Origin of the sequence: Nonomuraea sp. NPDC059023, from assembly GCF_042740095.1 — a bacterium.
Classification (GTDB): Bacteria; Actinomycetota; Actinomycetes; order Streptosporangiales; family Streptosporangiaceae; genus Nonomuraea.
The window spans coordinates 4,121-61,591 of record NZ_JBHYIO010000025.1; the positions used below are offsets into that span (position 1 = coordinate 4,121).

Annotated in this window: 46 protein-coding genes, 2 tRNA genes and 1 pseudogene (1 of these 49 running past the window's edge); 18 read left to right on the top strand and 31 right to left on the bottom strand. The window is 70.2% G+C overall.

The annotated features are described in order from the left end of the window. Positions 1 to 91: 91 nt before the first annotated feature. Together ACFWYW_RS35440 and ACFWYW_RS35445 are read right to left on the bottom strand one after the other, a co-directional pair. Positions 92 to 204 (bottom strand): annotated as a pseudogene (locus tag ACFWYW_RS35440) (hypothetical protein); the annotation flags it as partial. Between the two features lie 9 nt (positions 205 to 213). Next, positions 214 to 684: a group II truncated hemoglobin gene (locus ACFWYW_RS35445; protein ID WP_379610474.1), complete on the bottom strand. Its 471-nt coding sequence runs from the start codon at positions 682 to 684 to the stop codon at positions 214 to 216. 34 nt (positions 685 to 718) lie between these two features. On the opposite strand from ACFWYW_RS35445, the gene ACFWYW_RS35450 reads away from it, so the two are divergent. Continuing rightward, positions 719 to 1,348, top strand: a complete 630-nt coding sequence (locus ACFWYW_RS35450; protein ID WP_379610475.1) for a phosphotransferase — start codon at positions 719 to 721, stop codon at positions 1,346 to 1,348. Here ACFWYW_RS35450 and ACFWYW_RS35455 read toward each other — a convergent pair. From ACFWYW_RS35455 to ACFWYW_RS35465, 3 genes are all read right to left on the bottom strand, one after another. Then, positions 1,314 to 2,231, bottom strand: a complete 918-nt coding sequence (locus tag ACFWYW_RS35455; RefSeq protein ID WP_379610476.1) for a hypothetical protein — start codon at positions 2,229 to 2,231, stop codon at positions 1,314 to 1,316. The two genes, ACFWYW_RS35450 and ACFWYW_RS35455, sit on opposite strands and share 35 nt — an antisense overlap. Positions 2,232 to 2,311: 80 nt before the next feature. Further along, positions 2,312 to 2,968 carry a response regulator gene (locus ACFWYW_RS35460; RefSeq protein ID WP_379610477.1) on the bottom strand — a complete coding sequence of 219 codons (657 nt, stop codon included), beginning with the start codon at positions 2,966 to 2,968 and terminating at the stop codon, positions 2,312 to 2,314. Continuing rightward, entirely contained in the window at positions 2,965 to 3,987 is a 1,023-nt protein-coding gene (locus ACFWYW_RS35465; protein ID WP_379610478.1) for a sensor histidine kinase, read from the bottom strand. The genes ACFWYW_RS35460 and ACFWYW_RS35465 overlap by 4 nt, the downstream gene beginning before the upstream one ends. 94 nt (positions 3,988 to 4,081) lie before the next feature. Here ACFWYW_RS35465 and ACFWYW_RS35470 point away from each other — a divergent pair, with 94 nt between their 5' ends. Next, positions 4,082 to 4,540 (top strand): hypothetical protein, encoded by a 459-nt coding sequence (locus ACFWYW_RS35470; protein WP_379610479.1) that lies wholly within the window; start codon positions 4,082 to 4,084, stop codon positions 4,538 to 4,540. 39 nt (positions 4,541 to 4,579) lie between these two features. Here ACFWYW_RS35470 and ACFWYW_RS35475 read toward each other — a convergent pair. The 6 genes from ACFWYW_RS35475 to ACFWYW_RS35500 all read right to left on the bottom strand — a co-directional run bounded on the left by ACFWYW_RS35475 (position 4,580) and on the right by ACFWYW_RS35500 (position 10,574). Further along, a tRNA-Met gene (locus tag ACFWYW_RS35475) sits at positions 4,580 to 4,656 on the bottom strand. Between the two features lie 100 nt (positions 4,657 to 4,756). Continuing rightward, positions 4,757 to 4,833, bottom strand: a tRNA-Met gene (locus ACFWYW_RS35480). Between the two features lie 98 nt (positions 4,834 to 4,931). After that, a complete protein-coding gene (locus ACFWYW_RS35485) occupies positions 4,932 to 7,883 on the bottom strand; it encodes a UPF0182 family protein (protein WP_379610480.1) in 2,952 nt (983 codons plus the stop codon). 128 nt (positions 7,884 to 8,011) lie between these two features. Then, positions 8,012 to 9,058, bottom strand: a complete 1,047-nt coding sequence (locus ACFWYW_RS35490) for a PDZ domain-containing protein (protein ID WP_379610482.1) — start codon at positions 9,056 to 9,058, stop codon at positions 8,012 to 8,014. A gap of 9 nt (positions 9,059 to 9,067) precedes the next feature. Then, on the bottom strand, positions 9,068 to 9,493 hold the full coding sequence (locus ACFWYW_RS35495) for a molybdenum cofactor biosynthesis protein MoaE (RefSeq protein WP_379610483.1): 426 nt from the start codon (positions 9,491 to 9,493) through the stop codon (positions 9,068 to 9,070). A gap of 10 nt (positions 9,494 to 9,503) precedes the next feature. Next, positions 9,504 to 10,574, bottom strand: coding sequence for an NAD-dependent epimerase/dehydratase family protein (locus ACFWYW_RS35500; protein WP_379610484.1), 1,071 nt, complete (start codon positions 10,572 to 10,574; stop codon positions 9,504 to 9,506). Positions 10,575 to 10,707: 133 nt separating this feature from the next. On the opposite strand from ACFWYW_RS35500, the gene ACFWYW_RS35505 reads away from it, so the two are divergent. From ACFWYW_RS35505 to ACFWYW_RS35515, 3 genes are read left to right on the top strand one after another with little or no spacing between them, the layout of a single operon-like run. Continuing rightward, positions 10,708 to 11,901, top strand: a complete 1,194-nt coding sequence (locus tag ACFWYW_RS35505) for a zinc-dependent metalloprotease (protein WP_379610781.1) — start codon at positions 10,708 to 10,710, stop codon at positions 11,899 to 11,901. Beyond that, positions 11,898 to 12,440: an NUDIX hydrolase gene (locus tag ACFWYW_RS35510; protein WP_379610485.1), complete on the top strand. Its 543-nt coding sequence runs from the start codon at positions 11,898 to 11,900 to the stop codon at positions 12,438 to 12,440. Before ACFWYW_RS35505 ends, ACFWYW_RS35510 begins: the two co-directional genes overlap by 4 nt. A 54-nt stretch (positions 12,441 to 12,494) precedes the next feature. Then, positions 12,495 to 13,451 (top strand): endonuclease/exonuclease/phosphatase family protein, encoded by a 957-nt coding sequence (locus tag ACFWYW_RS35515; protein ID WP_379610486.1) that lies wholly within the window; start codon positions 12,495 to 12,497, stop codon positions 13,449 to 13,451. On the opposite strand, the gene ACFWYW_RS35520 is transcribed toward ACFWYW_RS35515, so the two are convergent. The 3 genes from ACFWYW_RS35520 to ACFWYW_RS35530 form a co-directional block, all read right to left on the bottom strand. Continuing rightward, positions 13,350 to 13,937 carry a hypothetical protein gene (locus ACFWYW_RS35520; RefSeq protein ID WP_379610487.1) on the bottom strand — a complete coding sequence of 196 codons (588 nt, stop codon included), beginning with the start codon at positions 13,935 to 13,937 and terminating at the stop codon, positions 13,350 to 13,352. The genes ACFWYW_RS35515 and ACFWYW_RS35520 overlap by 102 nt on opposite strands. Beyond that, entirely contained in the window at positions 13,931 to 14,308 is a 378-nt protein-coding gene (locus tag ACFWYW_RS35525; RefSeq protein WP_379610488.1) for a M48 family metallopeptidase, read from the bottom strand. Before ACFWYW_RS35525 ends, ACFWYW_RS35520 begins: the two co-directional genes overlap by 7 nt. A 205-nt stretch (positions 14,309 to 14,513) precedes the next feature. Then, entirely contained in the window at positions 14,514 to 15,296 is a 783-nt protein-coding gene (locus ACFWYW_RS35530) for an enoyl-CoA hydratase/isomerase family protein (protein ID WP_379610490.1), read from the bottom strand. A gap of 411 nt (positions 15,297 to 15,707) precedes the next feature. Here ACFWYW_RS35530 and ACFWYW_RS35535 point away from each other — a divergent pair, with 411 nt between their 5' ends. The 3 genes from ACFWYW_RS35535 (at position 15,708) to ACFWYW_RS35545 (ending at position 20,446) form a co-directional block, all read left to right on the top strand. Further along, on the top strand, positions 15,708 to 17,357 hold the full coding sequence (locus ACFWYW_RS35535) for a ThiF family adenylyltransferase (protein WP_379610491.1): 1,650 nt from the start codon (positions 15,708 to 15,710) through the stop codon (positions 17,355 to 17,357). Between the two features lie 868 nt (positions 17,358 to 18,225). Then, positions 18,226 to 19,566 (top strand): ABC1 kinase family protein, encoded by a 1,341-nt coding sequence (locus ACFWYW_RS35540; protein WP_379610782.1) that lies wholly within the window; start codon positions 18,226 to 18,228, stop codon positions 19,564 to 19,566. Between the two features lie 679 nt (positions 19,567 to 20,245). Then, complete coding sequence (locus tag ACFWYW_RS35545; protein ID WP_379610492.1) at positions 20,246 to 20,446, top strand: hypothetical protein; 201 nt, start codon at positions 20,246 to 20,248, stop codon at positions 20,444 to 20,446. On the opposite strand, the gene ACFWYW_RS35550 is transcribed toward ACFWYW_RS35545, so the two are convergent. The 4 genes from ACFWYW_RS35550 to ACFWYW_RS35565 form a co-directional block, all read right to left on the bottom strand. Beyond that, positions 20,447 to 20,716 (bottom strand): WhiB family transcriptional regulator, encoded by a 270-nt coding sequence (locus ACFWYW_RS35550; RefSeq protein ID WP_184968169.1) that lies wholly within the window; start codon positions 20,714 to 20,716, stop codon positions 20,447 to 20,449. 133 nt (positions 20,717 to 20,849) lie between these two features. Next, complete coding sequence (locus tag ACFWYW_RS35555) at positions 20,850 to 21,137, bottom strand: hypothetical protein (RefSeq protein WP_379610494.1); 288 nt, start codon at positions 21,135 to 21,137, stop codon at positions 20,850 to 20,852. 96 nt (positions 21,138 to 21,233) lie between these two features. Beyond that, entirely contained in the window at positions 21,234 to 22,118 is an 885-nt protein-coding gene (locus tag ACFWYW_RS35560; protein ID WP_379610495.1) for an acyl-CoA thioesterase, read from the bottom strand. A gap of 86 nt (positions 22,119 to 22,204) precedes the next feature. After that, positions 22,205 to 24,292 (bottom strand): ATP-dependent DNA helicase UvrD2, encoded by a 2,088-nt coding sequence (locus ACFWYW_RS35565; RefSeq protein WP_379641171.1) that lies wholly within the window; start codon positions 24,290 to 24,292, stop codon positions 22,205 to 22,207. A 106-nt stretch (positions 24,293 to 24,398) separates the two neighbouring features. On the opposite strand from ACFWYW_RS35565, the gene ACFWYW_RS35570 reads away from it, so the two are divergent. Both ACFWYW_RS35570 and ACFWYW_RS35575 read left to right on the top strand, forming a co-directional pair. Then, the gene (locus ACFWYW_RS35570) at positions 24,399 to 25,283 is read left to right on the top strand and encodes an alpha/beta hydrolase (RefSeq protein WP_379610498.1); all 885 of its coding nucleotides are present in this window, start codon (positions 24,399 to 24,401) and stop codon (positions 25,281 to 25,283) included. Between the two features lie 76 nt (positions 25,284 to 25,359). Then, entirely contained in the window at positions 25,360 to 25,608 is a 249-nt protein-coding gene (locus ACFWYW_RS35575) for a glutaredoxin domain-containing protein (protein WP_184968030.1), read from the top strand. Between the two features lie 6 nt (positions 25,609 to 25,614). Here the strand turns inward: ACFWYW_RS35575 and nudC are convergent, their stop codons facing one another. After that, complete coding sequence (nudC, locus tag ACFWYW_RS35580) at positions 25,615 to 26,586, bottom strand: NAD(+) diphosphatase (RefSeq protein WP_379610499.1); 972 nt, start codon at positions 26,584 to 26,586, stop codon at positions 25,615 to 25,617. Positions 26,587 to 26,724: 138 nt separating this feature from the next. Here nudC and ACFWYW_RS35585 point away from each other — a divergent pair, with 138 nt between their 5' ends. The 3 genes from ACFWYW_RS35585 to ACFWYW_RS35595 are packed head-to-tail and all read left to right on the top strand — an operon-like array spanning position 26,725 to position 32,154. After that, complete coding sequence (locus ACFWYW_RS35585; protein ID WP_379610500.1) at positions 26,725 to 28,596, top strand: protein kinase; 1,872 nt, start codon at positions 26,725 to 26,727, stop codon at positions 28,594 to 28,596. A gap of 5 nt (positions 28,597 to 28,601) precedes the next feature. Beyond that, complete coding sequence (locus ACFWYW_RS35590) at positions 28,602 to 30,221, top strand: hypothetical protein (RefSeq protein ID WP_379610501.1); 1,620 nt, start codon at positions 28,602 to 28,604, stop codon at positions 30,219 to 30,221. A 1-nt stretch (position 30,222) separates the two neighbouring features. Next, positions 30,223 to 32,154, top strand: coding sequence for a protein kinase (locus ACFWYW_RS35595; protein ID WP_379610502.1), 1,932 nt, complete (start codon positions 30,223 to 30,225; stop codon positions 32,152 to 32,154). A 42-nt stretch (positions 32,155 to 32,196) separates the two neighbouring features. On the opposite strand, the gene ACFWYW_RS35600 is transcribed toward ACFWYW_RS35595, so the two are convergent. The 4 genes from ACFWYW_RS35600 to ACFWYW_RS35615 all read right to left on the bottom strand — a co-directional run bounded on the left by ACFWYW_RS35600 (position 32,197) and on the right by ACFWYW_RS35615 (position 35,357). Beyond that, complete coding sequence (locus ACFWYW_RS35600) at positions 32,197 to 32,955, bottom strand: class F sortase (RefSeq protein ID WP_379610503.1); 759 nt, start codon at positions 32,953 to 32,955, stop codon at positions 32,197 to 32,199. Positions 32,956 to 33,030: 75 nt separating this feature from the next. Continuing rightward, complete coding sequence (locus ACFWYW_RS35605; RefSeq protein ID WP_379610504.1) at positions 33,031 to 33,693, bottom strand: response regulator transcription factor; 663 nt, start codon at positions 33,691 to 33,693, stop codon at positions 33,031 to 33,033. Then, positions 33,690 to 35,024, bottom strand: a complete 1,335-nt coding sequence (locus ACFWYW_RS35610) for an ATP-binding protein (RefSeq protein WP_379610505.1) — start codon at positions 35,022 to 35,024, stop codon at positions 33,690 to 33,692. Before ACFWYW_RS35610 ends, ACFWYW_RS35605 begins: the two co-directional genes overlap by 4 nt. Positions 35,025 to 35,063: 39 nt before the next feature. Further along, positions 35,064 to 35,357 carry a hypothetical protein gene (locus ACFWYW_RS35615; RefSeq protein WP_379610506.1) on the bottom strand — a complete coding sequence of 98 codons (294 nt, stop codon included), beginning with the start codon at positions 35,355 to 35,357 and terminating at the stop codon, positions 35,064 to 35,066. Positions 35,358 to 35,514: 157 nt separating this feature from the next. Here ACFWYW_RS35615 and ACFWYW_RS35620 point away from each other — a divergent pair, with 157 nt between their 5' ends. The 4 genes from ACFWYW_RS35620 to ACFWYW_RS35635 are packed head-to-tail and all read left to right on the top strand — an operon-like array spanning position 35,515 to position 40,697. Then, entirely contained in the window at positions 35,515 to 36,654 is a 1,140-nt protein-coding gene (locus tag ACFWYW_RS35620; RefSeq protein ID WP_379610507.1) for a siderophore biosynthesis protein, read from the top strand. Continuing rightward, positions 36,636 to 38,075 (top strand): IucA/IucC family protein, encoded by a 1,440-nt coding sequence (locus tag ACFWYW_RS35625; protein ID WP_379610509.1) that lies wholly within the window; start codon positions 36,636 to 36,638, stop codon positions 38,073 to 38,075. The genes ACFWYW_RS35620 and ACFWYW_RS35625 overlap by 19 nt, the downstream gene beginning before the upstream one ends. A 1-nt stretch (position 38,076) precedes the next feature. Beyond that, a complete protein-coding gene (locus ACFWYW_RS35630) occupies positions 38,077 to 39,624 on the top strand; it encodes an IucA/IucC family protein (protein WP_379610510.1) in 1,548 nt (515 codons plus the stop codon). Then, positions 39,621 to 40,697 (top strand): type III PLP-dependent enzyme, encoded by a 1,077-nt coding sequence (locus tag ACFWYW_RS35635; protein WP_379610511.1) that lies wholly within the window; start codon positions 39,621 to 39,623, stop codon positions 40,695 to 40,697. The genes ACFWYW_RS35630 and ACFWYW_RS35635 overlap by 4 nt, the downstream gene beginning before the upstream one ends. Here ACFWYW_RS35635 and ACFWYW_RS35640 read toward each other — a convergent pair. The 3 genes from ACFWYW_RS35640 to ACFWYW_RS35650 form a co-directional block, all read right to left on the bottom strand. After that, positions 40,689 to 43,952 carry a UvrD-helicase domain-containing protein gene (locus tag ACFWYW_RS35640; protein WP_379610512.1) on the bottom strand — a complete coding sequence of 1,088 codons (3,264 nt, stop codon included), beginning with the start codon at positions 43,950 to 43,952 and terminating at the stop codon, positions 40,689 to 40,691. The two genes, ACFWYW_RS35635 and ACFWYW_RS35640, sit on opposite strands and share 9 nt — an antisense overlap. After that, entirely contained in the window at positions 43,946 to 47,494 is a 3,549-nt protein-coding gene (locus tag ACFWYW_RS35645; protein WP_379610513.1) for a UvrD-helicase domain-containing protein, read from the bottom strand. The genes ACFWYW_RS35640 and ACFWYW_RS35645 overlap by 7 nt, the downstream gene beginning before the upstream one ends. Positions 47,495 to 47,879: 385 nt before the next feature. Further along, complete coding sequence (locus ACFWYW_RS35650; RefSeq protein ID WP_379610514.1) at positions 47,880 to 48,440, bottom strand: TetR/AcrR family transcriptional regulator; 561 nt, start codon at positions 48,438 to 48,440, stop codon at positions 47,880 to 47,882. An 85-nt stretch (positions 48,441 to 48,525) separates the two neighbouring features. On the opposite strand from ACFWYW_RS35650, the gene ACFWYW_RS35655 reads away from it, so the two are divergent. After that, complete coding sequence (locus ACFWYW_RS35655) at positions 48,526 to 49,260, top strand: SDR family NAD(P)-dependent oxidoreductase (protein ID WP_379610515.1); 735 nt, start codon at positions 48,526 to 48,528, stop codon at positions 49,258 to 49,260. Between the two features lie 62 nt (positions 49,261 to 49,322). On the opposite strand, the gene ACFWYW_RS35660 is transcribed toward ACFWYW_RS35655, so the two are convergent. The 5 genes from ACFWYW_RS35660 to ACFWYW_RS35680 all read right to left on the bottom strand — a co-directional run. Then, positions 49,323 to 50,153, bottom strand: coding sequence for a nitroreductase/quinone reductase family protein (locus ACFWYW_RS35660; protein ID WP_379610516.1), 831 nt, complete (start codon positions 50,151 to 50,153; stop codon positions 49,323 to 49,325). Positions 50,154 to 50,603: 450 nt separating this feature from the next. Further along, positions 50,604 to 51,839: a type II toxin-antitoxin system HipA family toxin gene (locus ACFWYW_RS35665; RefSeq protein WP_379610517.1), complete on the bottom strand. Its 1,236-nt coding sequence runs from the start codon at positions 51,837 to 51,839 to the stop codon at positions 50,604 to 50,606. Beyond that, entirely contained in the window at positions 51,826 to 53,565 is a 1,740-nt protein-coding gene (locus tag ACFWYW_RS35670; RefSeq protein ID WP_379610518.1) for a DUF262 domain-containing protein, read from the bottom strand. Before ACFWYW_RS35670 ends, ACFWYW_RS35665 begins: the two co-directional genes overlap by 14 nt. A 745-nt stretch (positions 53,566 to 54,310) precedes the next feature. Continuing rightward, entirely contained in the window at positions 54,311 to 57,133 is a 2,823-nt protein-coding gene (locus ACFWYW_RS35675; protein ID WP_379636547.1) for a CDP-glycerol glycerophosphotransferase family protein, read from the bottom strand. A 95-nt stretch (positions 57,134 to 57,228) separates the two neighbouring features. Then, positions 57,229 to 57,471 carry the 3' portion of an MGMT family protein gene (locus ACFWYW_RS35680; protein ID WP_379610521.1) on the bottom strand. 72 nt of this gene lie beyond the right edge of the window, so 243 of the gene's 315 nt are visible here — the last part of the coding sequence; its start codon lies off the right edge, out of view; it ends in the stop codon at positions 57,229 to 57,231.

The following is a 57,471-nucleotide window of genomic DNA, read 5'->3' on the forward strand; positions in this document are numbered from 1 at the left end:
TTGTACCGACTGCCTGGTAGGGGCCCGTCCGGCCGGGGGGGGGGGGGGGGGGGGGGGGGGGGGGGGGGGGGGGGGGGGCCCCCCCCCCCCCCCCCCCCCCACGTCTCTGCCTCGGGCGAGCGCGCGCCGCCCTTCGTCGAGCATGGCGTAGGTCTTGCCCACGCCGGGGGCCGCGCCCAGGTATATCCGCAGCGTCCCCCTCATAGATCCAGGTTACGGCTGGTACGGCGGCGCCACCCCCCAGCCCCACCGCGGTGTCGGCGCCTTGGCCGGAGGCTTTGCCCCGGGCTGCGAGTTGTGCAGGGCGAGCCGCGTCCCCCACTCGATGTATCCGGCGAAGGCGGCCCTGAACTCGGGGTCGTCCGGCAGCCCGACCTCGTCGGCCGCGTCCATCAGCAGGTTGACCCACCGGCGTCGCTGCTGCTCGGTGATGCCCTTGCCGAGGTGCTGGGAGAGCATGTGCGGGTAGCCGCCGCGCTCCTCGGTGTAGCGGGCGGGCCCGCCGAACACCTCGCTCAGCCACATGGCCACATAGCGGGGATGGCCCGGATCCATATGCGCGAAGAGCGGCCCGACCACGTCGTCCTTCTTCACTTTCGCGTAGAAGGTTTCGGTGAGCCGCTCGAACGCGTCGCTGCCGCCCGCCCAGTCGTACAGTGTCGGTACTTGCTCGTTGTCAGCCACGTAATCATGTAATCATGGATGGGCGGCACCTGTCATGGACCTCATCGGCAAAGGGCGCACAGCAGACGTTTTCGCACTATCTCCCACCAAAGTGCTTCGCCGCTACCGAGATGGAGACACCGCCCTCGACGAGGCCCGCGTGATGGAGCACGTACGCGCCCAGGGCTATCCGGTGCCCGAGGTGTTCGACGCGACCGAGACCGACCTGGTCATGGCCAGGCTGCACGGGCCCACGATGTTCGAGGTCCTGGTCAGGAAGCCGTGGACGGTCACCGGCCACGGGCGGCTGCTGGGCCGGCTGCACGACCGTCTCCACACGATCGAGGCGCCGGACTGGCTCGACCCCTCCCCCGGCGACCGCGTGCTCCACCTCGACCTCCACCCGCTCAACGTGATCATGACGCCCGACGGCCCCTCGGTCATCGACTGGTGCAACGCCGCGGCGGGCGAGCCCGCGTTCGAGCTGGCCACGACCTACCTGACGCTGCGCACGAGCGAGATCCCGATCACGACGATCAAGCTGATCCGCCGCCCGCTCGCCCGCGCCCTCCTGCGCGGCAGCGCCACCGACCCGTCCCCACGCCTGGCCGACGCCGCCGCGGCCCGCCTGCGCGACCCGCACACCACCCCTACCGAGCAGGTACGGCTGCGCCGTCTCCTGTGAGACACCGAGGCCGGGTCCTGCGCTGGTAGTCCCAGGCCACCACCGCGAAGGCGGACCCCACCCCGGTGAACCCGACGATCCCGGCCTGCGCGACATAGCCCGGCAGCCCATCCGTCCCGAACACCAGCAGGTACCCCACCCCCAACAGCCCGTACGGCCCCAGCGTCGCCCCCAGCCACGCCGGCACGAGCGGCAGCCAGCGCGGCACCCGCCGTCCGGCCAGTCCGGGCACCCACCGCGGCCACACCTGGCTCCACGGCCGGGTCATGGCCACGAGCAGGAAGATCCCGAGCACGGCCAGCAGCGCGGTGAGATCGACGCCGAAGAGGGCCAGTTCCGCCATGAGCCCGCCGTGCTCGGCGAGGACCGCCCCGTTCTCCAGCCCGAAGACCACCTTCGCCGCCGCGTAGGGCAGAAACGAGGCGGCCCCCGCATAGGCCACCCACCGCACTCTCCCGGACGCCGTCGAAGCCTCGGGAAACCCCAGGGGCACCGGCGCGCCGTCCGCGTGCTCGTACCCGCACCTTCCGCACACGCCGAGCGCGCGTCTGCGGAGGACCAGCGCCGACCCCATGAGCAGCAGGATCGCCACGACCCGCGCCGCCTTGGCCAGGAACGCCGGCCAGCTGTCCGGCCGGCCGTGTCCCAGCAGCGTCACGAGATCCTGCAGCAGCCCGAACGTGCTGAAGGCCAGCACCACCGCGCCCGCCCACACCACCCAGCTCCGCCTGAGCACGAGCCCAGCCAGCCCGAGTGCGCCGCCCACGGCCCCCGCCCACCCGGACACCTCGCCGCCCGCCACACCCAGCACCACCACGAGCGCCGCGAACCCGCCCGCCGCGTACCCCACCCACCACGGCCATAGCCGCCAGATCCTTCGCATATCTCCATGGTCGACCGTGCGGCGGGCGCGTTCCTCCTGCCCAGGTCCCGTTGTACGGCTACCGCACCCGTGGCAGCCGGCTACCGCGACCGCGGTACGACCAGCCCCGACTCGTAGGCCACGACCACGAGCTGCGCCCGATCCCGCGCGCCCAGCTTGGACATGGCCCGGTTCACATGCGTCTTGGCGGTCAGCGGTCGCATGTCCAGCTTCAGGGCGATCTCGTCGTTGCTGTGCCCTCTGGCCACCAGCGCCAGCACCTCCCGCTCCCGCCCGGTCAGCCCGTCCAGCGCGGGCACCTCGGCGGGCGCGGCGGCCGTGAACGCCTCGATCAGCCTCCTGGTCACCGCGGGCGCGAGCAGCGCGTCGCCCCTGGCGACCACGCGGACCGCGTGCAGCAGTTCCTCCGGCTCCACGTCCTTGACCAGGAAGCCGCTCGCGCCCGCCCGCAGCGCGGCGAAGACGTTGGCGTCCTGGGCGTAGGTGGTGAGCATGAGCACCCGCACGCCCTTGAGCTCGGGGTCGGCGGCGATCCTGGCGGTGGCGGTGAGCCCGTCGACCGCCGGCATGCGGATGTCCATCAGCAGCACGTCCGGCCGCTCGTCGCGGGCCAGGGCCACGGCGGCGCCGCCGTCGGCCGCCTCGCCCACGACCTCGATGCCGGGAGCCGACCGCAGGATCAGCCGGAACCCGCTGCGGACCAGCGCCTGGTCGTCGGCGAGCGCCACCCTGATCATCGGCGGCCCAGCCGGGCGAGCGGGCCCGGCCGCAGCGGCAGCCTGGCCGACACCCTCACGCCGGTCCGCGGGGCGTCGGATCTGACCCTGACGTGCCCGCCCAGCGCTCTGGCCCTGGCCTTCATGCCCTCGATGCCGCTGCCCGCCCTGCCGAGGCCGCCCCCGCCGTCGTCGGTGACGTCGATGAGCAGCGCGCGGGGCGTCCGCTCCAGCCGTACTCCGGCCGATGCGCCCGGTCCGGCGTGGCGCAGCGTGTTGGTGAGCGCCTCCTGGATGATGCGGTACGCGGCGTGGTCGACCTCTGGACGCAGTTGTCCGGGGCTTCCCGTGACCTCGACGGCCAGGCCAGCCTGGCGTACCGCGCCGAGGAGGTCGTCGATCCCGGCCAGCGACTCGCCCTCCTGGAAGACGCTGCCGCGGACCCGGCCCATGGCCTGTTTGCTGGTGTCGCGGATGGCCTGGAGCGCCTGCCGTACCTCGGGATGGGCGTCGCCGAGCAGGTGGAGCGCGGTCGCGGACTGCACGGTGATGGCGGCCATGCCGTGCCCGAGCACGTCGTGCAGTTCCCGTGCGATGCGCAACCGCTCGTCGTGCTCGGCCGCGCGCGCCCGAGCACGCACGAACTCCCCGGCCAGTACGGCGCAGCCCAGCATGCCCGCCCACGTCAGCGTGTAGACGGCCCGCACAGCGAGGTCCTCCGGCAGGAACGCCGCGCCCGCCAGCGCCGTCGCCAGCCCGGCGGCGGCCCAGAGCCGCATCCCGCGCACCGCAGCCGTGTACAGACCGGCCAGCGCCGGGCCCATGATCAGTCCGGGCAGGTAGCCGAGGCCGAGCATCAGCCCGAGCGAACCGCAGGTCAGGACCAGCACCGCGACGGGGAACCGGCGGCGCAGCGCGACCGCGGCGGCGCCCGCCAGATAGAGCGCGTAGAACAGCGCGTCGGGGTCGCGGCCGAAGGGCTGGTCCAGCGGCAGGAGGCCGGCCAGCGCCAGACCGGCGGCCAGCAGCACATCACCCATGACCGCCATCCTGTCAGCCGCGCGAGATTAGGGCCTTGTTCACGATCACGAAGCCCCCCAAGATGCTTAGCGTGCTACAGAAGGGACGAGTGAGGTGGACAGCACGCTCACGGAAACACCGGTGCTCGCCCGACCGGCCGGACCATCGACGCGCCTGAACCGGCGCTGGTGGTGGGTGGCGGGGTCGCTCGTAGCGGCGGCCCTGCTGGTACAGACCCCCATGTGGATCAACGACATGCGCCTGAGCGCCCTGGTCGAGCGGGTACGCGCCTACCCGCTGCCGCCGGGCACCCAGCCCAACGTGGTCGCACAGGGCAAGGTCGGGCTGCAGATCGGCAACAGCAACCACTGCGACTACCTCGTGCGGTTGTCGTTGGTCACGACGCTGCCGGAGGCGGCGATCGTGAAGTACTACGAGAGCACGACGATCCGCGGCGTCCAAGGCGGGACATTACCCGGCGAGGTGTACTTCGCCGGAGGAAAAGGACCGCGGCCGGTGATCGTGGAATTTCTGGAAATGCACGACGCCGGGCTGGATTTGCGTTGCCGGTGAAAACACGAAGGCCCTGATCGTAATGATCAGGGCCTTCATTGGTAGCGGGGACAGGATTTGAACCTGCGACCTCTGGGTTATGAGCCCAGCGAGCTACCGAACTGCTCCACCCCGCGTCGGTGTGTATGTCTTAACCATAGCGGTGATTCACCGCGGACGCAAAACGAAGATCATGGAAAGCACGAAGGCCCTGATCGTATTGATCAGGGCCTTCTTTGGTAGCGGGGACAGGATTTGAACCTGCGACCTCTGGGTTATGAGCCCAGCGAGCTACCGAACTGCTCCACCCCGCGTCGTCGTGCTTCACGAGACTATCCGCCACCGGCTGCCTGCGCAAACTGATACGCCGGAAGCGGCGAGGACCCCGCCGGGAAGGCGGGGTCCTCGTGAGTCATCCGCTGGTGGCGGTGGCCGTCGGTGAAGGCGGCGGTGTCGATGGAGGCGGTGTGGACGGCGGTGTGGACGCGGTGGGCGTCGCCGTCGGCGTGGGCTGCGGCTGGGTGGCTCCCAGCGCCTGCAGCTCCTTCAGTGCCGTCTCCAGCTTCTTCTGCGCCTCGCCGTACTTCACCCAGTCGGGCGGTGTGGCCTTCAGGGCCGCCTGGCCCTCCTGGTAGGCCTGCTCGACGGCGGTGATGGCCTTGGTCAGCGCGGTGGTGTTCGTGTTCGGCTTGGTCTCCGTGGGCTTCTCACCCGTCTGCGTCGGTGGCGCGACGCCGAAGACCTCCTTCAGGGCGGCGTCCAGCGTGTCGCCGAAGCCGACCTTGTCCCCGAACAGCACCAGCACCTTGCGCAGGCTCGGGAAGCGGCCCGCGCTCTCCTCCTTCGGCTGGACGTAGACCGGCTCGACGTAGAGCAGGCCGCCGCCGAACGGAAGCGTGAGCAGGTTGCCGTAGATGACCTCGGTGGCGCCGCCGGTACCGCGCAGCAGGTTCAGCCGCTCGGAGACCGTCGGGTTCGACAGGAACGTGTTCTGTGCCTGTGGCGGACCCTGCACCGCCGTGTTGCTGGGTAGCTGGAGGATCTCCAGCTTCGCCTGCGACGGGTCGGCGGTGGCGTCCACGGCCATGAAGGCGGCCATGTTCTGCCGGCCGTTCGGGACGAAGGTCGTCGTCAGCGAGAACCGCTCGGTTCCCTCCGGCATCTTCATCGTCACGTAGTACGGCGGCTGCTTGCTCTTCTTGGTGGCCGGGTCCTCGGGGACCTTCCAGAAGTCCTGGCCGCCGAAGAACGCGCCCGGGTCGGTGACGTGGTACTGGGTCAGGATCTCCCGCTGCGCCTTGAACATGTCGGCCGGGTAGCGCAGGTGGTCGCGCAGCTCGGCCGGGATCTCGGCCTTCGGCTTGATGATCGTGCCGAACGTGTTCTGCCACGTCTTCAGCACCGGGTCGACGTCGTCCCACGCGTACAGGGTCACGGTGCCGTCGTAGGCGTCCACGGTGGCCTTGACCGAGTTGCGCATGTAGTTGATGACGTCGGTCGGCGCGGGCTGCGGCTGACCGGCCACCAGCTTGCTGGTCTGTACGTCGGTGGTCAGGTCGCCGAGGCTCTTGCGCTCGGAGTACGGGTAGGAGTCCGACGTCGTGTAGCCGTCGACGATCCAGACGATCCGGTTGTTCACGATCGCCGGGTACGGGTCCTTGTCCAGCGTCAGGAACGGCGCCACTTTGCCCACGCGCTCCAGCGGCTTGCGCTCGTACAGGATGCGCGAGAAGTCGTTGACGTCGGAGGAGAGCAGCAGGTTGGTCTCGCCGTACTTGGCGGCGTAGAGCAGCTTCGTGAAGAAGTTGCCGATGGGCACGCCGCCGTTGCCGGCGTAGGTGTTGTTCTTCTGCCCGCTGCCGCCCTGCTGGTCGTCGGGGTAGTCGAGCTCGACGCCCTGGCCGGGGCCGGGCTTGGGGCCGCCGACGATGGAGTACTCGGGAGAGTTCTCGCCGAAGTACACGCGGGGCTCGAACTTCGGCCCGATCAGGTCGCCGACCGGCGGGATGTCCTTGGCGTTGAAGACCGGCAGACCGCCGGAGCCCACCTGGTTGCCCGGCGCGGCCACGAAGCCGAAGCCGTGGGTGTAGACGAGGCGGCTGTTGATCCAGTTGCGCTCGGCCTCCGGCGGCATCCCGATGTCGCGGACCGAGACCACGGTGTCGCGGATCTTGCCGTCGGGCGCCTTGTAGCGGTCGATGTCCAGCTGCTCGGGGAACTGGTAGTAGCCCTTGATCTGCTGGAGCTGCTGGAACGTCGGCGACAGGATCGTCGGGTCGAGCAGGCGCAGACCGGGGATCGCGCTGGCCTCCTGCTGGAGTACCTGCTCGGTCGCGCTGGTCGTCGCGCCGTACTGCTTCACCGAGATGTTCTTGTCGTCGACCTTGAACGCGTCCCGCGTGGCCTGGATGTTTCTGGAGATCGACTCCTTCTCCTTGGCCTGCTGGTTCGGCTTGACCTGGAACTGCTCGACCAGCGCCGGGTAGACGCTGCCGATGAGCACGGCCGACAGCACGAGAAGGCCGAAGGAGACGCCCGGCAGCATGCCGCCGGAGCGGAACACGCCGGCGAACAGCATCGCGGCGCAGATCAGCGCGATGATCGCGAGGATGGTCTTGGCCGGAAGCACCGCGTTGAGGTCGGTGTAGGACGCGCCGAAGACCTTGCCGCGGTCGGAGAAGACCAGGCCGTAGCGGTCGACCCAGTAGGCCACCGCCTTCAGCAGCACGAACACGCCGAGCAGCACCGACAGGTGGGTGCGGGCCGCGCGCGAGGCGTGCACGCCCGGCGACTGCAGGCGGAAGCCGCCGTACAGGTAGTGCGTGATCGCGGCGAGCACGATCGAGATGATGATCGCGGTGAACAGGAAGTTCAGCGCCATCCGGATGAACGGATAGTCGAACATGAAGAACGACACGTCCAGCCCGAACATCGGGTCTGTCTTGCCGGCCTTCACGCCGTTGGAGAACTGGAGCCAGGTCTTCCACTGGCCCGCCACCGACGACCCCGCGAACAACGCGAGCACGGCCATGCCCACGATGAAGATCAGCTTGCGGTGGGGGTCGAGCGCCATCCGGTAGCGGTCGGCGCCGCTGCCTCCGCCGAACATGGCGGGGCCGAACATCGGCCGCATCCTGAACGCCAGCAGCATGTTGCCGCCGGCTATGCCGACCATCAACAACGCGCCGACCAGGAACAACACGATCTGCGTCAGCATCACGCCGGAGAAGACCGAGGTGTACCTGACGGAGTCGAACCAGAGATAGTCGGTGTAAATGCCGGCAAACAGGAAGAAGAACGCCACAATCGCCACGAGGGCGATCGCGACAGGAAGCAGCAGTCGCGGGCGGCGGGGCAAGCGCATCGCCCTGCCGGCTCCTGGGGTCCGGAAGCTCAAGGCCAACCCCTCGTCGTGGTGAACAATCGTCTCGCTCTGGCAACCTACACCGGCGTGCCAGGTGTACGGCTAACGCACGACGGGCGCGAGAAGTTTCAGCCGGCCGTACATGCGGGAAGATCTGTCTTTCCCTGGCGCAGCGAATCGAGCGTCGTGACCATGTCGTGCAGGGTCTCCGCCTTCACCAGCCGCAGCCCGTCGGGCGCCGCCTTCAGCGCCTCGGCGCAGTTGTCGGCGGGGGTGAGGAAGAGCGTGGCGCCCGCCTTCTTGGCGCCGACCATCTTCTGCGCGATGCCGCCGATCGCCCCGACCTCGCCCTCCGGTGTGATGGTTCCGGTTCCCGCGATCGACTTGCCGCCGGTCAGGGAGCCGGGGGTGAGCTTGTCGACGATGCCGAGCGAGAACATCAGGCCGGCGCTCGGCCCGCCGACGTCGCCCACGCTGATGCTGACCTTGAACGGGAACTTGTACTTGGCCTGCATGGTCATCCCGACCATGGTCGCGCCCTTGTCGCCCGAGGTGGTCTTGACCGTGACGTCGAGCTTCTTCTCGCCCCTGGTGACGCCGAACACGACGTCGGCGCCCGGCTTGAGCGCGCGGACGGTCTCGCGGACCATGTCGACGTCGGTGACCTTCTTGCCGTCGATGGCGTTGATCTCGTCGCCCTTCTGCACCTTGCCGTCGGCGGGCTTGCCCTTCTCCGTGGAAAGGACCGTGACGACGGTGCTGTAAGGGATCTTGAGCTCGGTGAGCGCCGCGGCCGTCGCGTTGTCCTGCGAGTTGGCCATCTCGACGGTGTTCTCCTCCTCGACCTGCTTGGCGGTGCGGCTCTTGGGGAAGATCGTCTCCTCCGGCACCACCGCGACGTTCGGGTCGAGCCAGCCGCGCAGCGCGGTCATCAGGTCGATGCGGCTGCTGGGGCCGCCCTGGTAGGCGACGGTGACCAGGCTGAGCGCGCCGTCGGTCGGGAAGACCTGGCGGCCGGTGATCGCGATGACCGGCTTCTTGTCGACCTCACCGATGGTGTTCTCGGTCGGGCCGGGGCTCAGCACGACGTAGGGCACCTTCATGAGGGCGCCGACGACACCGAGGGCGAGCACCATAAAGCCCGCCACGAGCAGGGTCAGGGCACGTCGTGACATGGAGAGAGCTTATTCGCAGGCGCCGACCCACTCGGCCGACCCGTCCCCGAAGAGCTGATGTTTCCAGATGGGGACCTCGGCCTTGAGGTCGTCGATCAGGCGTCGTGAGGCGGCGAAGGCCTCGCCGCGGTGCGGGCAGGCCGCGGCGACGATGACCGCGATGTCGCCCAGCTCCAGGTCACCGACCCGGTGGACGGCGGCGAGCGCGGTCACCGGGAAGTCCGCGGCCACCTTCTCGGCCACGCGGCGCAGCTCCGCCGGCGCGGACGGGTGCGCCGAATAGGAGAGCCGCTTGACCGGCTTGCCCTGGTCCTGCTCGCGTACGGTGCCGACGAACAGGGTCGTCCCGCCCGCCGCGTGGTCGCCCACGGCGGCGTACACCTCGTCGACCGACAACGGGGTGTCGCGAATGTCTAGCAACCGGATGACGTCCACGCAAACAAGCCTACAGGCGGCGCCTCTTGCGGACCTGACGGACGATGGCGGCGGTGCCGATGACGGCCACGGTGGCGCCGGCCGCGGTGAGCGTCGCCTCCTTGACGGGCAGGCGGCGTCCGGCCACGGTGGTGCGGTTCTCGCGCAGTTCGAGCAGCTGCTCCAGGGCGGCCTCGTTGGTCCAGGCGGGTTTCCAGCCGGCCTCGCGCAGCTGGGCGCAGTCGACGACCCACGGGTAGACGACGTAGTGCAGGTCTGTGGCGGGCGCCGGGGTGATGCCCAGCCGGTGCAGGCGCTGGGCCGTGCCGAAGGTCAGGCCGGCGGGCAGCTCGAAGCGCCGGATGCCGGACAGCTCCTCCACCTGCTCCTGCTCCAGCCAGCCGTCGGAGCCCACGCCCACCACGCCGGTGACCACGCCGCGGGCGGCCAGCTCCAGCGCCGAGACCAGGTCCTCGATGTGGCAGAACTGCCAGCGCGGGTTGCAGCCCTTCACCGCCAGCAGCCGGGGCGACTCGAAGTGGCGGGTGATGACGGTGTCGACACCCGGGCCCACGACGGCGGCCGGGCGCACGACGGTCACGTCCAGGCCGGTGTTGCTCCTGATGGCCCGGCGGACCAGGGCCTCGATCTCCAGGTAGTCGCCGACGACGCCGGTGTCCGGCTCGGCGGCCACCGCGGAGTCCTCGGGCAGCGGGACCGGGTTGTCGGGGGCGGCGCCGTACACCATCGCGCTCGTGACGAGCACGACGCGGCGCACGCGCGCGGCCGCGCCGGCGGTGAGCACGGTCTGTGCGGCGCGCAGGTTGTACGCGCGGCGCTCACCGGGGTTGGAGTCGACGGCGTAGTCGCCGGCCAGGTGGACCAGCACGTCGATGTCGGAGATGCGGTTCGCCAAGAGCGGATCCCGGACGTCGATCACTCGCCAGGTGACGTCCTGGACGTCGCCGCGCTGCTCGTCGATGGCCACCACTCTGCGGAAATCCGCGGAGGTCGCGAGCCTCGCGAGCAGCTCGCGACCGAGGCCGGAGGCCGCGCCGGTGACGGCGACGACCGGTTGGCGCGGGCGTTTCGAGGTAGGCACACGGTCCTCACTTTGCACTGATCCGCCGTAGGACGACTAACGTGGCGGATGTGGACTCCTCCATCCTGCACGAGGTAGAGCGGTGACTGACCTGCCAGGTCGTGAAAACGACCCCAACGAAAACCCGTTCGCCATGTTCGGCAACCCTGAGCAGATGGCTCAGGCGATGCGCCAGTTCGCCGACATGCTGTCGGCGCCCCAGGGTTCCGGCCCTGTCAACTGGGACATGGCCAAGAACATCGCCCGACACGCGGTGGTCGCCGAGGGCGATCCCTCCGTCATGGACGGAGAACGCCGCCAGATCATCGACGCGCTCAGTCTGGCCGACCTGTGGCTCAACGAGGCCACGGCGCTGCCGAGCGGGGTGTCGAACCCGCAGGCGTGGAGCCGGTCCGAGTGGATCGAGAACACCGTCCCGGTGTGGCGCAAGCTGTGTGAGCCGATCGCCGAACGCATGGTCGAGACCATGGGCGGCGCGCTCGGCGGCGCCGGGCTGCCCGCCGAGGCCCAGCAGATGGCCGGGCCGCTCATGGGCATGCTCAAGCAGATGGGCGGCATGATGGTCGGCCAGCAGATCGGGCAGGCGCTCGGTTCGCTGGCGCGCGAGGTGATCGGCACGACCGACATCGGCCTGCCGCTGTCGGACACGGCCGCGCTGCTGCCCGGCGGCATCGCCTCCTTCAGCGACGGCCTCGAACTGCCCGCCGACGAGATCCGGCTGTACCTGGCGCTGCGCGAGGCGGCCCATCACCGGCTGTTCCAGCACGTGCCGTGGCTGCGTTCGCACCTGCTCGGCGCCGTCGAGGAGTACGCCAAGGGGATCACGGTCGACACCTCGGCGCTCGAAGAGCAGATCCGCGGCCTCGACATCAGCAACCCCGAGGCGCTCCAGGAGGCGTTGAGCGGCGGCGCGCTGCTCAAGCCCGAGGAGACCGAGCGGCAGAAGGCCGCGCTGGCCCGTCTGGAGACGATGCTGGCGCTGGTCGAGGGCTGGGTGGCGACCGTCGTGGACGCCGCCGCCGAGGGCAAGCTGCCTTCGGCCAACGCCCTCGCCGAGACGGTACGCAGGCGCCGCGCCACCGGCGGCCCCGCCGAGCTGACGTTCGGCACGCTGGTGGGCCTGGAGCTGCGTCCGCGCAGGCTGCGGGAGGCGGCGGCGCTGTGGCAGGCGCTGGAGGCCGACCGCGGGCTCGACGGCCGCGACTCGGTCTGGGGTCACCCCGACCTCATGCCGACGGCCGAGGACCTCGACCACCCGGACGCGTTCGTGAAGGGCGATTCCGACTGGGACATCTCCAAGCTGGACGAGCCCGGAGAATCGGAGTGACGCTGCGCTCCGACGCGGTCGCCGTGCTGACCGGCTGGTCGGCGCCGACCCCTGAGGAGGAGGTGCTGCGCAAGGAGTTCCTGGAGCACCTGGCGACGCACGCCGACGCCATGTACCGGGAGTGCGTTCCCGGGCACCTGACCGCGACCACCGCGGTGTTGTCCCACGACGGTGCGCGGGTTCTTCTGACGCTGCACCCGAAGGCGGGCATGTGGCTGCCGATGGGCGGCCACTGCGAGCGCGCCGACCGGACGCTGGTGGAGGTGGCGCTGCGGGAGGCCGGGGAGGAGTCCGGCATCTCCGGTCTCCGGCTGCTACCGGGGCCGCTGGCGCTGGACCGGCACGAGGTCTGGTGTCATCCGCCGCGTTCGTGGCACCTTGACGTGGAGTTCGCCGCCGTGGCGCCCGAGGGCGCGGAGGCGGTGATCAGCGAGGAGTCCCTGGACCTGCGCTGGTTCCCGGTGGAGGAGATCCCCGAGCTGTCCGACGAGGCGACCAGGCGGCTGGCCAGGCGCGGCAGGGCGGCACTTCTGGCCTGAGGGGGTTTCGCGGTGGTCGGAGGGACGATCGTCACTCCTGCCCGCCGTGCGCCGGTGCGTGCGTCCCTCGCCTGGATCCTGGTCGTCCCCTTCGCCGTCTGGGCTGTGGCGCGGGTGGCCGGGCTTGAACGTGGCGGGCCGTTGACGCAGGTCATGTCGGCCACGCCGTACGTGGCCCTGGGGTCGCTGGTGCCCGTCCTCGTCGCGGTGTCCGGGCGGCGGCCCGTCGCGGCGTGCGTCGCCGTCGTCACCACGGTCGCGCTGGCGTTGTGCGTGCTGCCCCGGGCGTTCGGTGACGGGGCCGTCGCGGGCGGCCGGCCGTTCACTGTGCTGTCGGTGAACTTGCTGGCCGGGCGGGCCGATCCCGCGGCTCTGATGGATCTGGTACGGCGGGTGCGGCCCGATGTCCTGAGTGCCCAGGAACTGACGCCCGAGGCCGTGGACCGCCTGGACGGCGCCGGTCTGGGCGGAATGATGCCGTACCGGGAGCTTCAGGCGGACCGGGGCGTGTTCTCGCGGCACCCGCTGACCGGTCCGGTGGTCACCCTGCCCGGCGGTGGTCGGGTGGAGGTCCTCGCGGTGCATCCGCCGCGGCCCACGTCGGAGAATCTGGAGCTATGGCGTACGGCTCTCGCGTCACTGCCCGCCGCCTCGGAGGAGATCCCGCGGATCCTGGCCGGCGACTTCAACGCCACGCTCGACCACGCGGCACTGCGCGAAGTGCTGGCCCGCGGGTACACGGACGCGGCCGACCGGGCCGGAGCCGGGCTGGTGCCCACCTGGCCGGCGAACACGCGGCTGCCGCCGATGATCACGATCGACCACGTGCTGGTCGACGCCCGCGTTGGGGTGCGGGAGGTCGGTGTGCACACCCTGCCGGGGACCGACCACCGGGCGGTGGTGGCCCGGCTAGAACTTCCCCAGGAGGGCGCGGGTGTTGTCCCAGCCTTCGAGACCGGGGTCCAGGCGGAGGACGTCCTCGGGGGTACGCAGGCGGTGCCAGCCGGGTGACGCGGCGACCAGGCGGCGGCCGGGGGCCTGGGCGCGCAGGTCGGCCACCGGGTCGTGGGCGTCCAGGTCGGGGTCGGCCCAGTCGGGGAGGGGGAGGTGGCAGGCCAGGGCGACGGCGCCGCCGTACTCGGAGGGGCACAGGGTGAGCTGGGCGCGGCCGAGTTCGCGAAAAAGCTTGCCGATGAGGAGCGGGGGCAGGTCGGGGGCGTCGGCGTTGATGACGGCGGCCTGTTCGCCCGGGAGGCGGTTGATGATGTTCTTCAGGGGCTCGTCGTCATCTATGGTGATCACTTCGGTGCCGGGCCAGACGATCTCCTCCAGGCCGGGCACGCTCGTCACCAGCACCGGAGTGACGAGTTCGAGACCGGCCACCATCTCGTAGGTGTCCTCGGCCACGGCCGTCAGGAACTCCTCCTGATCCACTCCGTCAGGCGCCGCCTTCGCCATGTTCCGGCGCGCGAGAACCGCGACGGTGCGGATCAACATTCCTCCGGGGCGTTGTGCGCGGCGGCGGAGAATCCTTCGAGGAAGCCGCGCGCCCGCTCGGCCTTGGGATACTGTTCGACCAGAGCCCAGAACTGCGGGCCGTGGCTCGGCACCAGCAGGTGCACGAGCTCGTGGATGATGACGTAGTCGATGACCCATTCCGGCAGGCCCTTGAGGCGGGTCGAGATCCTGATCGTGGCGTTGTCCGGGGTGCACGAGCCCCATCGGTGCTGCTGGTTGTCCACCCAGCGGACGGTGGCGGGCCGCGCTCTTCCGTCGAGGTACTTCGCCGACAGCTCGTTGGCTCTGGCCTGGAGTCCTTCGTCGGTGGGTCTACGCCGTCGCTCCTTGGCCGCCAGCCGATCGAGCATCCGGCTCACCCATTCATCAGCGTCTTCGCCGCTCAGCCATGCGGGCAAGAGCACGATCGTCTTGTCGCCGTCTCGGTATGCGGAGACCGTACGCCGGCGACGAGAACTTCGACGGACCTCGACTGTCTCGGGGGGCACATATGCACGTTAGCCGACACCGGCCGAATTCCACAGGGGGTGAGCCCTGTTTTAGCTGGTCAGATGATTAAGAGCCGGTGAATTTGGGCACCCGCCTTTCCCGATGGGCCCGAAGACCCTCCACCATGTCGGCGGAAGCCATGGTCACGGGCTGGGCGAGGGCCTCCCAGCGGAGGGCGGCTTCGAGATCCTGATGATCCCCATTTAGCGCGGATTTGGTGAGTTTCGCGGCGATGGGGGCGGTTGAGGCGACCTTGAGGGCGATCTCTTGAACGGCACGGCTAAGGTCATTTCCCGCGAATGCCCGATTTATCAGACCTTCTGATGCTGCTTCTGCTCCTGTCAGGACACGTCCGGTCAGGAGCATCTCGCGTGCCAGCCTCAGGCCTCCCGTCTTCGGCAGCAGGTACGTGGCGGCCATGCCCGGGTGCAGGCCCAGGGAGGTGAACGGGGCCAGCAGTTTGGCGTCCTCCGCCGCGTAGACGAGGTCACAGGCCAGGGCCAGGCAGAGGCCCGCCCCTACGGCGGCGCCGTTCACGGCGGCGATCGTGGGGATTTCCAGGTGGGTGATGGAGAGCCACGTTCGGTAGAAGGTGAGCATGCGGTCCCTGAGGTCCGGGACCGATTCGGTGGCTCTTTCCGACAGCCAGGACAGGTCTCCGCCCGCGGAGAAGGCGCTGCCCGCGCCGGTGATCACCAGGCAGCGGGCGGTTCTGTCCTTGGCCAGGGCGGCCATTTCCTGGGACCAGCGTTGGGTCATGGCGTCGGTCATGGCGTTGCGACGGTCGGGGAGGTTGAAGGTCACCCAGACGACGCCGTCGTCCGAACGGTCGACCAAGAGCTCGCTCATGCCCAAGATCGTAACCCCGCCCTCCCGGCCCGCCTCTGCTCCCTGCCCCGCTACCGCCACCTACCGCCCTCCCATCTCGGCCCCCGACCACTCCCCGCTGGCGCCCCTCCCGCTGTCGCCGCCTGCACCTCCGTACGCTGCCACTTCCCGCCCTCCTCCTCTGTCCAGTACCTCCCGCTGCCGTACGACCCGAGGACTCCACCCCTCCGGCCCCCGCCTCTCCTGCCACGGACGTTTCCCGCGTCTAGCCCGCACTGGGTTCAGCACCCCCACACCCCGGTCTGCCACCGCGCCGGTTTGCCCAGGTATGGCGGGACCTTCATCCACAGCCCTCTGACCAGCGGAAGAAGTTATCCACAGCCCGTGACAACCGCCCCCACAACCGCCTCCGATGATGGAACCCTGACCGTCATGAGGCCCCGCGTGAAACCCTCCCTGCGCCGCATCCTCAGAGACGAGCGCACCCTCCAGTTCGGCGTGCACCCGATGCAGGCCGTCGTGCTCACCGACCTCACCCCACCGCTTCGAGCCTGGATCGAGTCCCTGGACGGCACCCAGGACCTGGCCCAAGCCGTGAAGCACGCCGTAAAAGCAGGCATGGAAGAGCAGGCAGCCAGAACCCTCCTGGCAGAACTCACCGCCCAAGGCGTCCTGGACGACGCCTCGATCCCGCTCACGATCCTGAATGACATCCCCCTGCCGGAACGAGACCGCCTCCGTCCCGACCTGGACGCCCTGGACCTGGCCAGAGACAACCCCGCAGGCGGCCTGCCCACCCTCAGCCGCCGCCGTAACGCCCGCGTCCGGGTCTACGGCGCAGGCCGCCTGGGCGCGTCGATCGTCAACCTCCTGGCCGCAGCCGGTGTGGGAACGATCCGCGTAATCGACCCCTCTCCCACCCGCCCCGAAGACCTGGTCCCCGGCGGCCTCACATGGTCCGAACTCGGCCTCCCCCGAGAAGAAGCCTCCGTCGCCACCGCCACCCGCCTGATCACCTGCCCCCACACATCCACCCACCAACCCACCCAAGATCCCCCCGCAAAACAACGCCGCCGATCGCAACACCCCACCCAGCCGACCCCCCAAGACCCCTCCCACGATCGTCAGGACGCCACCCACGACACTCGAAACCCCAAGCCCAAGCCTCAGGCCTCCGCCCAAGCCACTCGAAGCTCCACCCGCGAGGCTGACGACTCCGCCCAGGCCAATCGGACCTCCGCGCCCGACGTCGGAGGCTCCACCCACGACGCCCGGGATTCCGCCCAAGCCACTCGACGCTCCGCTCGCCAGACCCGTGACTCCGCCCAGGGCATGCGGACCTCCACCCCGGACGCCCGTGACGCCCGGGATGCCGCGCACGACGCTCGGAAGCCGAGCCGGCCGACCCAAGCGGCTCGTCAGCGGACCGGGGTCATCAGCCAATCGATCGAGGACACCCGCCCCGGTGGCGGCAAACGACGTCCGGCCTCGCCCTCCCAGCCCAGCTCGCCCTCACGGACGTCGGCCACGCCAACAGAACCCGCACCACCGGCCAGGCCGGCACCGGCGCCCTATGCCCGGTTCGTCGCGGGCGGGCCGTATCTCAACGACCGCTCCGATCTTCCGCACCTGGTCATCCTCGCTCCGGTGGGCCCGCTGGACGGGATCCTGGTGACCGAGCTGACCGCGCTCAACATCCCGCACATGCTGGTCTCCGCCTTCGAGGGCTACGGAACGGTGGGCCCGCTGGTGCACCCGAGCCAGAGCGCATGCCTGCATTGCCTGGACCTGACCCGCCGCGACCGCGATCCGGGCTGGCCCATGGTCACCGCTCATCTGGGCGGCTACCCCGCGGGCGAGATCGCCTGCGACACCACCCTGGCCGCCCTGGTGGCCGCGGAAGCCTCCAGACACGCCCTCGCCTACCTTGACGGCCACCCTTCGATTGTGACCAACGGCACAATCGACATATTGCCTGATTGGCAGAGGAAGCGGCGGACCTGGGCGATCCACCCGCAATGTAGGTGTATACGCAACAATCCTGATTCGCTAAGAATGGTCAGAGCGGCCACCCGCGACTAAACCCAGCCAAAACACGCCAGTTATCCCACGCCACAGCCCCAGTCACCCGGGGGTCCGCGACCAGACCTCTGGGCACGCGCCATACAGTCACAAGCAAGCACCCCCGCATCCAGCGGGAACACGCACCACCCTCGCACCCAGCGAGGCTCCCCTCCCGACCTCGCACCCAGCGAGGTTCCCTCCCGACCTCGCATCCCGCGAGGCAGCACCGCCCGGCCTCGCATCCCGCGAGGCGCCCCCTCGGCCTCGCAGCCAGCGAGGCAGCACCTTTCGACCTCGCATCGAGCGAGATCGTCCCTTTCCGCCTCGCAGCCAGCGAGACGTCCCTCATGACCTCAGCATCCAGCGAGGTGTACCCCGGCCCCGCACCCAGCGAGGCAACCTCCTCGGCCTTGCATCCAGCAGGGCAACCCGTCGCTCCACACCGAACAGGCGACGCCGCGAATCCCCGCACCCGGCGGGGCGATCTCGACACTGCTCGGGTCAGGCGCGGCCACCGCCGTATCGGTTCCCGTCAGGTACGACCTGCCATACCCATACGGCTTGCCGTACAAGAGGGGAAGAAGCTCGAACCAGCGGGCACCATGTGCTCGCGACCAGCGCCAACGCACGGCAGGAAGCCTGCTGCCAGCGGGATCCGCATCAGAGGGCCCACGGCCGCACCCGCGATGCCCCGCAGTCGGCGGGGTTCGCACGATCGAAGGCTCGCAGCCAGCGGGACCGGCACCACCAGCACATCGCCCGTGTCCGACGGGCATCAGGGGAGACCATTGGGCCTGGAAGCCACCGGGCCGGGTCCGCGACCATGCGCACATGGGTCGACCACGGAAGGGGGAAGTGGCGCCTCAACGGGACGCCGCGTACTAGGGTGAGCGATCTTCCGCGCCGCGCAGTCACGCGCTCCGCCAAGCTGGCCACGCTTCCGATCAGTTTCGCGGGCCGCACGGCCCTGGGTATCGGGAAGCGTATCGGCGGCAAATCCGCCGAGATCGTCGCACAGGAGATCCAGCAGCGTACCGCCGAGCAGATCTTCAAGGTCCTCGGTGAGCTCAAGGGCGGTGCGATGAAGCTGGGCCAAGCGCTGTCCATCTTCGAAGCCGCTCTGCCGCCGGAGATCGCCGGGCCTTATCGAGCCACGCTGACCAAACTCCAGGACGCCGCTCCGCCGCTGCCCGTGGCCACCGTTCACAAGGTGCTGGCCGAGCAGTTGGGTGATGACTGGCGGGAGAATTTCATCTCCTTCGAGGACCAGCCCACCGCTGCCGCCTCGATCGGACAGGTCCATCGTGCGGTTTGGCACGACGGCCGTGACGTTGCGGTCAAAGTCCAGTACCCCGGCGCCGGCAAGGCGCTTCTCGGTGATTTCACCCAGTTGGCTCGGCTGGGCAAGTTGTTCGGTGTCATGCTGCCTGGTCTCGACATCAAGGCCGTGCTGGCCGAACTCCGCGAACGTATCGCCGAAGAGCTCGACTACTTCCACGAGGCCGAAGCCCAGCACGCCTTCGCGCAGGAGTTCCACGGCGACCCCGACTTCCAGGTGCCCGACGTGATCGCCGCCAACGAGATGGTCCTGGTGACCGAGTGGATGGACGGTACGCCGCTGTCCCGCATCATCACCGATGGCACGAAGGAAGAGCGTGACCGGGCGGGGCTGCTGCTCGTACGGTTCCTGTTCTGCTCGCCGGCTCGGGTGGGCATGCTCCACGCGGACCCTCATCCCGGCAACTTCCGCATGCTTGAGGACGGCCGACTCGGTGTCCTGGACTTCGGCGCGGTCAACCGGCTCCCCGACGGGTACCCCAAGGCGTTCGGGAAACTCACCCGCATCTTCAACCACGGCGACATGGAAACGGTCATGAACGGCCTTCGCGACGAGGGCTTCATCCGACCCCACATCGAGATCGACGCCGATGCTCTGCGCGCGTTCCTGGCGCCGTATGTCGAGCCGACGGCCGTGGAGGAGTTCACGTTCAGCCGCGAGTGGCTCCAGGCGCAGGCCGCCAGCGTGACCGACCTCCGGCCCAACAACGTGGTGCGCCAGCTCAACCTTCCTGTCTCGTATGTCCTCATCCATCGGGTGCACGCCGCGGGCATCGGTGTCCTGTGCCAGCTCGGAGCCACCGCCCGATTCCGCGACGAGGTCATCCGCTGGGTCCCAGGCTTCGCCGACGACCCGGACGAAGCCACCGATTCCATCCCCGTTTCCTGATCTCCGAACACAAGCAACCCAGAAACGCCGCCGCCGAGCCTTACGCACCTTTGGCGACCGCTATCTCCTGACGCTGAACATCCGTAAGTGGCCATAAAGGCCTTCGGAACACGCCCGCCGCGGAACGCCCGCCCTTCAGAGATGGCCCGCGCTGAGGCGATCGGCCGGGGATGGTCCGGCCAACACTTCATGGGCGGAGGGTCATGCGGTCCGGAGTGGCCTGGGCCAGGGGGTCAGGTGAGCCGAGGTGGCGTGGGCCGGGGGTCAAATGGGCCGGAGTGGCCAGGGGGCCAGGGGCCGAGGTGGTGTGCGCCGGGGGTCACGCGAGCCGGGGGCGTGCACCGGGGCCGGGGTGGGGCGCCGGGGATCACGCGAGCCGGGGGCGTGCACCGGGGCGAGGCGGTAGGCCGGGGTCGGTCCGGTCAGTGGCGGGACCGAGGTGGGTGGTTGGCCGAGGTGGTCGATTCGGCCGGGGTGGGTGGGTGGGTGGCGACTTGGGGGTTGGGAAGGTTGCGGGGGTGGGGGTGGTTGGGGGGTTTGGGGTTGAGTGGGCGAAGGGCCCGGGGGCCGATTTGGCTCCCGGGCCCTTCGGTAAGAAGGAGACCTCGGTGGAGGTCCTGCGCCGGCGGCAGGACCTCCCGGATCAGACTTCTCGGGTCAACGCCACACGCAGCCGGTCATGAGCCCGCTGCACGTTCTTCCGGGCACGCTCTACTCGGCGGATCCGGTTGATCAGGCGTTGCTCCTCCGCCTCTCGGTGGAGGGTTTGTATTCGGTCGTTAACCATGTTCTGGAACAGATATGGCATTTCAAAGCTCCTGGTGGGAAGGATGTTCATTTCGGTGAGTTGCCTTTCTTGAGTAGGGACGAGGTCGGTTGATCAGGCAGCGACCGGGTGCTTGCGGGGACGCCCGCGGGGCCGCTTGCGGGGCACTACGGTCCCCCTGAGGATGAGCTCGCCGCCCCAGACGCCCCACGGCTCCTCACGCTCGAGCGCGCGGTCGAGGCAGGCCTTCTGGATCGGGCAGCCACCGCAGAGCGCCTTGGCGAACTCGACGTCCTCCGGCGACTCGGCGAACCACAGGTCGGGGTTGGCACGGCAGGGGATCTTGGCTTCGTCGATCAGGTCCATGATCGTCTTCGCCCCCATCTGCGTCTCCTTCTTGTTTTCGATCTCGGTGATCTTGTTCGGGCACCTCGTAGGTGGTGGGGGATCACGGACAAACAAAGAGGCCGCGGATCCGATGTGCGGATCCGCGGCCTGGGGGCTGCTTGTGTGCCGGTCAGGTTATGACCGGCGCATCCCTCCAGGGTTGCGGACCGCACAGACCACCCTTGGTGTTCTGCTGAGTCGGCACGATGCTCGGGGCGCCTGCGACGGCAGGCACGGACGGAGCCACTCCTGCTCCGTAAACCAGGACGGCTTCGAACCCGGCGTGGGCGTAGAAGGCGGGCTCCTGGCCGAAGACAGACTGCTCCTGTCGGAACTTGGCCGGCCCATCGGCGAGTCTGACCGAGTCACGACGTGCGGAAGCGAGCCACTGCGTGGCCGACATCTTGATGCTGATCACCTGGACTCACCTCCGTTGCGGGATCGTCGGACAGGAGTGTCCGACTCGCTTGACCATGACCCTAAACCGGGAAGCCGGGAAGGGGCAACTTATTTTCTACCTGGGATTTTGTGACTTTATCTCGCGGATCATGGCCTCCTGCACCACCGAGACGACGAGGTCTCCTGATGAGGTGAACATCTGTCCGCGGGCGAGGCCACGGGCTCCCCCTGACCAGGGGGACTCTTGAGCATAGAGCAACCAGTCGTCGGACCTGAACGGGCGGTGGAACCACATGGCGTGGTCCAGGGAGGCGCCCATGACGTTGGAGGTGCCCCAGGACAGGCCGTGCGCCAGCAGTATCGTGTCGACGAGCGTGAAGTCGGAGGCGTACGCGGCCAGCACCACGTGCAGGAGCGGGTCGTCGGGCAGGTCCGCGTCGTAGCGGAACCAGACGTTGGTCTCGGCGCTGATCAGCTCCGGGTTCCTGGACGCCTCGAAGGTCAGCGGCGAGGCGTAGCGGGCGTCCACGGGGCGCGGCTTGGACAGCCAGTCCTTCCAGCCGGGCTCGTCGCCGACGAGGTCGTACAGCTTGTCCTGGAAGGTGGGCAGTGTCTCCGGGTCGGGGACCGTCGGCATGGCGGCCGCCTGGTGCGCCCAGCCCTCCTCGGGCACGTGGAACGACGCGGACATCGTGAAGATCGCCTTGCCGTGCTGGATGGCGACCACCCGGCGCGTGGCGAACGAACGGCCGTCGCGGACCCGCTCGACGTTGTACACGATCGGGATGGCGGGGTCGCCCGGCCGGATGAAGTAGGCGTGCAGCGAGTGCACGTGGCGGTCGTCAGGGACGGTACGCCCGGCGGCGACCAGCGCCTGCGCCGCCACCTGGCCGCCGAAGACGCGCTGGATGCGCTCCTCCGGGCTGCGGCCGCGGAAGATGTCCAGCTCGATCTGCTCAAGGTCGAGCAGGTCGAGCAGCTCCTTCAGCGCCTCGTTCACGTGTCTCTCCCTAGCGGCTGGCCGTATCACCATAAGTCTGACGTGCCACCCGCCGCGTCAGGAACCCGCCCGCCGTATCGGGAAAATCACGCGCCACGGCACAGGCCGAGTACGGCCTCGCCGTACTTGTCCAGCTTGACCTTGCCGATCCCCGCGATGGACAGCAGTTCGGAGTCGGTGCGCGGCACGCGCTCCGCGATGGCCTGGAGCGTCACGTCGGTGAACACGACGTACGGCGGGATCTTCGCCTCCTTGGCCGTGGTGGTGCGCCAGGACTTGAGGCTTTCCAGCAGTGCCTCGTCGTAGTCGGCGGGGCAGCTGGAGCATCGGCCCAGCTTCTGCTCGGCCGCGGTGGCGAGGTTGCGGGCGCAGATGCGGCAGGACACGGGGGCGGCCACCTGCCGGCGTTCGCGTGAGTGCGCAGGCGCGGCGGCGGCGCGCGCGGTGGTGGCCGGGCGGCCGGTCAGGCCGTCGAGGAAGCGGGAGGGGCGGCGGCCCTTGCGGCCGCCGGGGGCGCGGGCGAGCGCCCAGGAGAGCGAGAGGTGCTCGCGGGCCCTGGTGACGCCGACGTACAGGAGGCGGCGCTCCTCCTCGATCTGCTCGGCCGACTCGGCGTAGATGATCGGCATCATGCCGTCGGTGAGGCCGACCAGGAAGACGGCGTCCCATTCCAGGCCCTTGGCGGCGTGGAGCGAGGCCAGCGTGACGCCTTCGACGGGCGGGGCGTGCTGCTCGCCGGCGCGCCGCTCCAACTCGGCCACGAACGCGGGCAGGTCGGCCCCGTCGGCGGCCATGTCCTCGGCCAGGTCGGCCAGGGCGCGCAGCGACTCCCACTTCTCGCGCGCCTTGCCGCCGCCGGGCGCGGCCGGTGTGAGCCCGATCCCGGTCAGGATGTGGTGGACCTCGCCGGCCAGGGGTTCGCCGGACTCCGAGCGGGCGGCGCCGCGCAGCAGTACGACGGCCTGACGCACTTCCGGGCGCTCGAAGAAGCGCTCGGCGCCGCGCAGGACGTAGGAGATCTCGGCCTTGGACAGGGCCTCCTCGTAGGCCTCCGACTGGGAGTTGACCCGGAACAGGACGGCGATCTCGCGGGCGGCCACGCCCTTGTCGAGGAGCTTGCGGATGGCGCGGGCGACCCCGGCGGCCTCGGCGGGCTCGTCGTCGTGCTCGGTGAAGACGGGCTTGGGGCCGTCCTTTCGCTGGGCGATCAGCTCCAGGCGGTGGGCCGAGCGGCCCTTGGCGATGACCAGGTTGGCCAGGTCGACCACCTGCGGGGTGGAGCGGTAGTCGCGCACGAGCTTGATGACGGCGGCGTCGGGGTGCTCGACGGCGAAGCCGGTCAGGTAGCGGGGGCTGGCGCCGGTGAAGGAGTAGATGGTCTGGTTGGGGTCGCCGACCACGCACAGGTCGTCGCGCCCGCCGAGCCAGGTGTCGAGCAGGAGCTTCTGCAGCGGGTTGACGTCCTGGTACTCGTCGACGACGAAGTAGCGGTACTGCTGGCGAATCTGGGCCGCCACCTCCTGGTGCTCGGTCATCACCGCGGCGGTGAGCTCCAGGATGGTCTCGAAGTCGACCAGGTGCCGCTCGCGCCGGATCTGCTCGTAGGCGTCGTAGACGCGCGCCATCTCCTCGGCGGGCACCGGCGGCGTGCGGTTGAACTTCGCGGCGGCGGCCGTGTAATCCTCGGGGGCGATCTGGACGACCTTGGACCATTCGACCTCGCTGGCCAGGTCGCGCAGGACGTCGGGGCTGGTGCGGGTGATCCGGCAGGCCTCGCGCAGCACGGGCAGCTTGGACTCGATCACCGACGGCGCGTCGCCGCCGATGACCCTCGGCCAGAAGTAGGTGAGCTGGCGCAGCGCGGCGGCGTGGAAGGTGCGGGCCTGGACGCCGGGCGCGCCGAGCGCGCGCAGCCGCTGCCTGAGCTCTCCGGCGGCGCGTGTGGTGAATGTCACGGCGAGCACGCTGGAGGAGTCGACGTACCCACTCCGTACGGCGTGGGCGATGCGGTGGGTGATCGCCCTGGTCTTCCCGGTGCCCGCGCCGGCCAGCACGCACACCGGACCTCGCACGGCCTCGGCCACCGCACGCTGCTCCGGGTCGAGCCCGGCGAGCACGTCGTCCACGCTGTTCACCTCATCATCCTCCCAGCCGGTGGCGGTGAAGGGCTCCATTCTGGCAACATGCCGCCCGTCACCCGTTCACATCACCGAGATGCAAAGAACAGGTCAATTCCCCCACAATGGGGCGCGACCAACTGCATGGGGGAAAGGGAAGGCCGTGCGAACTGCGGTTTTCGCGAGCGCGCTCGCCGCTGCGATCGCGCTCACACCGGCGGCGGCCACCGCCGAGACGGCGAAGGACCCTTTCCCGGTCGACTCCAACGGCCTGGGCGGCCTGTCGGCGGAGAGCGTCAACTACGGCCACCAGCGCAACCAGGACATGGACGTGTGGTGGACGGCCGACGGCACCAAGCGGCCCGGCGTCTTCCTCATCCACGGCGGCTGGTGGTCCGGCGGCGACAAGAGGTACATGACGGAGATCGCCCGCACCTACGCCGACATGGGCTACACGGTCTTCAACCTCAACTACCGCCTGTCCGGCCAGGAGGCCTGGCCGGCGCAGCGCAGTGACGCCTTCTCCGCGATCGCCGTGGCCCGCAAGCACGCCGGGCGCTGGTCGTTCGACCCGGCCAAGTTCGTGGTGGTGGGCTTCTCCGCGGGCGGCCACATCGCCGCGGCCGTCGGCACGTACGGCAACGGCGTGCCCGGCCTGAAGGGCGTCGTGGGGCTGTCACCGGTGATCTCGCCGCTGCGCGCCTTCTCCGACGGCGCCAAGACGACGGACATCAACAAGCGCCGCCTGCGCGTGGCGGCGATGCGGCTGGCCGGCGGCTGCGAGCCCAAGGGCAAGTGCTCGCGGGTGTGGGCCAGCATGGAGGTGCCCTGGCACGCCAGCGCCAAGGACGCGCCGATGCTGATGCTGCACTCGGAGAACGAGTTCGTGCCGCCGGTGCAGAGCGAGTTGCTCAAGACGATGCTGGGCCAGGTGGGCGTGGACGTGACGGTCGTCACCCAGCCCGGCTCCCAGCACAGCGCGCCGCTCTTCCGTGAGCCCGGCGTGGCCGAGCGCGTCCAGCAGTGGATCAGCGAGCGCATCGGCTAACCCCACCGGATCACGAGGGATTACGCGGGCGCCCGGCGTTGTTGCACCGAGCGCCTGTTTACCGAAAGGAACCCTCATGGCGCTGACGGTCTACACCACCACCTGGTGCGGCCCCTGCAAGAGGCTGAAGTCTCAGCTCTCCCGCGAAGGCATCAGCTTCAGCGAAGTCGACATCGAGGCGAACCCCACCGCCGCCGCGTTCGTGGAGAGCGTGAACAACGGCAACCAGGTCGTCCCGACGGTCGTCATCGAGACCCCCAAGGGCCGGGTCGTGCGCACGAACCCGTCGGCGCGCGAGGTGAAGGCACTCCTCCAGGCCGCCTGAAGGTACCTACCAGTCACCGACCAGCTCGTCGCCGTACCAGGTCTCGATCAGCCGCCTGGCGATCGAGACCGGCGGCGGCAGCCGCAGCTCGCCCGAGGCCAGCGCCTCGGCGAGCTGGACGCGTGAGTACCACCTGGCCTCGGCGATCTCGTCGGCGTCCGGGGTGAGCGTCGTGGTGATGGCGTCGGCGAAGAAGCCGAGCATGAGGCTGCGCGGGAACGGCCACGGCTGGCTGCCCAGGTAGCGCGGGTTCGTGACGGCGATGCCGACCTCCTCGGCCACCTCGCGTACGACCGCGTGCTCCAGCGACTCCCCCGGCTCCACGAACCCGGCCAGGATCGACAGCCGTCCCTCCGGCCACTGCGGCCCGCGGGCCAGCAGGCAGCGGTCCTCCTCGTCGCGGATCAGCATGATCACCGCGGGGTCGACGCGCGGGAAGTGCTGTGAGCCGTCCTCGGGGCAGACGCGGATGTGGCCGCCCCCCTCGACGCGGGTACGGCTCCCGCACCGCGGGCAGTGCTCGTGCGTCGTGTGCCAGGCCTCCAGGGCCACGGCGTAGACCAGCAGACCGGCGTCCCGGTCGCCGAGCAGCCCGCCGACCTGCCGCAGCCCGGCCACGACCGGCTGGCCCTCCGGGGTGTCGCGCAGGCTCATGGGTACGGTCGCCCGGCCGTTCAGCTCGGCGTCGATCCCCGGCAGGGGCGCGGCGACGGCGAAGTAGGCGGTGCCGTCCTCGACGCCCAGCAGATAGCGCTCGCCCTCGGGTGCTTCCTCGGTCGTGTACAGCACGGCCTCGACGTCCTCGCCGGTGCGGCGGACGAGCGTGTGGCCGTCGTTGATGACCAGAACTCTGGTGGCGGGGTCGGCCCAGGCACGTTCCAGCCACGCGCGATCGCCGCGCAGTGTCGAGGACCTGTCGATGGTGCCGCGCGCCAGCAGTAGTGGCCCGATCAGTTGTTCTTCAGCCCTTGTATCCACGCCGGACACACCCTCCCCAAAGTCGCAGACATCCTACGACGCCAGGTTCGGGTAAGCCTCGCCGCCGCACTTCCGGCCGAATCCCCCGTAACCACATAATTGGCTCGCAGCATCGTGAAGATCGGAGGCTCTCGATCGATGCCTTTAGGAGACCCGCGGCAACTCGGGGACTACACGCTGGAGCACGTTCTCGCTGAAGGACCGGCCGGCGTGGTCTACGCGGGACGCGGCCCGGACGGCGAGCGGGTGGCGGTCAAGCTGCTCCATACCGATCTGGAGGATCCGGAGCGCTTCCTGGAACGGGCCGAGGGGCTGAAACGCGTGGACGCCTTCCACAGCGCGATGGTCCTCGACGCCGGGATCGAGGGGGCGCGGCCGTACGTCGTCTCGGAGTTCGTGGACGGGGTCAGCCTCAAGCAGGCCGTCATCGAGCACGGCCCCTTAGGGGGCGCGGCGTTGCATCGGCTGGCCATCGCGACGATGACCGCGCTGGCCGCCATCCATCAGGCGGGGCTGGCGCACGGGGCGCTGCGGCCCGACAACGTCCTGCTCGGGCCGGACGGTCCGCGGGTGATCAACGCGGGGGTCGGCGCCGCGGTGGAGTCGGGGTCGGCGATCGCCACCCAGCAGGTCTCCTCGCCCGCCTTCCTGGCGCCCGAGCAGTTCGCCGGCGAGTTGTTCCCCGTGTCCGCCGATCTGTTCGCGTGGGGCTCGACCGTGGTGTTCGCCGCCACCGGGCAGTCGCCCTTCCACTCCAACTCGATGTCGGCCGCGATGAACCGCATCCTGCGCGAGGAGCCCGACCTCGGTGGCGTGGCCGATCCGCCGCGGGCGATCGTGGCGGCGTGCCTGGCCAAGGATCCGGCGGCGCGGCCCACGGCCAGCGAGGCGCTGATGCGGCTCGTGGGCCACTCCATGCTGACCGACCTGCCGCCGGTGCTGGAGGAGGAGCCGCCGCGCCGCTCCAGGGCGCCGGCGCTGGTGGCCGCCGCGCTCGCGCTGGCGGTCCTGTCGGCCGCGGGCGGGCACGCCGTCGCGCGGGTGACGCGACCGGCCCCGGCGCCGGCCAAGGTCGTGTCCGCGGCTCCGGCGCCCGGTCCCGCCTCGCCTTCCCCGGACGTCCGTACGGCGGCGCCCGACCCCAGCCCACCTCCCAAGCCCACCAAGACGGTCAAGGCCGTGGGCATCGGCCTGACGCTGCACGAGAGCCCGGACGACCCGGTCGTCCTGAGCGCCTACCGGGTGGGCAAGGACGCGTACGTGCGCGAGGGCGACACCTTCACCAAGCTGAAGACGCCCGGCGCCGACCTCGGCTTCTCCCCCGACGGCCAGTGGCTGGCGATCTACGCCGAGCCCACGCTGACGGTCGTCAACAGGAAGACGAAGGAGCAGTACGCCCTCACGCCGGAGGTCAAGGGCAAACTCGCCCTTCCGACCTGGTCGCCGGACTCCAAGCGGCTGCTGCTGAGCATCGTCGACGGCGGCGATCCCGAGCTGGCCCTGGGCTTCGTGCTGGTCGACCCGGTCTCCAGAAGCGTCACTCCCGTACCCACCGACGACAAGGCCGAGCGGATCTACGCCTGGCTGCCCGACTCCTCCGGCGTGGTCATCGACTACCGGAGCGAGAGCGGCTGGGGTCTCAAGGCCCGCGACCTGGCCGGGCGCGAGCTGTGGACCAAGCACTGGGTCGGCCAACTCTGGGGGCGGCGCAGCTTCTCGCCCTCCGGCGCCTCGTTCCTGACGTTGTGCCCGAGCGGCGGCAGCTTCTGCCTCTGGAACACCCAGAACTGGGGTCGCCAGGAGAGCGTGGCCGTCTTCGGGGCGAAGGGCGGAACGTTGCTGAGCTGGTACGACGACAGCCACCTGATCATCACCGAGCCCAGGGACAAGGACAAGGCGGTGCACCGGATCATCGCCATCGACCTGCGCGGCCGTACGCAGAGGGTGATGGGCGAGCTGGCCGGCAAGGACGACCGCGACGACCTGATCTACGTCTACACAGGGAGGTGACCGGCGTGGACTCCGGCATCCTGGTCACCGACCGCGCGGAGGGACGGACGCTGGCCCAGGCGGTGTCCGAGGGCGGCGCGCTGTCGCCCAACGCGACCCACCGGCTCGCGCTGGCCGTACTGACCGCGCTGGCCTCCGTGCACCGTACGGGCGAACATCACGGCGATCTGGGCCCGCACACGGTCGTGCTCGGCGCGGACGGCACGCACGTGCTGCGCGGCACGCCCGCCGGGGACGGCGGGCAGTCGGCGGACATGTTCGCCTGGGCCGCGCTGGTCGCCTACGCGGCGACCGGCCGCGACCCCTTCGGCGAGGTCGACAAACGCCGCCGGTACGGCGCCGCCGACCTGGGCGCCCTCCACGGCGAACTGCGCGAGCTGGTGGCCGACTGCCTGGCCGAGGACCCGGAGCACCGCCCGGCCGCGGAGGAGGCGCTGCTGCGCCTGCTCGGCCAGTCCGGCGCTCTGGAGACCGCGCTGCCCGACACGCCGGAACCGCCGCGGCGGCGTCCCCGCGCGCTGCTGCTCATCTCTGCGGCCGTCGTCATCGTGCTGGTCTTCGGCGCCCTCGGCTACGTGCTGACCCCCAGGACGGTCAGCGCGCAACCGGTCGCGGCGGGCACCCCGTCCCGGCCGGCCTCCGCCACCCTCACGACGCCCGCCGCGCCGAAGCAGGCGCCCGCGACCCGGACGATCACCCTGCCCGGCGGCGCGGGCACGCTCTGGGAGAACGCGGCCGACCAGGTCCGTCTCACCTCCTACTACTCCTACTACGACGGCGGGAACAGCGAGGACTCCGTCGCGTACGCGCGCACGCCGGACGGCTCCGCCTTCGCCAGGACCGGCGGCGCCAACATCAGCTCCCCGATCTCCCCGGACAACCGGTGGACCGCCACGGTCAACGAGCTGCACCTCCTGACCACGGAGCGCCTGGACGTGGGCTTCACCCACCGGGTCACCGGCGAGAAGTTCACGGTCCCGACCGTCTCGAACCCGCGGTGGGGCGTCTCGCCACAGTGGTCGCGCGACAGCCGCACGCTGCTGCTGTCGCTGATGGAGCGCGACGAGCAGGTCGAGTCCGCCTTCGTGAGGGGCTTCATCCTCATCGACGTCGAACGCCGGCGCGCAACCGTCGTCGAGACGGCCAACGCCGAGGACGTCGCGCAGTTCAGGAAGCAGGCGCCGGAGGAGCGCACCGCTCACTTCTACCGCTGGGCGGCGGGCGACCAGCTCGTGGCGTCCGGGTATCTGACGCCGGAGAACGCCGAGGGGATCCGCTACCGCGACCTGTCGGGCAAGGTCGTGCGTTCCATGCACTGGGTGGGCCGGCCCGTCGGGCAGACGCCGTTCTCTCCCTCCGGCAAGCGCCTGGTCACGACCGTGTGCAGCAAGAAGCAGGGCGTCTGCGTCTGGGACGCCGACACGGGCACGAGGCTCGCGGACGTGCCGCCCGGCGCCGGCTACATGTACGGCTGGTACGACGAGGACCACCTGATCGTGGGCAGGGTCGCGGGCAAGAAGATGATCGTGGAGGCGGTCGACTTCAAGGGCGAGGTGACGCGGAAGCTGGTCGAGCTCGTGTACGTCAAGGGCAAGCTGCCCCAGTTGCGCTTCGACAGGTACTGACATGAGCGTCCTGGAGCACGTCGGCGAGTACCGGATCCTGGGCACACTGGGCTCCGGCGGCCAGGGCGTGGTCCATCTCGGGCAGGGGCCCGGGGGCGAGAAGGTCGCCATCAAGGTGCTGCACCGGGTCTCCGATCCGCAGGCCGTCGCCCGGTTCCTGCGCGAGGCGGAGGTGCTGCCCGAGGTGGCCTCGTTCTGCACCGCCCTGGTGCTGGGCACGGGCAGCGAGAACGGCGTGCCGTACATCGTGAGTGAGTTCATCGAGGGGCCGACGCTGCAGGCGAGCGTGCGCGAGCGCGGCCCGATCGGCGGGCGGGAGCTGCGCAGGCTCGCGGTCGGGACCGTCACGGCGCTGGCGGCCATTCACCGGGCCGGAGTCGTGCACCGTGACTTCAAGCCGGCGAACGTGCTGCTGAGCAGGGAGGGTCCGCGGGTCATCGACTTCGGGATCGCGCGGGCGGCCTCCGGTGAGACGACGATCGGCGGGGTGGTGGGGACGCCGGCGTACATGGCGCCCGAGCAGTTCGCGCAGTCGCTGGCGGGGCCGCCGGCGGACCTGTTCGCGTGGGCGGCCACGATCGTCTTCGCGGCGACCGGGCGGGCGCCGTTCGGGCAGGACTCGGTGCCGGCGATCATGCATCGGCTGGCGACCGAGGAGCCCGAGCTGAACGGTCTCGACGGGGACCTGAGAGAGATCGTGGCGGCCTGCCTGGCCAAGGAGCCCGCCGAGCGGCCGCGGGCCAGCCAGGTGCTGCTGCGCCTGCTCGGCCACCCGGCGCCCGGCAGCGGAGGCAACGTCGGGCGGGCCGCCAAGCGGCCGGTGGAGCGGCGGCAGCCCGACTCGGTGCCGGAGGGGCTGCTGCGGGAGGGCTTGGCGGTCTCGCGCCGGCCCCGGCGCCTGCGCACGGCCCTGGTCGGCGGTACGGCGCTGGCCGTGGCGGCGGCCGTGACCGCCACGATCCTGATCACGCGGCCCTCCGCCGGGCCGACGCCGGCACCGTCGGTGGGGCCACGGCCGGGTCCGGCCGCCGTCGTGCCGTCGCCCGTGGTCAGCGGTTCGCCGCCGGCCGACGCCGTCGCGGTCGCGGTGCCGCAGCTCGCGGCCACGTTCTACGAGAGCCCCCGCGACCCGCTCCGGCTGACCTCGTTCACGGTCAAGGAGGAGTCGCTGCGGCATCCGGGGTTCGTCAGGAAGCCGGGGACGCGGGAGTTCGTCCGCCTGCCCGAGTACCGCGACGCGGTCGTCTCCCCCGACGGCAAGCTGGTCGCGTCGGTCTACACCACGCCCAAGTACGCCTCCGACGGCAACAACACCGTGCAGTTCACCGACCGGGCGCTGACGCCGGTCTTCGCGGTGCCGACCGTGGAGCTGCCGCTGCAGGTCAGGCGGCCGACGTGGGCGCGCGACAGCTCGCGGGTCCTGCTGACCGTCGCCGACACCGACGGCAAGGCCACCGGCTTCGCCGTGGTGGACGTGGCCGCCCGCACGTTCGTCCGGCGGGAGGTCGGCGGCCTGGCCAAGGCGACGGACTTCGCCTGGGGCCCGGACGGGAGCGTCCTCGTCACCGGGGGCGGGCCGGTGGGCCTCTACACGCTCGGCGGGCGGCTGTCGCGGACCGTGAAGGGTGTGCGCTCGGCGGACAACCTCACGGCCGAGGTCAACGGGCCGTTGCTGGCCGCCGGGTGCGCCGGTGCGCGGCCCGCCGTCTGCGTGGTGGAACACGAAAGCGGGAAGCCCGTCTCGCGCTTCCCGCTGGGTGCCAAGCAGAAGATGTGGGGGTGGTTCAACCGGGACCACCTGCTGGTCTATGACCACGGGGTCAGCCCTTGGCGAGTCGACGTGGTGGACCTGACCGGGAAGAGAGTCCGGCGGTTCGCCACGATGGCCGGGGACGCCGGCACGGTGTGGCGGTTGTTCTGGTCGGGCGGCTGAGCCCGGACTCGCCGGGCTCAGCCTTCGTTCCCGTCCTCATGATCAGCGGGCGAAGACCACGATGTTGTCGCGGTAGCTGCCCTTCTTTCTGTCGAACACGCCGCCGCAGGTGATCAGGCGCAGTTCGGCGCCGCCGGTCTGGCCGTAGACCGTGCGGCCGGGGACGGCGGTCTTCGGGTAACGGGCCAGGCGGTGGACGGTGAACGCCTTGGTGCTGCCGTCGGCGCGGTCCACGTAGATCTTGTCGCCGGGGTCGAGGCCGCGGACCTTGTAGAAGACCGCGGGGCCCGTCTTGGAGTCCACGTGGCCGGCGATGACGGCGGGGCCGCGCTCGCCGGGCTCGGGGCCGGCCTGGTTCCATCCGGCCACTTCGTAGCGCTTGGGTGCGGCCAGGCGGCCCTTCTTGTCGAGGGCCAGCGGGATGATCTTCGTCTTCAGGCCGATGGCGGGGACGCGCAGCCGTACCGGGTTGGCGGCCTGCGTACCGGTCCAGGTACCGCCCGCTCCGGTGTCCACCCCGCCCCTCGGGCGACCGTCGTCGTCATCGTCATCGTCGCTGGTGCCGCCCGCCCCGGTGTCGACCCCGCCCCTGGGACGGTCGTCATCGTCGTCATCGTCATCGTCGTCGCTGGTGCCACCCGCTCCGGTGTCCACTCCGCCCCTCGGGCGGTCGTCGTCATCGTCGTCGGCCTGGGCCAGTGCGGCCGGGGCGGCCGAGGCCGGGGTCGCGACGAGACCGGCGCCCGCCGCGCCGGTTCCGCACATGAGCGCGATGGCGATCAGGATCCGCTTGAGTTCCATGCCGTCCTCCTGGGAGTCCGTTCCGTTGCCGATCTCAGACTCCCGAGCGGCGGTGGGACGCCCATGAGGCCGCCGTTAGAGGGCTTTCATGCGATATCCAGTACCTCGTAGGGTCTCGATCCGTTCTGCCCCGATTTTCTTGCGGAGGTACCGGACATAGACATCCACGACGTTCGAGCCGGGGTCGAAGTCGAACCCCCACACGTGGCTGAGCAACTGCTCGCGGGTGAGCACCTGGTCGGGGTGGCGGCAGAAGACCTCGGCCAGCGCGAACTCCCGCGCCGACAGCTCCACCACGTGCCCGCCCACGTGCACCCGGCGGCTGCGCAGGTCCAGCGACAGATCGCCCACGCGCAGCACGGTCACCTCGGGCGTGCGCTCGGTACGCAGCCGCAGCCGCACCCTGGCCAGCAGTTCCTCGAAGGCGAACGGCTTGGGGATGTAGTCGTCGGCCCCGCCTTCGAGCCCGGCGACGGTGTCGGCCACGCTGTCACGGGCGGTCAGGATGATCACCGGCAGCGTCACCCTGGCCTGCCGCAGCCTGCGCAGCACCGTGAACCCGTCGCTCAGCGGCAGCCCGATGTCGAGCACCAGAAGGTCGAACTCACCGCTGCGGGCGTACTCGAAGGCGGCCTCGCCGTCCTCCACCACGGTGGTCACGAAGCCATTGCCCCGCAGCCCCTTCTCCACGAACGCGGCGATCCTGGCCTCGTCCTCGGCGATGAGTATCCGGTTCAATCCCGCACCTCTCTTCCGTCAACCTGCAATTCGATGACGAAGCGGGCGCCGTCCTCCACCCAGACGCGGCCGCCGTGGGCTTCGGCGATGGAGCGCACGATGGACAGCCCGAGCCCGGCGCCCTGGTGGGAACGGCTGCCCGCGCGGACGAACCGCTGGAAGATGCGCTCGCGGTCCTCCGGCCGTACGCCGGGGCCGCCGTCGCGCACCCACAGCCGGACGCGGTCACCGTCCACGGCGGAGCCGGCGGCCACGAGCGCGCCCTCCCGCGTGTGCCGGACGGCGTTGGCGGCCAGTTGCATGAGCGCCTGGGTGAGCCGCTGGCGGTCGGCCACGATGCGCGCCTCGGCCACCTCGTCCACCCGCCAGTCGCGCTCGCCCAGCGCCCTGGCCTTGGCGATCACGCTGACGGTCAGGTCCGCGAGCTCCACCTCCTCCAGCGACAGGAAGCCCGGCTGCTCCGACTTGGCCAGCGTGAGCAGGTCGTCGACGATGCGGTTCATGCGGTTGAGCTCGTCGGTGACCAGCGCGAGCGTCTCCTCCCGCTCGGCCGGGTCGTCGCCCATCAGCTCCAGGTGGCCGCGGATGACGGTGATCGGGGTACGCAGCTCGTGCCCGGCGTCGTCCACGAACTCGCGCTGCACCTCGAAGGCGCGTTGCAGCCGGTCAAGCATGTGGTTGAAGGTACGGGCCAGCGCGGCCACGTCGTCGTTGCCGACCACGTCGAGCCGGCGGGTCAGGTCGCTGGAATCGCTGATGTGCTCGGCGGCCTGCCGTACCATCCGGACCGGCGCGAGCACGCGGCCCGCGACGAACCAGCCGGCCGCGCCCGCCATCGCCAGCGCGGCCAGTGAGGTGAAGGCGAGCACGCGGACGGCGTCGACGACCTCCTGGCGGTGATGCTCGTAGAAGATCGCGATGACGAAGTGGCCCTGGCGCGGGTCGCCCTTGACCTGGATGGGGATCGAGACGTAGCGGACCTCACCCGCCTTGGACGGCCACTCTCCGGTCTCCGGGCGCTGGGCCTCGGCGACGCGGGCGACCAGGGCGGCGTCCTCGTCGAGGGGCGCGGGCGACTCGGCCCGGCCCTTGTGGTGGGGCTGGCCGTCCACGACGGTGAAGAACATCTCCCACCGGTCGGCGACGTTGACCTGGAGGTAGCCGACCAGCAGGTCCTCCAGGTCGTTGGTGGTGGGTTTGGCCGCGTAGCCGCGCAGCTCCTCGTACTCGTGCTTGAACTCGGCCGCGATCCGCTCGTCCACCCGGGTCAGCAGGACGTTCCAGGCGGCGAAGATCGACAGGCCGAGCGCCAGGGTCACGACCGAGAGCATCCAGCCTACGATCCGGGCTCTCGCGCTCACCTTGCCTGCTCAGTCGTCGTCATCGTCCTCATCATCATCCCCGGTGCGGACCCTGGTCGGCGAAGGGGGTGGCACCGGGTCGGCTTTCGTCTTCTTCCTGGTCGGCGTGGGCGTCGCGCGTTCCCTGGTCGGGCTCGGCGTCATCGTCGGCGTCGGGCTGGGCGGCGGGGTGGCCGTGGGGGTGACGATGATCTCGCCGCCGAGGTCCGGTTCGACGGCCCCCGCTTTGACCACCACGGTCATGGCCAGCGCGGCGAGCACCGCGCCGACCGTGGCGCCCACGAGCGTGGTCCTACGGGTCATGACAGGACCGTAGGCTCTGCGGAGGAGATGTCGGTGAGACGAGAATGAGAAGACTCTCATTTGGCCGCCGATTAGCCTGTCGGGGCAACGAGGTGATCGTCCCGGGACTATCATCGCCGAGTTAGGTTAGCCTTACCTGATCCGGGGGTGCCCTGTTTTGCGGCTCTTCATGACGGCGCTCAAGCCGACGGACTCGGTGACCGACGGATTCCTGCCGGCCGCTCGCGCGCTCGGCTGCGAGGTCACCATTCTGACCGACCGGCCAGAGCAGCACCCGCACGCGGTCGCGTGCGACGTGCGCGACCCGCGCGCCCTCATCGACGCCGTCTCGCGTCTCGGGCGGCCGGACGCCCTGTTCAGCAACTCCGACCACCTGCAGACCGAGACCGCGCTGGCCGCCGCCTACTTCGGGCTGCCCGGCAAGGACTGGCGGGCGTGCCTGTCGGCCAAGAACAAGTATCTGATGCGCGCGAAACTGGCCGAGGCCGGGGTCGAGGAGGTCTTCTCGATCCAACTGGGTCCGGACGACGCCGTTCCCGGCGGCCTGCCGTACCCCTTGGTGGTGAAACCCCGCGAGGGCGTGGCCAGCGAGGACGTGATGCTGGTGGAGAAGGACCTGGAGACGGCGGTCGCGGCGGTGCGGCGCGCGCGGCCGGGCGCGTACGTGGTCGTGGAGGAGTATCTGGAGGGACCGCTGCGCACGCTGGAGACGCTGGGCGACGCGACCGGCACGCGGGTGCTGGGCGGCTACGCGACGCAGCTGGGGCCGCTGCCGCACTTCGTGGAGGAGCGGCTGGACTGGGCGCCGGACGGGCCGCACGAGCACGTGCTGGCCGCGCTCGGGGCGCTGGGGGCGGGCTTCGGGGCCTGCCACACCGAGTACGTGCTCACGCCGGCCGGACCGCGCATCGTCGAGGTCAACTACCGGGTGATCGGCGACCACTGCGACTTCCTGCTCGGCGACATCCTGGGCGTCCCGCTGTTCGAGTGGATCCTGCGGGCGCACCTGGGCGAGCGGCTTCCCGAAACACCCCCCACTCCCGGGTACGGCACCGCCGTCAGCCTGGTGGCCGACCGATCCGGAACGATCACCGAGGCCCCCGGAGCGGAGGAACGCTCCCAGGACGGCGTCCGCCTCTGGCACCGCCCCCTGCGCGCCGCCGGAGAACAGATCACCAGAACCCACACCAACCGCGACTACCTGGGCGTCATCCGCGCGGTCGGCCCCGACCGCCACCGGGTGGAGGCGGCGGTGGACGCCTACCGGGCGGAGCGGCCGTGGGTGATCTCGGCGTGAGTCTCGACTCCACTGAGGCCAGGCTGGCCGCGCGCGTTCTCGACACTCTGCTGCGCGAGGACTACGGCGGCCTGTCGCGGCGGGTGAGCAGGACCCGGGAGGGCGTGCGGCTGACGCTGGCCGACGGCAGGGTCGTACGGCTGGTGCCGGGGTCGCTCTACCAGGACTTCGTGGTGGCCCCCGAGGAACGCCTGCGCCTTGAGCAGGTGCTCGCCACGCTGGCCGAGGTCGCCGATCCGGCCGACGCGCAGGGCGTGGCGGCCTTCGCCGACGAGTGCGCGGCGGCGCTGGCGGCCGGTGAGCTGCACGCCCTGCACGCCGATCGGGTGCTGGCGGGCGAGCCGTCCTACGAGACGCTGGCGGCGTTCGTGGAGCATCCGGTGTATCCGACCTCGCGGGCCCGGGTGGGGATGAGCGCCGCGGACCTGCTGGCGTACGCGCCGGAGTTCGGGCCCGCGTTCGCGCTGCGCTGGGTCGCGGTGCCCGGTCACGACGAGCCGTTCCCCGTGCACCCGCTGACGATCGACGAGGCGCTGAAGGTCGAGGGGGTGCGCGAGGTCTCGGGGCGGGCGACGATCGTGCGGCCCACGTTGTCGATGCGGACCGTCGAGCTGGACGCGCGTACCCACCTGAAGCTTCCGATTCCGGTCAGCACGCTGGGCGTGCGCAACCGCCGTTCGATCAGGCCGGGGACACTGCGTGACGGCGCCCTGGCCGAGCTGCTGGTCCGCGAGCTGGCCGACCCCGGCGTGCTCGTGGCCGACGAGCAGACCTACGCGCACGCCGGGCACGAGTACCTGGCGTGGATGATCCGCAGGCTGCCGGAGGGCAGGATCGTGCCGGTCGCCGCCCTCAACGCCCCGACCGTGCTCGAACGGCTCGGCGACGTGATCCCCGAGTACCTGCGCATCCTGCTGCGCTGGAACGTGCGGCTGTTCGTCCGCCACGGCGTGGCGCTGGAGGCACACCAGCAGAACCTCGCCCTCGTGTTCACGGACGACGGCATGAAACTGCTGGTCAAGGACAACGACGGGCTGCTGGCCTCGCCGGCGAGGCTGCGCGCCGCCGGTGTCGAGCCGCCCGCCTTCACCGACGAGCGCATGCTGACCGACGACCCCCACGCGCTGGCCGACGTGTTCGTGACGATCACGCTGCACCTGGCCGCCGCGGCGGTCGCGTTCGGGGCGCTGCCCCACGAGCGGGCCGCCCGGCTGCTGCGCGAGACCCTCGCCGAGGCGCTCGACGAGCACGGCGAGGACCCCATGGCCCGGCTGCTGCGCGCCAGGACGCTCGACGCGGCCCGGCTCACCGGGAAATCGATGATCACCGCGGGCACCCTGGTGGCCAAGGAGCGTACCGGCGCCCGTGACGTCAACAAGTACTACGGCGCCAGCGGGCCCAACTACCTGAGGAGAGCGTGACGTGGAAAGCCTGGTCCTCGACTCCCCCGCCGCGTCGCCTCCCCGGGCCGAGGAGGCGACCCTGGCCGCGCTGCTGCGCTGCTGCGTGCGGGAAGTGGCGGGGCCGCGCGGCCTGGTGTGGCCGGCGCCGCCGTACCTGCTGCTGCGGGTGGGCGGGACGTTGCTGCGGGCACGCACGCGCGGCGGCGCCGCGCTGCGCTTCACCGGGCCGCCCGAGCGGCTGGAGCAGGGCGTCTGGGTGCCTCTGACCACCGATGAGCTGGTACGGCGGGCCGTATCCGACCTGAGCCTCGGCGAGGTGAACGCCGAGTTCGCCGGGCAGGTGGCGGCCAGCCGCGAGGCGCTGGAGGCGATCCTTTCGGCGCGGGCCGGGGCGGTCGCGCCCGCCGACCCGTGGCTGGCCTCGGAGCAGGCGCTGGTCTACGGGCATCCGTTCCATCCGAGCCCGAAGGCGCGCGGCGGGCGCGACTGGCTGGCCTACGCGCCCGAGGCGCACGCGCGGTTCCCGGTGCGGCTGCTGGGGGTACGGTCCGACGTCGTGGCGCAGGAGGGTGTGACCGGCGTTTTGGACCGCCTGGGCGAGGCGCCGCCGGGGTACGCGCTGCTGCCGGCGCATCCGTGGCAGCTCGACCTGCTCGGCCCGGTCTTCGACGACCGGCTGGTGGACCTGGGTCCGGGGCCGGTGGTGGTGCCCACGTCGTCGGTGCGGACGGTCTACGCGCCGGACCTCGGGGTCTGCCTGAAGTTCTCGCTGGATGTCCGGATCACGAATTGTGTACGGAAGAACGCCTGGTATGAGCTGGCGGGGGCGGTGGAGCTGAACCGCCGCTTGGGCACGATATTCGATGAAATTTCCGGCAAATACCCTGCGACGCGGTGGCTGCCCGAGCCCGGCTACCGCTCCGCGGGCCTGGGCACGCGGCTGCTGGAAGGGCTCGGCGTGATCGTGCGTTCCAGCCCGTGGTCGGTCGTCTCCCCCGGCGTCACGCCGGTGCTGGCAGGGGCGCTGGCCACCGAGGGCGTGCGCACGCCGGACCCCGCCGCGTGGTGGCGCGCCTATGTCGCGGCGCTGGTCCCGCCCGTGCTGGAGCTCTACTTCCGGCATGGCGTGGTCCTGGAGCCCCACCTGCAGAACGTACTGGTCGGCCTCGACGCGGACGGGCTGCCCGCCGAGGTGGTCTTCCGCGACCTGGAGGGCACCAAGCTGGTCACCGGCCGCCACGACCTGACCGGGGTGCCGGACCGCGTGGCGGAGGCGCTGTCCTACGACGCAGAGCGCGGCTGGGCCAGGGTCGCCTACTGCCTGCTGGTCAACCACCTCACCGAGATCGCCGCCAGCGTGGCGCCCGACGACGCGACGCTGACCCGCCTGTGGCGATCCGCCGCCGAAGTGATCGCCCGCGTGGCCGCGGACCTGGGCAACCCCGTGCCCCTGTCGGACCTGCTGGCCGGCGCGCCCCTGCCCGCCAAGGCCAACCTGTCGGTGCGCTGGGCCAGGGCCGCCGACCGCGCGGCCGGCTACGTCCCGATCGCGAACCCGCTCGCATGAGCCGCACCCACGCCGCCCGGATCGCCGAGGCCGCCGCCGACGACACGCCCGCCTACGTCTACGACCTGCCCGCCCTGGACACGCACGCCACGGCCGTCCGCCGGGCGCTGCCCGGCATCGAGCTCTACTACGCGGTCAAGGCCAACCCCGACCCCGAACTGCTCCGCGTGCTCGAACCCCACGTGGACGGCTTCGAGGTCTCATCGGGCGGCGAGCACGCCCACGTCAGCGCCCTGTTCCCGGACAAGCCACTGGCGCTCGGCGGCCCCGGCAAAACCGACGCGGAACTCCTCCTGCCCGCCCACCGCCTGCACGTGGAGTCATCCGGCGAACTGCGCCGCCTGCTCGCCTCGGGCCGCGCCGCCGACGTCCTCCTGCGCGTGAGCCCCGACCTGCCCGTCGAGGGCGCCGCCCTCACGATGAGCGGCCCGTTCGGCATGGACGACGACGACGTGCGCGCCTGCCTGCCTCTGTTCGACGACCGGGTACGGCTACGCGGCCGCCACTACCACCTGGCCAGCGGCCTGAACGCCGACCAGCTCCTGAAACTGGCGGAAACCCTGCTGTCCACCCACCCCGGCGAGGTGAACCTGGGCGGCGGCATGGCCGTGGACTACCACGATCCCGCCGCCCGCTTCGACTGGCCCGCCTACGGCACCGGCCTGGCCCGCCTGCGCACCCCCGGCCAGACGGTCCGCGTGGAGCCGGGCAGGTCGCTGACCGCGTACTGCGGCTACTACGTCACCAAAGTCGTGGACGTGAAGCGGGTACGCGGCGCGGCGTACGCGATCGTGCTGGGCGGCACCCACCACCTGAGAACCCCCGTCACCAAGGGCCACGACCAGCCCTTCACCGTCCTCCCCACCGGCACCGGCCCAGGCGTCACCGACGAGCCCGTGACCGTCGTGGGCCAGCTCTGCACCCCCAAGGACGTCTTCGCCCGAGCCGTCCCCACCTCCATCCACGTGGGCGACACCGTGGTCTTCGCCATGGCCGGCGCCTACGCCTGGAACATCTCCCACCACGACTTCCTGATGCACCCCAAACCCACGTTCCACTACCTGTCAGGTTGAGGTGGGGACGGCTTCGATGAGGGCGATGAGGCCGTCGGCGTCGAGGAGGTTCACCGGGCGGACGGTCTCGTTGGGGCGGACGTAGTGGAAGGCGGCGCCCACCTGGTCCAGGGGGACCTTGGCCAGGTGTGACCAGGCCAGGCGGTAGGCGGCGAGCTGCACGGAGGCGGCGGCGGCCGCCTTGCCGGACGGGCGTTCTCCCGTCTTCCAGTCGACCACCTCGTACGTGCCGTCGGGCAGCTGGAAGACGGCGTCCATGCGGCCCCTGACCAGCCGGTCGGCGATCATGGTCTCGAAGGGGACCTCGAGGTCGAGGGGCTTGCGGGTGGCCCATTCGCTTTCCTCGAAGCGTTCCTGCAGTTCGGCCAGCCGTACGTCGGCCTCCTCCTCCACGAGGTCCAGGCCGGGCAGCTCGAAGTCGTCGATGAGGCGCTGCTGGTCCCAGCGCGTCTCCAGCCAGCGGTGGAACGAGGTGCCACGGCGGGCCAGCGGCGCGGGCTTGACCGGGACCGGACGGCGGATCCTGCGGGCCAGTTCCTTCGCGTCGGCGGCCAGCGTGACCAGCGACGAGACGGTCAGCTTGGACGGCAGCTCGACCGTCCTGCCCCCGCCGCGCCGATACAGTTCGCGTTCGCGCAGCAGCAGGTCGGTGTCGCGCTCCCAGGCCCGGACGCGCTCCTGCTCGAACGTCTTCAGCGCCTCCTCCGGCGCGGACTCAAGCCGGCCCGACAGCGCGTCCTCGACCAGGCGGGCACCGTCCAGGACGGCCTCGTACCTGTCGCCTTCCGGCACCACCGGCCAGGTGGCCTCGGCGGGCTCGTCCAGCAGCGGGTTGGTCGCCCCGTCGGCCAGGTCCGGGGCCCAGTAGGCCACGCGGTCGCTGGTGTCGCGGATCTCCAGCAGGAAGTCCGACGGCTCCAGCGGCTTGGTGGCGCTGCCCCAGCGGTAGCCGGAGGCGATCAGGTGGTAGTGGGCCCGGGTGACCGCCACGTAGGCCAGGCGCCGCTCCTCCATGAGGTCGCGCGCGCGGCAGCGCTCGTCGAACGCGGTCAGCTCCTCCTTGCTCAGCCCGCCCAGCCGTGGCAGGTCCGCGACATCCCCTCTCAAGGGGTACGGGAGCTTGCGCGGGTTGTCCGTCCACCGGCTGTTGGTGACCGGTGTCGCGGGGAACATGCTGCCGGTGGCGATCGTGCCCTTCGAGCTGATCAGCTGCGACAGCCCCGGCACCACCACGACCGGCCACTCCAGGCCCTTCGAGGCGTGCACTGTCATCAGCTTCACGCTGTTGCTCTCGCCCACGCGCCCCGCCTCCAGGCCGAACTCCTCGCTCTCCGCCGCCTCCAGGTAGGCCAGGAAGGCGCCGAGCGTCGGGTCCTCGGCGTCCCCGGCGAAGCGGGAGGCGGCGTCCAGGAAGGCGTCCAGGTCGGCGCGGGCGGCGAAGGCGCTGACCGTGCCGCCGCGCGCGGCCACCTCGATGTCGAGGCCGAGCTTCCGCTCCACCTCGGTGATCAGGTCGGGCAGCGGCTGGGCGGTGTGGGCGCGCAACTGACGCAGCTCGTGAGCCAGCGCGACCAGGCGGCTCCTGGCCAGCGGCGAGAACGACTCCAGCCACTCCTCGCGGTCGGGCAGCTCGTCCAGGGCGTCGATCAGGCTGCCGCGTTCCTCGGCAAGGTCCACGACCACCTGGTCGAGCGGGTCCTTCTCCGGCCGGGCGCCCTGCCTGGCCTCGCGGGTGAGCTCGCGGGCGTACTCGCCGAGCTGGCGCAGGTCGGCGGGGCCGATGCGCCACCTCGGACCGGCCATGAGCCGGGCCAGGGCGTCTCCGGCCGTCGGGTCGTACAGGGCGCGGAGGGTGGCGACGATGTCGTTGACCTCGGGGACGGTGAGCAGGCCGCCCAGGCCGACGACCTCCACCGGGATGTCGCGGGCCTCCAGGGCACGGCGCAGGGCGGGGAACTGCGAGCGTTTGCGGGCCAGGATCGCCACGTCCTGAGGCTGGAGCTCCAGAGTCTTCTTGCGTTCCTTCTCGCCCCAGGGCAGGCCGTCCGGGGCGACCTCCTGGCCGAGCATCTTCTTGACGCCCTCGGCGATCCACTCGGCCTCGTCCTCGGCGGTCTCGTGGAAGGCGCAGGTGACGCGGCCGCGGTCCTTGCGGTTGGCGCCGGGCACCAGGACGGGGACCTCCCTGGCCTCCATGCGCAGCGGGATCTGGACCCGGGCGGCGACGTCGAGGACGCGGTCGCCGTTGCGGAAGCTGACCGAGAGCTGGCGCACCGGGGCCCGGTCGCCGGAGGCCGTTCTGAAGTCCTGGGAGAAGCGGCGCAGGTTTCCGGCCGAGGCGCCGCGCCAGCCGTAGATGGACTGGCAGGGGTCGCCGACGGCGGTGACCGGGTGACCGCCGCCGAACAGGCTCCTGAGCAGGACGAGCTGGGCGTGGCTGGTGTCCTGGTACTCGTCCAGCAGGACGACGGAGAACCTGTCGCGTTCGATCTGGCCGACTTCGGGGTGCTTGGCGGCGATCCGGGCGGCCAGGGACATCTGGTCGCCGTAGTCGATGACCTCGCGGCCGCGCTTCAGCCGCTCGTACGCCGCCACCAGGGGAAGGAGCTGCTCCCTCGCCCGTTGCACCGCGATGGGCTTGCGCTGGGCCGCGACGGTCTTGGCGGGGAGCATGCCGTACTGCTCGTCGAGCCACTCGCCGACCCCCCGCACGTCGCCGCCGGCGCGCAGGTGCTCCGACAGCTCTCCCGCGAGCTCCAGTACGGCGGCCGTGACCGACGGCGGCCCCAGCTCGATCTTGTCCATCGGCCCGTCGTACATCGCCACGACCCGCGAGGCCAGCTGCCACGAGACGGCCGGGGTGACCAGGCGCATCGTGGGCTCCAGCGCCTCCCGCAGGGCGTGGTCGGTGACCAGGCGGGCGGCGTAGGCGTGGTAGGTGGAGACGGCCGGCTCGTCGTCCAGCAGCGACGGCTCGACCAGGCCCGCCTCGGCCAGGCCGTTGAGGCGCTCACGCACCCGGTTGGCCAGCTCGGCGGCGGCCTTGCGGGTGAAGGTGAGGCCGAGCACGTTCTCGGGGCGCACGAGCCCGTTGGCGACCAGCCAGACCACGCGCCCGGCCATCGTCTCGCTCTTGCCGGAACCCGCTCCGGCCATCACGACCATCGGCTCCAGCGGCGCCTGGATGACATGCTCCTGCTCCGGAGTCGGCGGCAGCACGCCCAGCTTGCCGGCGAGCTCTCCCGGACTCAGCACACCTGGCCCCCGTTGTCGTTGACCGGGCAGCTGGCCCGCGCGGCGCACGTACGGCAGCCGTCGTTGACCTTCGCCTGGAAGAACGGGCCCGACATGCCGATCGCGACGGTGTCGACCAGGTCCTTGGCCCAGGTGGGGTCCCGGTCGTCGGCCAGGGCGGGCTGCGCCTGCTCCAGCGCGTCGTTCTTGCCGCCCGCCTTGCCGAGCTGCACCAGCGAGGCGCCGCCCGGCTCGGTCATGCCGTGCCTGGCGAAGGCGCCCAGCAGCGCGGCCAGCTGGTAGACGCCCAGCTGGGGGTGGCGGTCGAGGTCGCCCGCCTTGGGCTTGCTCGACCCGGTCTTGAGGTCGATGATGACGGCCCTGCCGTCGGAGTCGCGTTCGACCCGGTCCACGCGGCCCTTGATCAGCACGCCGTCGCCGACCGTGGCCGTGAACGCCTCCTCCAGGGCGACCAGTTCGCGCGGGTTCTCCTTGTGCCAGCGCAGGAACTTGGCGATCATCTGCTCGGCCACCTGGCGCTGCTTGCGGTTGAACCACACGCCGCCGAAGTCCAGTTCGCTCCAGATGTCGTCCAGGCGGCGGCCGAGGAGGTCCTCGCTGGGCAGGTCGGTGGCGGCCAGCACGGCCAGGGCGTGGATGACCGTGCCGAGGCCCTGGGCGCTGCTCGTCCCGGCGGCGCCGACCGCGGTCTCCAGGAGCCAGCGCAGGCCGCACTTGGTGAAGCTCTCCACGGCCGAGGGCGAGATGCGCACGATGTCGTCCGGCCAGCCGAGGGGGCGGTCGTCGGAGATCGGCGTCAGCGCGTACCAGTCGTTGGGATGCGCGCCCTGCACGCCCGCGGCGGCGAGCCTGGCGAGTTGCTGCGCGGCCTTCTGCCGGATTCTTGCCGACTTTGTGGGATCTGTTACGGCGCTTCGGAGGTCGGCCACGAGCGCCGACATGTTCAGCCACCGGGCCTGGTCGTCCACCGTCGCCGTGTCCACGGAGCCCGGCATCAGCTCGGCCAGGAACCTCGACGGCCGCTCGTCGGTGTCCTCGCCGCCGACCGCCGTCACGACCAGCCTCTTCCTGGCCCTGGTCGCGGCCACGTAGAACAGGCGGCGTTCCTCGGCCAAGAGCTTCGAGGCCAAAGACGCGGTACTCGGCTGCGCCCCCTCGGCCAGCTCCACCAGGTCCTCGGCGCCCAGCATCGAACCCCGCAGCCGCAGATCCGGCCAGACGCCCTCCTGAACGCCCGCCACCACCACGACGTCCCACTCGAGCCCCTTGGAACGATGCGCGGTCAGCACCCGCACGGCATCGCCGTCCGGGGCGCGTTCGGCCAGGGTGTCACCGGGGATCTCCTGGGAGGCGATGTCGTCCAGGAACACCTCCGCGCCGGCCCTGGGCATGCGGTCCACGAACCTGGCGGCGTGATCGAACAACGCCACCACGGCATCCAGGTCACGATCGGCCTGGGCGCCCCGCGCGCCACCGGACAGGCTCAGGTCGGTCCATCGCTCGGCCAGGCCGCTGCCCTGCCAGATCGCCCAGAGGACCTCTTCGGCGGTGCTCTGCGCCTTGGCGGCCTCTTTGGCGGCGTGGAGGAGGTGGGCTACGCGTTCTGCCGGGTGGGCTATGTGGGGTTCTATGCGGGTCAGTTCGCGGACATCCAGGACTGAGGCCACGAGCAGTTCCCCGGACGACCGGACAACCCGCCCCAGCCCGCCCTCGTCCCCGGAGCCACCCTCTTCCCCAGAGGCACGCTCACCGGACGCGCCTTCGCCCGAGGCACCCTCACCGGAGGCCCCTTCGCCGGACGCCCCTTCACCGGAGGCTCTTTCGCCGGAGGCGCCACCACCGGAGGTCGCCTCACCGGAGGTCTTTTCGCCGGACGCGCCATCACCGGAGGCCCCTTCGCCGGAGGCGCCTTCCTCTTGGGTTGAGGTGTCTTCTTGGTCCGAGGCGGTCTCTTCGGTGGCGGCGGCCTCGTTTTCGGCGATCTTCAGGGCGCGACGGAGGCGGCGTACACCGATCATGTCGGTGCCGCCCAGCGGGCCGGTGAGCAGTTCCTCCACCACGGACTCGTCCAGCTCGCCCGGGTACAGGGCCATCCGGAGCATCGTCAGCAACGGCCGGACCCCGGGCTCCTGGGCGATCGGCACCTCGTCGCCCGCCACCATCGTGGGCACACCGGCACTCACCAGCGCCCTGCGCAGCAGCGGCACCTGCCGGATGGCCGAGCGGACCAGCACGGCCATCCGGTGCCACGGCACGCCGTCGATCAGGTGCGCGCGGCGCAGCGCGTCGGCCACCACGGCGGCCTCCTGGCTCGTGGAGTCGGCCAGCAGGACCCTGACCTCGCCGGGTTCGGCGTCGTCCAGGGGCACCAGGTCCCGGTGGCCCCAGGCCTTCCGTTCCCTGGGTGCGGCGACCGGGGCGGGTTCCTCGGCCGGCGGCTCGGGACGGGCCTCGGGCTCGTTGGGCTCGTTGTCTGTTGGGCCGGTGGTCAGCAGGGTTTCGAAGGCGGTGTCCTGCTCCTTCGCCGCCGGTGCGGGCGGCTGGGCCGTACCGGATGGCTCGGGTGGGGTGAGGGTCGCGTCGGGGGTGGGGGCGGCGGGCAGGCGGGAGGCGACGCGGCGGGAGGCCGTCAGGAGGTCGGCGCCGCTGCGGCGGCACACGCGCAGGGCGACCACGGGCGCGTCGCGACCGTCGAGGGTGCGGAAGCGCTCGGGGAAACGCAGGATGCCGCGGACGTCGGCGCCGCGGAAACCGTAGATGGACTGGTCGGGGTCGCCCACCGCGATCAGGTCGCGGCCGTCGCCGGCGAGCTGCCGCAGGAGGTACTCCTGGGCTGGATCGGTGTCCTGGTACTCGTCCACGAAGACCATGTCGTAGGCGGCCCGCTCGCGGCGGCGTACGTCGGGGTCGGACAGGAGACCGGCCGCGGCCTTGATCAGCTCGGCGTAGTCGAGCACCGGCTCGGGGTCGAGGTCGAAACGTTCCTGGTAACGCAGCGAGAACTTGCCCGCGGCCACCCAGTCGGGCCTGCCGTGCTGGTAGCCGAGTGCGACCAGGCGGTCGCCGTCGAGGCCGCGTTCGCCCGCCCGTGACAGGAAGTCGCGCAGTTCCTCGGCGAACCCGCGGGTCTTCAGCGGCTCCCGCAACGCCAGCGGCCACTCGCGCGCGCCGTCCTCCAACTCGCCGTGGAGCAGGCGCCGGATCTCCAGCAACTGCTCGGGCCCGCTCAGCAGCCGCGGCGGCTCCGTCCCCGCCTGCAGGGCCTCGCGCCGCAACAACGCGTAGGCGTAGCTGTGGAAGGTGAGGGCCAGCGGTGTGCGCGTGGTGCGCCGCAACCGGCCGGTGACGCGTTCGCGCAGCTCACCGGCGGCCTTCCGGCTGAACGTGAGGATGAGCACCCGCTCGGGATCAAGCCCGCGGCGTTCGATCCGGTCGACGACGGTCTCCACGACGGTGGTCGTCTTCCCCGTACCGGGACCGGCCAGAACGAGCATCGGCCCACCGGGATGTTCGACCACGGCACGCTGGTACTCGTCGAGCACAGGGGCCTCAACCGGTCCCCCGCCCCCACGTCGCACCAACCGCCAGGTCTGACCACTCACAGCACTAGATTCCACCAGACCACAGGGGTAGATCGTGCCGCCTTGACCGTTCTCCCCACGAGTCCGCCCACGCTACCGGCCCAATCCCCCAATATCCCGCCAACCCGCCGCCCCAACCCACCTTCATCCGGTACGGCCCGCCGCCCCGGTTGCCGTGTCCGATGGGCAAGGGTGGCCGTTACGGTGGGGACCACGTCCGACGTGAGAAGCGACCCCCACGATCGACGCCCGCCGGGGTCGGCGGGTGGCGTGGGGGCGGCTTGCCGTAGGGGATGGGGCGGGTTGAAAGCCACAGCGGACGGGAGAGCCGCGCAATGAGACTGGATCAGGACGAAGGCCCGAGAACGCCGCGCAGGACCTCGTCGAGGCCGGATTTGAGGTCGGCGGGCTCGCGGCCGCGGTGGATCACGAGGTTGGCGGCGAGCGGCGCCAGCAGCGCGTCGGCGGCGAAGGGCGCGTCGGCGGCCGGGTTGACGTCGGCGATGAGCAACGACAGATGCCGGTGATATGCCTCATAAGCGCCACCGAACCGCGCGAACGGCCCCGCGGTCTCCGCCATCAGCAACAGGTCGAGCTGCGCGAACGTCCGGTCAACGAGCCCGTGCAGAAACGCCCGGACCCGCTCCCCCGACGGCGCGCCGGGCCCCAGCGGCGGCGGCCCGGACAGGAACGACTCCTGGAACTCCCGCTCCTTGGCGTCGATCAGCGCGTAGGCGAGCCCGGACCGATCCCCGAACCGCCGGTACAGCGTGCCGACGCCCACTCCTGAGGCGGCCGCCACCTCGGCCATTCCCAGCCCGTCGATGCCCTTGTCGGCGACGAGCTCGGCCGCCGCCGCGAGGATCTTCGCCCGGTTCCTGGCGGCATCGGCCCGCTCCTGCGTCACCCGGACACCTTATCGACCCCTTGCCAAGCGGAACCAATTCCGCTTACCGTGGAAGCGGAACCTATTCCGCTTATGGAGGATCATCATGCTGCACGGAAGGGCCGCCCTCGTCACCGGCGGCAGCAGGGGCATCGGCGCCGCCATCGCCCGCGGCCTGGCCGCGGCCGGGGCCGACGTCGCCATCACCTACGCCAGCGCCGCCGACCAGGCCCAGGCCGTGGTCAAGGACATCGAGACGGCCGGGCGGCGCGCCACCGCCATCCAGGCCGAAGCCGCGGACGAACGCGCCCTCCGCACCGCCGTCGACCACGCCGCGGGCATCCTGGGCAGGCTCGACATCCTGGTGAACAACGCCGGAATCGCCCCCTACGGCCCCTTGGAGGAAGTCACACTTGAGGAGCTCGACCGGACGATGGCGGTCCACGCCCGTGCCGCGTTTCTGCTGGCTCAGGCGGCCGTGCCGTACATGCGGAACGGCGGGCGGATCGTCACGATCGGCAGCAGCCTGGCGGAACGCGTCCCGTACCCCGGCTGGACCCTGTACTCGATGAGCAAGGCCGCCCTCATCGGCCTCACCAGAGGCCTGGCCCGCGATCTGGGCCCGTTGGACATCACCGCCAACCTGGTACATCCCGGCTCCACGGACACCGAGATGAACCCCGCCGACGGCCCCGACGCCGACGCCGAACGCTCGTACACGGCCCTGGGCCGCTACGTCGACCCGGACGACATCGCCGCCACCGTCGTGCACCTGGCCGGCCCGGCGGGCCGCAACATCACCGGCACCGCCATCACTGTCGACGCCGGCACCACCGCCTGACCCGTCGCGGAAGCCGGAACCCCGACGGGCCGGGAATGCGGCCCCGGCCCGTCAGCGAAACCTCAGGCCCCGTCGAGAATCGGGATGAGCTGCTCCTCCTCGTAGTCGAGGTGCTGCTCCACCGCAGTGGCGAGCTCCTCGACCTCCTTGAGTACGGCCGGCGTGTCCGCACTCTCGGTCGAGACGACCTCCTGCAACCTGGCCAGCAACGCGGCCACCTTCTCATGCTCGGCGCCAAGCCGATCCATCACCTCGGCGAGCTCCGGATGCTGCGCCGACAACGCGGGAAACAGCCCCCTGTCCTCATGCGAATGGTGAACATGCAGCCCCTGGCACAACGTGAGGCAGTTGACCCGCAACTGCGCCCCGAGCCCCGGCCCCGAAGCGGCGACCTCCTTGCGGATGAGCACCAGCTCCCGCCGGAAGGCGTCGTGAATCATCCGCAGCGCCTCGCCGAACGACGAGGCCGGCGGCGGCCCGCCCCCGGTCTGCTTGAGCGCGATCACGGGAATCACCCGAGCGGTACGCGCCTGATACTCGGCCCACCCGGGATCGGCCTCGACCGCCCGCGCCCAGGCCGCCTCCCGCTCCGCACCTTCCAGTACGGTCGCCCGCGCCTCATAGGTGAAGATCCCGTCCTCGACGTTGACGGCGGGCTCGGCGACGAGATTGTGGAACCAGGCCGGATGACGAGCAGCCCCGTTGGCCGAGGCGATCACCAGAACCTGCTCGCCCCCGTCATGCAGGTACCCGAGCGGAACGGTGTGCTGTTCACCGGAACGCGCCCCGGTGGTGGTGAGAAGGAGCAGCCGAGCGCCCTCGAAAGGACCCCCAACCCGGCCACGATTGGCCCTGAACTCCTCGATGATCTGCTTGTTGAAATCGAACGGCATTCTTCTCCATGGGTGTGAGCTTTGATGAGAGGTAGGGGCAAAGACGGGGATCCGGCGGGCTACGCGCCCGCCCATCGCTCACGCCTCAGCCGGGTACCTCTCTCGCTCATGGCCCATGGCCGACCCGGCAGTCACAAAAGCACACCCTAACCCCCAAACCACCCCACCTCAACACGCTCCCTGTCTAGGTCCGGCCCACCCGCGCACCCTTGGCTTCGGCACTGGATCGAAAAGCGAGACCCTTACAGGGGCCGAGCCCGCGCCACGATCGCGCAGGTCCTGCCAGCCGGACCCACCCGCTGGGGTGTACGCCCACGCCAAGCGCGCCGCGACCCGCGACCTTCAGGGGCTTCCGCTCCGCCGGGCGATCGTGGCACGGAACAGCTACGCCGAGGCGGGCTGCTCTTGCGGTCGATCGAAGCCAAGACCAGACAGGCGAAACAGGCCCGATTAACGCGAGTGCAGGAGGGATTTGCTACGAACTTCGATGCTCTTCGCCACTCTCTCGAGAATCAGCGGGCTCGACGCGAGCGTGTCCGCGGCGCGCGGCCACTCATCGACGACGCGCTCCACCATCTCAGCCACGACGTCCGGGAGCTGGGCCTCTGGCACAAACAACTTCTCCTGGAGCCGCGCAAAGGTCCGCACAGATATCCGATCGAAGAGCTTCGTCTTCCCGAAGCTCAGCCCCAAGGTTTCCGGATCAAATTCATCCCGGTACACGTCGGTCGCCACAAAATCATACGCTGGAGCCAAGACCGGAATTCGAGGATCACGATAGATGAGCGACCAATTCTTCAGGTGCATATCTCCATTGGAGATCAAAATGGAGAAGGCGAGGCGCCTGGCGAACTCTTGAAGGGACTTGACATCGCGCCGCCGATAGACCAGCGAGGCGACCGTTTCATAGTTCCCGACGTACTTGCGATCAGAATAGATGCCTCGAACCTGGGCGAGATCCTCGATGTGAATCCGGCCACCATCGTCGCTTCGATCGAACCTCTGGATTGCGTACGCCCATTCCTCGTGCACGGGCCACACGTTAGGCGGAAGCCCTTCAATCTGATCCCGATGGACAAGCCTGACCTCTGGCACCTCGATGCCGGCAGCCTTGGCGAGACTCATCATCGCAAACTCATTGAGAGGGACGTCGGGATATACCCTGTCCGGCAGCTTGACAATCCAGTCCCCTCCCTCACCAGAGCCTGGAAGCGTCAGCCGATCCCCCTCTCTGAGCATCGAAAATTTCAACATCACCCCGGCCAGCGAGAATCGCCATCCCGGATGGTCGTCATCATGCGCAGGCGCGTCGTTGTCATGGGTGACAAGTTCCCAGTGGTGAGAATCCTGGCTCTCATCGGGAAGGACACGAACTGCTCCAGGAAGATCGTGCCCTACCTGAGCGAGGAGCTCCATTTCACGCTCAACAGACACACCTCTGTCTTCTGCCACCCATTCCCGCAGGCGTCCTTCTGGAAGAAGGTTCGAGAACCAGGGCGGAAGGCGTAGCGCCGACGCTCGCCTCGCCTGAAGGTTCTGTTCAAAATGCAAGCCCAGCACAGGGCGGCCAGGATCGGCCAGGTAGTCCGCACAGAACTCGAACCAGGTGTAGTCGCCTCGCTGCCGCAACAAGCCGACCTTCTGAGCACCGAGCCAGACTCCATGACAGACCTCAGAGGGCGTCATCCCGCCGCTCCTCCACTTCCTCCTCGATGTCGCTCATGATCAGATCGTCCAGCGAAGGAGTGTCCTCCTGCTCCCACTCGCACATCCGCGCCAAGAACCGTTGCAGGTCCTCAATCATGGTTCGCTCACGATGTGCCAGGAACTGGTCTATATCTCCGGCAGTAAGAGCGAGTTCCGCTTCCGGTCCGATCGAGTGCGACCTGAGCACCGCGCTCCAAGTGGGACTGTCCAAGTCTAGCGGCTGAGCGGACAGAACACTGTCTATCTGATTACCCAGGACTTCGTCGAGGGGCAGGCTTGAGTCGCTATCGCGCTCAGAGGTCGTCGGCAGAAGGATACGATTGGCGGCCAGAATTCTTGACACCGATCCAGCTCCAAAGATCGCACGGACGGCTCTGGCCGCGGTCGCCTGATCGACCAGACTCTCCGCCAATTGCGACGAATCGATCTCGTCACCGGTCACGGGCGAGCGGGGGCGGAGGTTCCACCAGGAGCAAAGAAGAATCCGCGTAGCCGACTCATCGGTGCGGAACCGCTTCAGATTGATCGGAATGAATTCGGTGCGATTGACAAGGCCGAAGAGCCCCTGCAGAGATCCGGCGATGTCACCGGGCTTTATTCGGTGCCCAAGTGCCTGCATCGCGCCGGTGGCACTTCCCCGGAAAATCCCCGGCCCCAGAATCGCAGCCCGCCAGAACCAGCGGCGAAGAAGGCGGATGTTGTGCTCGCCCGGCGCTGGATAGTGAGCGAAAAATCGGGTGAGGACAACGAGAAGATACCGATAGGTCAGGAAACTAAAATGCGGAACGCCGGCCTCTTTCTGGAGAAAATCGACCGCCCTTTTAAGAGCTTCGGCGCCTCGCTGAAACGCCTCATCTCGACTCTCGCCCGGGAAGTCACTCGTTATCTTCGAGTCCTCGTCGAATTCGCCTCGTATCTCACGCGACACCTGGGCGCCGCGCCGAGCCAGAACAGCACGCAGAACAGTGCTGGTATCGATAATACCGAAGTGAAACTCATCGTCTACTTGAGTCGCGATCAGTTCCAGACTCAAGGCATCATCGACCGACTTCGTCTTCGACGGGTGGATCGCAGAAAAGATCTCCGCCCGGGTCAGATGCCGGCCGTAGCTATTCATTCGATCAAAGATGTCGCGCAGGACATCCACATCATCCTGCTCGACCTGATAGGCAGGGACCTGGTATTGGCGAAGCCTCGCGGTCATCTCGCTAGCGTGATCCAAATGCTCCGAAATTTCCGGATATGTTGCAAACCACTTGAGGACGAGCTGGAGATCGAACAGCACAGGAAGAGGAACGATCAGCGGATCATCGACAGTAGGACGAGGAACAAACTTCTGTCGTGACAGATCATACGACAGCGCAAACCTCGAATCAGCGATCCCGTCAGGATGTAGCCCATTTGCCAGGCTGATAATTCGCTGTTGCCCATCCACAACCCATAGCGCGGAATCTGATGCCGGTGCATTGATAGCCAAGGCGCCCAGTTTGAGAGGGCCGGCGGGCGCCTCTTTGATCCAAAGCAGCAATGAGCCTATGGGATAGCCCCGAACGATGCTCTCAAAGAGTCGAATCACGTCCTTTCGCGTCCAACGAAAGGCGCGCTGAAATTCTGGAACGCGAATGCGTCCTCGCCATGCCAGGTCGACCAGACGCGCCACAGGAAACGTCGTGGCACTGGGGCGGGTATCGAGCCCAACGCTCATGGTTTGTTCCTCCGGTCATGCGGAAGCAAGCCTACCGACTCCTCTCCGGCCATCCTGCGACTCGACAGGCCTTCCGCATGCCTGAGCCACCGAGAAGTCCTGGTGAGGTACTGGTCCTCGTGCGGTTGAGGATAGTTGACGGCTACCGCATGGCACCCTGCAGGGTGTACACGATGGCCACTAACTTGACCGGAGGAAAGGCGAGCTCGTATGCAGTTTCGGGGGTCGGTCTGAACGGAACTCATCTCGATCCGGGACTCGGCTCCGAGTGCCGACTCGGTGGCAGCTCATGGGGAGCATTCCACCGGAATCTGACCAGTCCGCATAATCCGTCGAAGTAGTCGCTCGCGTGTCAGGAAGCCTGCCGAACCTGGCCGTAGTCACAGACGCCGGCACCTCCGCCAGAGCGGCTCACGCCCACCACCGTCATTTACCTGCCGCTTTGGGCAGGCCCGCCTTCGGCCCGCGGCACCCATCTCAGCTCGTGCCTCAACTCCGATCCTGGCCTTGCCTCCGGTCTCCAGCCCTTGCCCATGTCCTGAAGTACGGCACTACCCACGGTCGCCGGACAACCCTGACTACCCCCGGCACCCTGATCAAGGACGGGCGAAAGCGGCGCAAGAAGGCGCCCGAGCGGAGCGAGGTCCTTCAGGGGCCGAGGCCGCGGCTCGGCTGGAGACACGCGGGAGCGTAGCGACCACCATGCCTTTGGGATGGCGCGGGAGCGGAGCGACCACCTTGTCTGTCAGGAGAAGAGGTGGTCCACTACTCGGGCTGTCGCCTTGCCGTCGTCCCTTGGGGCGTAGGTGGCGCGGAAGGTCTCGTAGCGGTCCGCGTATTCGGCGGCCACCGTGTCGATCGAGCGCAGGGCCTCCACCACCTCGCCCGACGTCGGCAGCACCGGGCCCGGCGCCTGTGCCTCCAGGTCCACGTACAGGCCTCGCTTCGTCGCGTACTTCGCCAGGTCGTACGCGTAGAACACGATCGGCTTGCCCGTCGCCAGGAAGTCGAACATCGACGAGGAGTAGTCCGTCACCAACACGTCCGCCACCAGCAACAGGTCGGTCATGTCGGGATAGGTGGAGACGTCGTGGGCGATGTCGGGTACGGCGGGCATGGCCTGCATCGGGTGGCCCCTGACCAGCAACTCGTGGTCGGCCCCCAACGCCTGCCTGGCCTTCGCCAGGTCCAGCTTGACCATCGCGTTCTTGCGGTCGTAGTCACGCCACGTCGGCGCGTACAGCACCACGCGCTTGCCCTCCGCCAGCCCCAGCCGGGCGCGGATCTCCGCGGCCATCCGGTCGCGTTCCGGCGAGGACAGCACGTCGTTGCGCGGCAGGCCGCTCTCCAGCACCTCGCCCTTGTAGCCGAACGCCTCGCGCAGCACCGGCGTCGCCCAGGGGGACTGGGACAGCAGCACGTCCCAGCCGCGTACCTCGGCCGCCTGCCGGTGCCACACCGGCGGGCGCGGGTCGCGGGTCATGTGGGGCTGGTCGTTGCCGATGTGCTTGACCGGGGTGCCGTGCCAGGTCTGCAGCACGACCTGGTCCTCGCGGGAGCGGAACCAGACGGGCAGGAACGCGTTGGTCACGATGTGGCGGGAGCGGGCGAGCGCCGCGTGGTGCTCCCTGCTGCCCGCGCGCACGACCGTGGCGGGACCGGGCGGGACGAAGGCGCCGTCCTTGACGACCCAGATGTGCTCGCGCTCGTCGCCGCGCCGCAGCCGCTCCTCGTAGACGGCGCGGACGCTGTCGGAGTAGAGGCGGCCGTCGTTGGCGACGTAGACGGTGGCGTCGTTGAGCGGCTCGGTGCGCTGCGCTGGGTAGAAGACGCGGCGCAGCACGTGGGTTCCGGCGACGCCCTTCTCGTCGGCCGGGCGCGCCTCCTCGGCGATCACCACGGGCACGTCGAAGCGGGTGGAGACCATGCGGAAGGCGTGGCCGCCGATCGTGCGCGGGTCCTCGTCGAGGGCGCCGAGGGCGGCGTGGTCCATGCGCACCGGGACGATCTCGCCGGACGGGTGGCGCATGGACAGGTTCCAGGTGCCGGAGGACAGGGGCACGGACTCGCCGAAGCGGTCCATGGTCGCCGGCGCGAGCCGTACCGTGAACTGGTCTTCGGAGCGCTCCATCGCGGCGGTATAGGTCAGGCCGGAACGGTGGCGCAGCGTGAGCGTGCGGGCGCCCGCCGCGTCGGGGTAGCTGCCGCGGAGCACGAGCCGCTCGCCCTCCCACACCGCGGAGGTGAGCACCGGGCGGATGCGGTGGGCGGAGACGACGACGCGGTCGCGGCGGTCGGCGAGCACGGTGATCTCGCGGTCGTCCGCGGTCGCGCGCACCTCGGCCGCGTCACCGAGCATCACGGAGGCCGCGGGGTCGCCCTTGGGCTCGACCCACAGCCGCCGTCCGTCCTTCTCCTGCAGCAGAGCCGGTACGGCCAGCCCGACCGTCACCAGCGTCCCGCCCGCCTCCGGCGTGAAGTCGGCGGCCATGCGGTGCCCGCCGAGCCGGGCGTGGCCCTTGGTTACGCTGCGGCCGGGCAGGAAGATCTTCAGCTCCAGCCGGTCGCCGTCCACGTTGACGCTGGTCAGCTCGGCCCGGTTGGGCTGTAGGACGACCTGGAGCGCCCGGTCGGAGGTCCAGACGGGGCGTACCCAGAGACCCTGCTTGACCCGGAGCCCGGCGGGACGCTCCGTGCGGCCCACGGCGGCGCCGCGCAGCAGGCCGGTGGCGCGGGCGCCGCGGCTCCAGAAGACGATCTCCGCGCGCCAGGTCGTGGCGTCGCGTACGGCGGGCCGGTGCCGCATCCGGCGGCGTACCGCGGACACGAGCCCGCGCACCCCGCCACGCCAGCGCAGCGGCCAGGAGCCCAGCTCGGCGGTGAAGCCGGACCAGTCGTAGTTGCACCCGGGCTCGCGCGCCCCGTGGGTGGCCTCGGGCGCGAGGACGCGGCGGGTGCGCATGCGCACCGGCGGCAGCCAGCGCGGCCCGCGCAGGACGACGGTGGCCCGGTTGAAGCGGCGGCTGCGCACCGACAGCCCGGCGAGGTAGGCGTGGCCGCGCACGAGCAGCTTGCCGTCGCGCCAGACGATGTCGTCGATCTGCGTCACCGGCACCAGGTCGGCGCGGCGCAGGCGGTAGAGGGCGGGCGGCAGCTCGTCGCGCAACGGCAGGTCGGCATACCAGCGCAGGCCCTTGCGGATGCGCTTGGACGGCTCCGCCGCCGCGGCGACCACGGTGGTGAGGACGTCGCCGTCGGCGAGTTCGTCGAGGTCGCGGTGTTCGATGAGGTGGCACAGAAGCCTGCGGGCCACCGGGAGCTCGCGCTTGACCTTGGGGTCGACGGTGGCGAGATAGGGGCGCAGAAGGGTGACGAGCTCGCGTCTGCGCGCGGCTCCGCGTTTGATCGCCTGGTCCATCCTGGCGCCCAGCGGGCCGCTGAGGATCTCGGCGGCATGGTCGGGCCCGGCGGCCCGTGCCGCCTCCATGATCGCCTCGAATGGTTCCCCGCGGTCGCAGAGGTCCTGAACAGCCCGCAGCCGCTCCTGGGCTGTGACGCCGGTGGCCATTGGGAAGGCACCGCCTTTCGGACCCGCAGTCGCTGTTCAGGCCATGGTAATGGGAATCACATGCCGCGGATTCTCCCGGAGGGGGGATACGCAGCTCAGCGGGTTTCCTGAGAATCCGCTGAATCCCCGTGCCAGCGGGCCTCGCGCATGTCGACACGGTCGCCGCGCAGCGGGGTGCCCTCCTCGCGCCAGTGCGTCAGGCAGCGTTCCTCGTGGTCAGGGGCACCGGTGCCGTCGGAGTGGACCACCCGCCACCAGGGCACGCCGCCACCCCACGTGGACATGACCCGGCCGACCTGGCGGGGTCCGCCCTCGCCCAGATACTCGGCGATGTCGCC

What these genes read in the sequence shown, in the direction of transcription:
- ACFWYW_RS35490 (WP_379610482.1), bottom strand. Translation starts at nt 9,058, where the DNA reads ATGTCACGACGTGCCCTGACCCTGCTCGTGGCGGGCTTTATGGTGCTC.
- ACFWYW_RS35565 (WP_379641171.1), bottom strand. Translation starts at nt 24,292, where the DNA reads ATGGAGCCCTTCACCGCCACCGGCTGGGAGGATGATGAGGTGAACAGC.
- ACFWYW_RS35465 (WP_379610478.1), bottom strand. Translation starts at nt 3,987, where the DNA reads ATGGGTGATGTGCTGCTGGCCGCCGGTCTGGCGCTGGCCGGCCTCCTG.
- ACFWYW_RS35520 (WP_379610487.1), bottom strand. Translation starts at nt 13,937, where the DNA reads ATGTTGATCCGCACCGTCGCGGTTCTCGCGCGCCGGAACATGGCGAAG.
- ACFWYW_RS35670 (WP_379610518.1), bottom strand. Translation starts at nt 53,565, where the DNA reads ATGAGCGTTGGGCTCGATACCCGCCCCAGTGCCACGACGTTTCCTGTG.
- ACFWYW_RS35550 (WP_184968169.1), bottom strand. Translation starts at nt 20,716, where the DNA reads ATGGGGGCGAAGACGATCATGGACCTGATCGACGAAGCCAAGATCCCC.
- ACFWYW_RS35575 (WP_184968030.1), top strand. Translation starts at nt 25,360, where the DNA reads ATGGCGCTGACGGTCTACACCACCACCTGGTGCGGCCCCTGCAAGAGG.
- ACFWYW_RS35615 (WP_379610506.1), bottom strand. Translation starts at nt 35,357, where the DNA reads ATGACCCGTAGGACCACGCTCGTGGGCGCCACGGTCGGCGCGGTGCTC.
- ACFWYW_RS35675 (WP_379636547.1), bottom strand. Translation starts at nt 57,133, where the DNA reads ATGGCCACCGGCGTCACAGCCCAGGAGCGGCTGCGGGCTGTTCAGGAC.
- ACFWYW_RS35665 (WP_379610517.1), bottom strand. Translation starts at nt 51,839, where the DNA reads ATGACGCCCTCTGAGGTCTGTCATGGAGTCTGGCTCGGTGCTCAGAAG.
- ACFWYW_RS35635 (WP_379610511.1), top strand. Translation starts at nt 39,621, where the DNA reads ATGAGCCGCACCCACGCCGCCCGGATCGCCGAGGCCGCCGCCGACGAC.
- ACFWYW_RS35595 (WP_379610502.1), top strand. Translation starts at nt 30,223, where the DNA reads ATGAGCGTCCTGGAGCACGTCGGCGAGTACCGGATCCTGGGCACACTG.
- ACFWYW_RS35455 (WP_379610476.1), bottom strand. Translation starts at nt 2,231, where the DNA reads ATGCGAAGGATCTGGCGGCTATGGCCGTGGTGGGTGGGGTACGCGGCG.
- ACFWYW_RS35485 (WP_379610480.1), bottom strand. Translation starts at nt 7,883, where the DNA reads ATGCGCTTGCCCCGCCGCCCGCGACTGCTGCTTCCTGTCGCGATCGCC.
- ACFWYW_RS35655 (WP_379610515.1), top strand. Translation starts at nt 48,526, where the DNA reads ATGCTGCACGGAAGGGCCGCCCTCGTCACCGGCGGCAGCAGGGGCATC.
- ACFWYW_RS35600 (WP_379610503.1), bottom strand. Translation starts at nt 32,955, where the DNA reads ATGGAACTCAAGCGGATCCTGATCGCCATCGCGCTCATGTGCGGAACC.
- ACFWYW_RS35535 (WP_379610491.1), top strand. Translation starts at nt 15,708, where the DNA reads ATGAGGCCCCGCGTGAAACCCTCCCTGCGCCGCATCCTCAGAGACGAG.
- ACFWYW_RS35660 (WP_379610516.1), bottom strand. Translation starts at nt 50,153, where the DNA reads ATGCCGTTCGATTTCAACAAGCAGATCATCGAGGAGTTCAGGGCCAAT.
- ACFWYW_RS35505 (WP_379610781.1), top strand. Translation starts at nt 10,708, where the DNA reads ATGTTCGGCAACCCTGAGCAGATGGCTCAGGCGATGCGCCAGTTCGCC.
- ACFWYW_RS35460 (WP_379610477.1), bottom strand. Translation starts at nt 2,968, where the DNA reads ATGATCAGGGTGGCGCTCGCCGACGACCAGGCGCTGGTCCGCAGCGGG.
- ACFWYW_RS35610 (WP_379610505.1), bottom strand. Translation starts at nt 35,024, where the DNA reads ATGCTCTCGGTCGTGACCCTGGCGCTCGGCCTGTCGATCTTCGCCGCC.
- ACFWYW_RS35450 (WP_379610475.1), top strand. Translation starts at nt 719, where the DNA reads ATGGACCTCATCGGCAAAGGGCGCACAGCAGACGTTTTCGCACTATCT.
- ACFWYW_RS35530 (WP_379610490.1), bottom strand. Translation starts at nt 15,296, where the DNA reads ATGAGCGAGCTCTTGGTCGACCGTTCGGACGACGGCGTCGTCTGGGTG.
- ACFWYW_RS35585 (WP_379610500.1), top strand. Translation starts at nt 26,725, where the DNA reads ATGCCTTTAGGAGACCCGCGGCAACTCGGGGACTACACGCTGGAGCAC.
- ACFWYW_RS35545 (WP_379610492.1), top strand. Translation starts at nt 20,246, where the DNA reads ATGAGCCCGCTGCACGTTCTTCCGGGCACGCTCTACTCGGCGGATCCG.
- ACFWYW_RS35525 (WP_379610488.1), bottom strand. Translation starts at nt 14,308, where the DNA reads ATGCTCGATCGGCTGGCGGCCAAGGAGCGACGGCGTAGACCCACCGAC.